This is a genomic window from Acinetobacter sp. A3 (assembly GCF_012371415.1).
In the GTDB taxonomy this organism is placed as follows: domain Bacteria; phylum Pseudomonadota; class Gammaproteobacteria; order Pseudomonadales; family Moraxellaceae; genus Acinetobacter.
The window spans coordinates 1-57,671 of the sequence record NZ_JAAZQW010000013.1 but is presented as its reverse complement, the minus strand read 5'-3'; the positions used below and the strand labels follow the sequence as shown (position 1 = coordinate 57,671).

Sequence of the window (57,671 nt, the reverse complement as noted above, 5' to 3'; positions counted from 1 at the left end):
TTTTGTTTAATGATTCCAATAGCGAATAAAAAAACTGATGTAGCACCCGTACCTAAACGTAAATTAGGCTTAAATGATTTTGTCGAGACAAAAGCAATCCCTGTTTCACTAATGGCAATGATGGTGGCATTTTCATACGCCAGTATTATGTCGTTTATTTCAACATTTGCAGAATCACGCCACATGCTGTCTTATGCCAGTTTATTCTTTGTGGTGTTTGCAATTTCAATGATGAGTTTACGCCCCATTACCGGCAAAATTTATGATCGCAAAGGGCCAAGTTATGTGATTTATCCTGCCATTACCCTTTTTGCTTTGGGTTTAATTGTGTTGAGCCAAGTGCAAAGTGTCATCGGTATTATGTTTGCAGCTGTTCTAATTGGCGTGGGTTTTGGTTCAGCTCAGCCTTGTTTGCAAACAATTTCAATTCAGCGCTCACCTAAAGACCGTATTGGACATGCGACTTCAACCTATTTCTGTTGTTATGATATTGGTATTGCTATTGGCGCGTTGGTTCTAGGCTTTGTAATTGCAGGCTATGACTATACGGTGGCTTATTTGCTATGTGCTGTATTGACCTTTTTAAGTTTAATTTTCTATAAATTTGTGGTTGAAAAACCAAATAAATCTGTGGATGCTCATTCTTAATGTTTTTTGCTGAATCAAAACATTAGTGTATTGCATGATGTTATTACAGCATTTTTAATGCACGTGTAAAACAAAACCCCTTAATTATTCAGGGGTTTAATGTTTGTGTCATATCATTTTAAGCTGTCTTGGCTAGATTTTGACAGCTTAAGTTTTCTGCAACTTCAAGTAAGAGTTGCTCTGTTTTATCCCAGCCTAGGCAACCATCTGTGACCGACTGACCATAAGTCATATCACAGGAAATTTTTTGATTACCATCGACCAAATGGCTTTCTAGCATGATGCCACGTACTTGAGTTTGCTCACGCTCTGCCACAATTGTACGTAATACCTGTGGTTGTAATTGTGGGTCTTTATGACTATTGCCGTGGCTACAATCAATAATTAAAGCAGGCAACTGCCCTTTGCTTTTCGCTTTAATTTTCTCAATTTCTGCCAATTGGTAATTTGGGCCTGAATTTGAACCACGTAAAATTAAATGTGCGTGCGGGTTACCTTGTGACGCTAAAATTGATGGTAAACCAGATTGGCTCATGCCCATGAATTGATGTGGATGGCTTGCAGACTGAATTGCATCTAAAGCAATTTGAATAGAGCCATCTGTACCATTTTTAAAACCAATGCTATATGGCATTAGGCTAGAAATTTCTCGGTGAATTTGAGATTCGCTGGTACGTGCACCAATTGCACCCCAAGCCAGTAAATCATCAAAATAAGCAGTTGCCATTGGACTTAGAATTTCAGATGCAATTGGTAAACCCATTTCTATAATTTGTAAGTAGAGTTCACGTGACTTTTCTAAGCCTAGCTGCATATTGGCAGAGCTATCTAAGTCTGGGTCATACATAAAGCCTTTCCAGCCAACTGTAGTACGTGGTTTTTCGATATAAGCACGCATGACCAAAAATACATGATCTGAAATCTGGCTTTGTAATTGTTTTAATTTTTTTGCGTATTCAAGTGCAGCTTGTGGATCGTGAATTGAACAAGGTCCAGTAATGACCAATAAACGGGAGTCTGTACCCGCTAAAATATCTAGAATGGTTTGGCGGTGTTGTGCGACTTGCTGTTTTAACTCAATCGAAAGTGGAAACTGTGCTTTGAGTTGTTGCGGTAAGCTTAAACTAATTTCTGAACTGTTGTGCTGTTGTTGTAAAGCAGTATTTAAAGCATTCATTGGTTTGTTCCTTTGGACTGTGTTTCTGTTTACAGTCCGATCATTTATTTCAGCGTTATGGGTCTAATCGTTTGTAAGGTTTGAGTCATAAATTGACTAAAGTAAAACCAATAAAAGTTGCCAAAGTATGAATAATTAAGGTTATACATATTTTTCTCCAAAAAACTCATAAAAATCAAAATGAAATCGCAGGCATAAAAAAACCTGATCAGGGTTGCCGATCAGGTATCAACTGGTGGGCAACCTTTTTTGCCCGAACGCATCTCAGGCAATCATTTAAACTGCCAAAAGTAATAGTATGCGTTTACGATTAAAGGTTGCTTCAACATCTTGATTTCATCAAAAAATGAACTGTTAAAATTAAAATACGCTGTATTGTTCAGTTTGGCAATGCTTTTTCAAAAATATTTAACCTATATTTTTAATCCAAATTTGCCAACTGATAAGACTCATCCTAAGTCTTTTCAGTGTATCTATGCTGTTATTTTTTAAACCACTGCCCTATTTTTTGTCGGGCCGTTTGTTGTATTGCTGCTTTAGCAAAACGCAACTGCTCAGATAAATCTTCTGCATTGGGTAAAGAGCATTTTGCTAAGCGTATCCAGACACTGGCAAATTGCTGAGTAAAACTGGCTTCGTTGTAGTGAATACCGTATTCTGCACAAAGTGCTTTTACCTTAGGTGCAGCTTCTGCATAGCGGTTTGCAGGCATATCTGGAAATAAATGGTGCTCAATTTGATGGCTTAAATTACCACTTAAAATGTGTAACCACGCTGTGCCACTGAAATTACTAGAACCTCGAATTTGGCGTAAATACCATTCAGCTTTAGTTTCATTTGCAGTGTCATCTGCTTCAAAATTCTCGGCATCTTCAGTGAAATGTCCATTAAAAATCACCGCCGATGCCCATACACTGCGTATGATATTGGCGACCACATTACCCGCAAAAACTGGTAGTGCATTTGGCCCTGCAATAAGCGGGAAAAATACATAATCTTTCACAACCTGACGTTTTATTTTTTTACGAACATCACGTGCTTCATGCCAAACCTCACGCCATGTTTTTGTTTTATAGACTAAAACATCTTCTAAATGTAGTCGCTGAATACCCACATACCATTCAAAAAACAGCATCAGTTGAATCGCCAGCGGAATATTGAACAAAAAGCGTGGTTCCCAAGCCTGGGATTCACTCACACGTAGTAAGCCATAGCCGACATCATGGTCTTTTCCGACAATATTGGTGTAGGTGTGATGAATATAATTGTGGGTATATTTCCAGTCATCGCCCGTGGCAATGGTATCCCAGTCATAATTGGCACCATTCAAATGAGGATCGTTCAACCAATCAAACTGACCATGCATGACATTGTGTCCCAACTCCATATTTTCAACAATTTTGGATACGCCCAGCAATGCCGTCCCAAGCAACCACACAGGTGGAATCCAGCCTGCAAACATGAGCAAACCACGTGAAGTGATTTCACTATATCGCACAAAATTACGAATTTTATAAATATAAGCTGCGTCTTTTTCATTGAGACTTTGCATTATCTCTCGTCGAATTTCTTCAACTTTGGCACCAAATTCTTCAACTTGTGCAGCATTTAAAAATCGGGATTTACTATTTTCATTAAAATATACGGGCTTATTCATTGTTATGCCTCACATTTTTATAAATTGATGGTGACAGGAGTTAAAGCCTGCGAAATGCATAATTTGATTTGAGTATTGGGCTCATGGCTCACTTCACCCGTGAGCATGTTTTGCACGCTTCCATTGAGTTTGGTACAGGAACAGGTATTGCAAACACCCATACGACAGCCACTTGCAGGTTTTAATCCTGCATGTTCTGCACTGTCCAATAAACTACCTTGAGCCATAAAACTTTGTTGAGCACGTAAAAACTGTACGGGTTGTGCTGTAATGTTTTCATTTGCTCTGAACTGAAAAAATTCAGTTTTTAATTGAGCGAATATATCTAAGTCTTGATAGATTTGCTGCGCACTTTTCATCAAAGCTGCGGCACCGCAGGCATAGCACATCCGCTGCTGAAAATCTGGAATATACTGCTGAATCAGTTCAAGCTGTAAGTGTTGCTGTTGCTGAGTCGTATTAAAATAATGCAATTTAAATTGAGGATACTGCTGAAGCAGTGAGTGCAACTCTGGAAGATAAGCATCATCGCGACTGAAATAAATCAAATCTAAACTTTGAGTGCTTTTCTTTAAGTGCTCGACTGCGAGTGCATAAATTGCGGTAATGCCGCTGCCCGAAGCAAGCAATAAAGTTGCCTGTTTGTGTGCAGATACATCTAGTATAAAGTCACCTTGCGCTTGTGAAATTTCCAGCACATCACCACGTTTTAAATTACATAGTGCATGTGAAACTCGACCTTGCTTTTTTACTGCAATGACGACATTACCCTGCGCTGTAATTTCTACCACAGAATAGCTGCGTTGCTGGCGGACACCTTGCAAAGTCAGCGTAACTAAAATACTTTGACCTGCACGTACATTGTTTTGCTTAAAGTTCTGATTAGGCCGAAGTTTAAGCTCAACAAAATCATCACTTAAATTACGTTGTGAGATGAGTTCTGCTTTGACTTTTTTCCATACCCAAGTGGGATGAACTTTTTCTGCTATAAAATCGATAAAATCTTCACGAATCCATTCGGGTTGATAGGCTGTAATGCTCATGTTCATTCCCCTTGCGATAATGTTTTTAATTAAAATACAAATGTTCTTTATTTCTTGATTGAAGATAAAACTTGAGGTTTGGCTGCACCATGTCATTACAGGACAAAGCCGTGTCTTTAGAATTTTATTATGTGTTTTTGTCTAACAATTTAAGGTGGTGGGGACGTTAGCTGAACTTAAAAACTTAATAAAAAAACCAAGCCTAAGCTTGGTTTTGATGTTTTTATTTATTGAATCAAAATGTTATTCATCAAAATGAATTACACTACGAATTGATTTACCTTCATGCATCAAATCAAAGGCTTCATTGATTTGTTCAAGTTTCATGGTATGGGTCACAAAAGGTGCCAATTGAATATCACCACGCATGGCTTCATTTACCATTTCAGGAAGTTGTGAACGACCTTTCACGCCACCAAATGCTGTACCTTTCCAAGTACGGCCTGTAACCAACTGGAATGGACGGGTTGAAATTTCCTGACCCGCACCTGCAACTCCAATAATAATTGACTGCCCCCAACCACGGTGTGCACACTCCAAAGCCGAACGCATGACATTGGTATTGCCAATACATTCAAATGAGTGGTCTACCCCCCAACCTGTTTTTTCAACAATAACTTCCTGAATTGGGCGGTCATAATCTTTAGGGTTTAAAAATTCAGTTGCACCAAATTGTTCTGCCAGTTTGAATTTCTCAGGGTTAGTATCAATCGCAATAATACGGCTGGCTTTGGCTTTACGTGCACCTTGCACGACAGCTAAGCCAATTCCACCTAAACCAAACACTGCAACGGTATCGCCTTCTTGGACTTTGGCTGTGTTTTTAACTGCCCCCAAACCTGTCGTTACACCACAACCCAATAAACAGACCTGTTCGTGATTGGCTTCAGGGTTAATTTTAGCCAAAGAAACTTCTGCAACCACAGTATATTCACTAAAAGTTGAACAGCCCATGTAGTGATAAATTGGCTGCCCGTTATATGAAAAACGTGTTGTTCCATCGGGCATGACACCTTTACCCTGTGTAGCACGGACTGAAACACATAAGTTAGTTTTACCTGACTTACAGAATAAACACTCACCACATTCTGCGGTGTATAGTGGAATCACGTGATCGCCAGGTTGTACACTGGTCACACCTTCGCCTACTTCAACAACAATTCCTGCACCCTCATGGCCTAAAACTGCAGGAAAAACACCTTCAGGATCATCACCCGATAAAGTGAATGCATCGGTATGACACACCCCTGTATGGGTAATTTTGACCAAGACCTCACCTACTTTAGGCGGAGCAACATCAATTTCAACAATTTCGAGTGGTTGACCAGGGCCAAAAGCGACGGCTGCACGTGATTTCATGAGCACATTATCCCTAAAAAATTTGATTAACAGATGACTAACAGTATCCTCTTTCTATTGCGCGTTTCAAGCATTAACATGAATAGAATATCAACGTATAACAATATGCTAGAGAAGACTTAAGAATAATGACGCAAACCCCAACACAGTACAGGCTTGGGATATTGGCTTTTGCAGCTATTTTACTGACAGGATGCAGTTTGCCTATGAATCAAGCAAGTAAAGATAGTCCTGTAGAACACTATGTAGATCATTGGCTAAATGGCAATGAAATTGATGCACATTTGGCCAAAAATCTCACTGCTTATTTGGCACTGAACGATGCGTTCAGTAGTATCGCCTCGCGTTTATACTTGATTCAAAAAGCACAGCATCATTTAGATTTACAATATTATATTTGGGAAGATGACTTAATTGGTCAGCTAATGCTGGCTGAACTTTTAAAAGCTGCAGATCGCGGGGTAAAAGTACGTTTATTGATTGATGATCAAAACGGTACGCAACTTGATTCGACCTTAAAAAGACTGGTTCAGCATCCTAATTTTGAAATTAAAATCTTTAATCCCTACAAGTTTCGTAATATTCGCGTCTTGGATTACCTGTTTCGATTTAAGCAGATTAACCACCGGATGCACAATAAACTGATTATTGCCGATGGCGCGATTGCCGTTACAGGTGGCCGTAATATTAGTCGTGAATATTTTGATGCCAGTGAAAACTTCCAATTTACCGATATGGATATTCTGTTTTATGGCAGTGCAGTCCCACAGGCCAATGCTGTATTTTTAGACTTTTGGAATGATGAATTAAGTTATTCAGTGCATCAGCTACTCGGTGCAGGCAGCGCAGTTCAACTTAGAGAATTGCGTAATCTTTATGAACAAAATGCAAAATATAAAGATAAGATTCGTGAACGGGTTGCCAGTGCGCAAGAAGAAGTCAGCATTAAATTGGAACAGCACCCTGTACAGTGGGTGAATGCACATTTTGTGGCGGACTCTCCGAATAAAATTCGTGGCAATGCTGAAACTGAGCAACTTATTTATCAGCAAATGCTCAATATTATGGGCGAACCCAAACAGCATTTGGAATTAGTTTCTGCCTACTTTGTTCCAACCGAAAAAGGCATGCATGCCCTGACCAATTTAGCGAAAAATGATATACAAATTCGGGTGCTTACCAATTCTTTTCTAGCTAATGATGTGCCCTTGGTACATGCGTTTTACCAGAAATATCGGGTAGATTTACTCAAGTCAGGTGTGCAATTATACGAATTTAAACCCTATATAGAGCGCAAAAGAAGAACTTGGTATGAAGTTGCAACGGGCAATGTAATTCCCGCCAAAGGTAAAAATGCTTCAAGTTTACATGCTAAATTCTTTGATATAGATGGTATGGTATTTGTAGGTTCTTTTAATTTTGATCCACGCTCTGCCAATTTAAATACTGAGGTCGGTTTAGTTCTAGAGTCAGAACAGCTTCAAAATGATGTTTCTCAATCTTTAGACCAATACTTACCGCAAATTGCCTATCAACTCAAATTAAATGAAGATGATGAACTGATTTGGTTAGATCACCAAGCCGACGGCAGTGTTAAAACCTATACCCATGACCCCGAAACCACAAAGTTCCAACGTTTTATGATGCATGCAATCTCTTATTTACCCATTGAATGGATGATGTAATGACATTGTAGTGTCTTTTATAGAGTCTAATAAAATACGTATTGATTGTGGATACCAATCACAAGATTAGTTAATATTAATATCAAAAGTTACTTATAGTAAGCCGATTTCTTTAAATAAGCTTAAATAGGCTTCTGCCTTTTTCTCTAAAGCCAAAGGATAAGCGCGTGATGAAGATGGCATGCGGTATAAACGTATCTCACGATTAGCCAAGTAACTTTGTGTCGACTGCCCAATCTGAGGTTTTTCTGTTTCTACTGGCATTGACTGCATGAGGGTATCTGTAGCTTTATCACCTGTAGTCATAATACTGCGGCATTCAGGCATCTGCTTTAAAAGTGCTGCAATATCCATATTTTGATGAATCTGCAAAAACTTATCGGAAGCATTGCCCTTGAGTCGAATCACCTGTTGCGCCGTATCAGAAATAGCGATTCCTGTTGCATTTAAGAACTCAATAATTTTATTTAAATGAAAGTTTTTATGTTCTAAATCTAAAAAATAGTTTTTATCTTGAAAAAAGCATAAACCAAAAATTCGCCACATATCGTTTTGATAATTCGGATAGTAAAAATCCATTTTCCAGCGGCTTTTTGGCGGAGGAAAACTACCCAACATTAACAGCTTAGCATTGGCGGGTAAAAAGGGTTTAAGCGGATGGGTTTCTATTTTGGAATCAGTCATTTATAGATAAAGTGTTTTATATTTTCAAATTCAGCTAAGACATTACTGTGCGGGCAACTTCATAATGGTTTTTATGTAATTTCCCTTGATTGAATAACCAGGTCGCAACTTCTGGCCAGAAGTACATGGCAGATTTAGATGCAAGCCCATACATAGGACGTGGAAAATTACCATCTCCACGTTTATTTTGAGCATATAGAGATAATGCTTGACGAGTCATACCCGCACGTTCAGCCATTTCGGCCAAAGTAGAATATCCTTGCTCTTCCACAATCAAATCATGAAATCCTAATGAGCGAATATCGTTTAAAGCAGAGCTAACAGCTTGTTCTGCATTGTCAGCTTCACGATCAAATTCAAGATAAATTGTATCGTTATAGCTACAAAGTAATGCATCATCACAACCCGCTTCAAAAAATTTATCTTCTAGTTCGGATAGATTAGCACGTGCATCACGTACCACAACGGTAAAGTGATAGTTATTCATAGCTCATCTCCATTACATTGCTTTAGCTTACGCAGGATTTGCTTTGCATGTGTTTCAGGATCTTTAGGTGTGCTCCACACACTCATTTGATGTTCCGTATGACCTAGGATAAAATGCATGTCCTGACTTGCCAGAGTCGACAACATCCCAACTTCAACAGCATAGTCAATCGCTTCGCGAATATGCTTATTGGGATGTTTCTTCATTTTTCCACCTTTATCTATTTTTTAACTATAGTATCATGTTGACCAATGTCAACAAAAGAATTATCAAAAAATTACCTGAATTTATACTTAGTATTACATCTATTTTAAAACCACGCTAAAACCCTATCCGCAACGTCTTTCCCCCAAATTTTATAAATTTCTTTACTCGGATGAAAACCATCTTTTGCCATTTCTAGATTCATGGACTGATATTTCTGAATATCGTATTCGATCCACTGCATAGCATCGTGTTGTGCAACAAATTGGGCTAATTTTTGATTCATTTGCTGTGCATATTGACCAAATAACCATGCCAAAGGGTTGGGCAATGCTGGAAATAAATGCATTGGTGGTACGCCTGTTGCAATAATCAATTCAGGTTGAAATTTATCCTGAATTAACTGATAAAACTGCTGTTGTTGCTTTATCCATTTTTGTGCAGACATGAGTTTAGTAACATCATTCACACCAACTGATGTCACAACGACGTCATATTTTTGATTGCTAAGTTTTTGTGTTTGATGAATAACTTGTGCTGTATTGTTACCCGATTGTGCTTCCAAACACCAATGCAGCTGATATTGATGTTTTAACTCAGCAATCATTGCACCGAGTAAGGCATCTTGCTGATGTTCTACGCCTACACCCGCAGCAGCGGAGTCGCCTAAAATTAATAATGACAGTGGTCGGCCTTGCCCTGTAATACCCTTACGCTCACCTGAGGGTTCGGGCAGCCTTATAGTATTTTTCTTCACTCTACTGCCCTGTATTACTAAGGCTGGAATTAAGGCAAGGGTTGCCGTTTTTAACCACATACAACTTTCACTCTAAAAGACAAAGGCAGTAAAACTAAAAAGTAAACGCTCAAATATAAAAATAGCACCCCATCATTTAAAGTGAGTCATGTATAACTCATCATCTTTAAATTTTAGGATGCTAATCTGAAAATCAAAACATCACTGTTTAGCCCAGTTTATTCACCAGTTTTAATGGTAAGACTTTCATGGCTAAACCAAGTGGCAACCATGGCCATTTAGGTACATAAGCCTTAATAGGTGCTTTTTCAATTTCTGCGGCAAGTAAACGTGAACCTGTTTTTTCATCCACCTCAAACGGTAATTTTTTTGCACCTTCGTTAATCTCGGTACGTATATAACCTGGGAAAATTGTGGTGACTTGAATAGGCGTATCAATTAGTTCTGCACGAATACCTTCTGCTAAATGTGCCACTGCAGCTTTACTTGCGCCGTAAGCAGTCAGATGTTTTGGCATACCACGAATGGCACTCATAGATGAAATCATCACCAAATGCCCTGAATTTTGCTCACGGAAAATTTCAACTGCTGCTTCACACTGTGCCAAAGCCGAAATAAAGTTGGTTTCTACCGTAGCTTTGTTGATGGCAAAGTTGCCTTTACCAATGCGACGTCCTTCGCCCACACCTGCATTGACAATAATTCGATCCAACTGTCCAAAGTTTTGTTTAAATTCACGAAATACCTGAAATACTTGATCGTAATTGGTAACGTCCAAACTTTTAGCAATCACACGAATACCATATTGCTGCTCAAGTTCCTGTTTCAATGTTTCTAAACGCTCTAAACGTCGTGCACAAATGGCAAGGTTATAGCCCTTTTGAGCGAATTCACGCGCCATACCTGCGCCAATTCCAGAACTTGCACCTGTAATTAGAATTGTTTTTGTCATGGTTCGATCCTTGTTAAATCCAAGTCAATAAATTTGAGTTTTCAGCTTTAATAAAATGATGTTCATTTAAGCTTAAGAGTTGTGGCTCGCTGCCCACCAAGCGTAAAGTGGTGATGCTTGAGTTGGTAATCGCCCAGTTCAATGCAAAGGTTTTATTGGGCGTTAAGCCCAAAATTTTACCTGCCGCGACAGAAATGACACCACCCGAAGTAAACACAACTGCATAACGTGGCTGCTTTTGTGCCAAGTCGGCACATAAATTTTGTAAGGCATCTTCCACACGTTGTTTGAAATGCGGCCAAGATTCTTCATATTCATCGTGATATTCACCACCTGTCCAGCGCTCAATTGCACCTTCAAAAATCTTTGCCAAATACGCACGAGGATTCACCTCTTTAGCCACATCCTGCTTCATGAGTTCAGGTTGATTAAAACGCGGCTCATACTGCGCAAAGACTTGTTGATGATTAAACTCATTCCAAGCACTGTCCGTTTGAATTTCAACTTCAGGAAAACACTCTGCTAAAGCCAATTGCGCCGTTTGCTGATGACGCTGCATTGAACCTGCAACCACAAAAGGCGCTTCTTTTAAAATACGTTCAAAGTAGCGACCGAGTAATTTTGCTTGTAATTCACCATTAGGAGAAAGTTGGTCATAACTTTCTGCACCAAACGAAGCTTGCCCATGACGAATTAAATAAATAGTGGTCATTTCGGCATGAGTTCCTTAAATTTAGCGATGTATTTTTGTGCCAGTTCATTGGCTTCTAGCTTTTGTAAACCAATAAGCTTCAACGCACGAATATGCAAGGCATGAATCACAATCCAGAAATCCTTAAACGCAGGATTGTTGGTTTGTTTGTGGTAATAACGATAATAAATTTGTTGAGCAATCACGGCCAAACGGAAAATTCCGAATACTTCATAGAAAGTCCAGTTGTCAGTGCTTAATCCAGTTTTTTGCAAATAGTAATCCACCACTTGCTGACGCGTGAACATACCTTTTAAATGCGTTGGTTGACGACGAGTGGCTTTAAAAATTTGGTTGTCCGTATCTTCTACCCAATATGCCAAAGCCGAGCCTAAATCCATAAGTGGATCACCCAATGTCGCCATTTCCCAATCCAGCACACCAATAACTTGCGTCGGATTTTTCGGGTCTAAAATGACATTATCAAAACGCCAGTCATTATGAATAATGCAAGTTTTTGAATCGGCTGGAATATGGTCTAACAACCATTTACGCACATACTTAAAAGATGGCACGTTAATGGTGTGTGCTTTAGCATAGCGAGCATCCCAACCTTCTACTTGACGTCGGCAATAGCCATCACCCTTGCCAAATTTTTCAAGTTCCGTACCCAGATAAGGCACTTGATGCAATTCGATAAGTTTATCAATGACATTCACACAAAGTTCATGCACTTGCGTTTCGTTAAACTCAAGTTCAGGCGGCAATTTAGCACGTGGAATAATCCCTTCAATGCGTTGCATCACGTAAAAATCACAGCCAATTACAGATTCATCCTGACACAAAGCCACCATTTCGGGTAATACAGGATAAAATGGTGCTAAATTCTTTTGCACATGATATTCACGTGCCATGTCGTGGGCAGATTTGGCCTTAGTACCTTTAGGTGGACGACGTAAAATTAAATCGGTATTGCGATACTTGAGGCGATAAGTCCAGTTTGATGCACCACCAGAATATTGTGTGACTTCTACAGGTTCAACGACTTCTACATTTTGTTGTTTTAACCATGCCGTGACCGCCTGAATATCGAGCTCTTCGCCTTCGCGTACTGTGCCGCCTACATCAATAACTGACATTATTTTTCCCTAATTTTCTATCTTTTTAAATCTAGCATAAATTTTCTGCGTTCTCTTAAGATGTATAGGCAATATCAACAATATTGCCAAATACCATACAAGGGACACAGGAAAAAGTGTGTGCTAATGCCTTATTTTTTACGACTGCTACGGTAGCCACGTTTTGCCAACTCGAGTTTAGCAATCATGCCTTTGTGTACTTCATCAGGCCCATCGGCAAGACGTAAACTACGGGCTTGAGCAAAGAAACCTGTGAGTGGTGTATCTCTAGACACGCCTGCACCACCATGAATTTGCATGGCCATATCCACAACTTTTTCCAAAACGCTTGGTGCAACAACTTTAATTGCGGAAATTTCAGTCAATGCCGCCATGTTGCCTAAAGTGTCCATTTTATAGGCTGCATATAGGGTTAATAAACGCGCCTGATCAATGGCAACACGCGCTTCTGCCACACGTTCCAAATTACCACCAAGTTTTAAAATTTCCTTACCAAATGCGGTACGGCTCATGCCGCGATCGATCATCAATTCTAAAGATTTTTCGGCTGCCCCGATGCAACGCATGCAGTGGTGAATACGGCCTGGCCCTAAACGACCTTGTGCAATTTCAAAACCTTGCCCTGCACCGCCAATAAAGTTTGCGACAGGCACACGCACATTATCAAAACTAACTTCACCATGACCATGAGGTGCGTCATAATCGCCAAATACAGGTAACATGCGCTCAATTTTAACGCCCGCAGTATCTACAGGCACTAAAACCATAGAGTGTTGGTGATGTCGGTCTTTGCTTTCATCAGGGGTATGCGCCATAAAAATAATAATTTTGGCATTTGGATCGCCTAAACCCGAAGACCACCATTTACGACCATTTAAGACAATTTCATCACCATCTACCACAGCTGTCGCCTGCATATTGGTGGCATCACTTGAAGCCACTGCAGGTTCAGTCATACAAAATACTGAACGAATTTTGCCTTCTAGCAGCGGTGTGAGCCATTCTTGTTTCTGTGCTTCAGAACCATAACGCCACAAAACTTCCATATTGCCGCTGTCTGGTGCATTACAGTTAAAAACCGTTGGCGCAATTAAACTGCGACCACTGAGTTCTGCAATGTGTGCATATTCTTGTACCGACAAGCCCTGCCCCAATTCTGGACATGGTAAAAACATATTCCACAAGCCAGCAGCTTTGGCTTTGGCTTTTAGTTGTTCTAATTGTGATGGCCATTGCCATTTGGTCCAATCACCACCCTGATTCAGCTCATGGACTTCTGCCCAAAATTCGGCTTCAATTGGCTCAATTTCTTGGGCAATAAAGGCTTTGGTACGTTCTATATAGTCTTTGGCACGTGCAGATAGCTCAAACATGGTTCAAATCCCTTAAAATATTGTATTCATTGCTTTACAACACCTTAACTTGAAAACTAATATGAACAAAATGATTTAATTCAATAAAACACTATGAATCATATTCATAATAATGCAAAAATTGATCTTGCTGCTTTTCATCGTTTAGACATCAATTTATACCCAATGTTTGTTGCAATTTATGAACAGCGCAGTATTTCCAAAGCAGCACAAATTTTGTGTATCAGCCAATCTGCTGCCAGTCATGCTTTGCAACGTTTAAGACAGCATTTACAGGATGATTTACTGGTGCGTAATGGCAATAAAATGTTGCCTACTCCTTTTGCCGAGCAAATTTATCCCACCATAAAAAATGCCTTGTTGGCCATTCAAAGTATTGCGGTACAAAAACAGCAGTTTGAACCCAATATGCTGCAATCACTTAAAATTGCTGTGCATGATGAAATTGAACCGATTATTTTCCCTAAATTGGTGGCGCATTTTCAAAACCTGAATCTAGATATTCAATTTTTTAGCCACAAATTAGAGCGTAAAACGGTTTTGGCCGATTTGGCTGCCCAGCAAATTGATTTTGTCATTGATTTAGAACAAAACTTTGGCGATAAAATCCAGTTTCAATCTTTGGTACAAGATCAATTTGTAGTGTGTAGCCAATTAAATGAAATGACGACGGAACTGTATTTATCATCTGCGCACATTGGGGTTTCATCGCGCCGTACAGGTATGTTGCTTGAAGATATTTATTTGCATCAAAAACAATTATCACGACAGGTTTTTTTACGTTGTCAGCACTATTCTACAGCCTTACAAATTTTGCAGCAGCATCCACAAGCGATTTTGACCATACCTGAAATGATCTTAAAACATTTAAGTATCAGTCAAAAACTGAAGATTTTTACCGTTCCTGTAGACTTGCCTTTGATTAATATGGGGATGTATTGGCATAAAGATTTACAGGAAAATTCAAGACATCTTTTTTTAAGACAGGAAATTTCTAAAATTTTTGCTTAGGCTATTTTGGTCAATTGGTACTATTAGTGCTTTCCTCATTTTTAAACCAACTTAAAAATGTCGGCTAAAACGACGGCGATAATCTAAAGGAGTCAGCCCTGTTTTCTTTAAAAATAAACGGCGAAACGAACTGCTGTCATTGTATCCAACTGCCAGCATGATCTGCTCAACGGTATAGTCAGTTTGTTCTAATTGTTTACGTGCAGCTTCTATACGCATGGCCTGTAAATATTGATTCGGTGCTAAATCCAATGCTGCTTTAAAACGGCGAATGAGGCTGCGGGTGCTTAGATTGAAATGCTGAGCGATCTCATCTAAGTTAAAGTTTTGCGAATAATGCTGTTCCATCCAGTTTTGAACTTCCTGCACTAACGCATCTTGATGTGGTTTAGCAATTTTCATTAAGGAGTATGACAACTGGCTGTCACGGCGATAATCAATGACAAAAGATTTTGCAGTCTGAATCGCAACTTCAAAGCCATAAAAACGCTCAATTAAGTGCAAACCCAAATCAAACCATGCTAATCCCCCTCCTGCACAGTAGATATGATCTGCATGGGTAATCATTCGCTCTACTTTTAATTCAACTTGTGGATAGCGCTGCTTAAAAATAGCCTCAAAACCCCAATGCGTCGTAGCCTGCTTGCCGTTTAGAATTCCCGCTTCTGCCAAAAAGAAATTGCCTGTGCAATTTGCCGCAATCATGAAATGCTGCTGCTGTGCGTACTGTAAAAAATTTATCAACTCTGGTGTTCGTTGCAGCACAGACAATAAAGCGGCACCAATGGTTGGTACAACCACAAGGTCTGCATGTTGAATTTCCTGATAGCTCAGTTCTGCATACATTTTAATGCCGTTAATACATTGAATACTTTGCCCATTGGGACTGGCAATTTTCACTTCAAACAGACGTTCAATCTGCTGGTTTTGAATACGGTTCCAACTGGCACCTGCCAGAGAAAATAAATCAACAATACCTGTAATGGCCGATGCCAAAGCACCATCAAAGGCTAGAATTACCACTTGCTTCATTGTTCTAATTCAATTTGTCACTTTTAGCTGCTTTGATGTCATTATTGACAATCGTCAGCTAATCTAGCAACTGTTATTTTTAACCTCAATATAAAAATATTCGGGTAAACCATGACACAGCTCATCAATGATCAAGATTTAGAATTTATGTTGTATCAGGTATTTAATGCTGAGCAATTGAACTCGTTTGAGCGTTATAAGGAACATGACAAAGTCACTTTTGACAGTATCCTGCATACAGCCAAAGGCATCGCCTGCGATTATTTTGCAGCGCATAACAGCAAAGCTGATCAGCAAGAACCGAGTTTTGATGGAAAAAAGGTAGAAACCATTGCCGAAGTGAAAACTGCATGGCAACAGTTTGCCAACGCAGGTTTGCTCTGTGCACAGCATGATTATGCAGACGGCGGCATGCAATTACCTACGCTCATCAATATGGCTGCAAATGCCTATTTTATGTCAGCCAATCCATCTACAGTAGCCTATTCATTCCTGACTGCTGCCGCAGCCAATGTAATTCAAGCGTTTGGCACAACAGAACAAAAACAGCGCTTTCTTCCACACATGTTCAGTGGCCGCTTTTCTGGCACGATGGCACTGACAGAACCGAATGTTGGCTCATCTTTAGGAGATTTGACCACTAAAGCCATTCCTCAAGCAGATGGCCAATACCTGATTAAAGGCCAAAAAATGTTTATTTCAGGTGGTGATCAAGACATTACCGAAAATATTGTGCATTTGGTTTTGGCACGTATTCAAGATGCACCCCAAGGGGTAAAAGGCATTTCCCTATTTATTGTGCCTAAATTCAGAACGCATTTAGATGGTACATTAGCAGAAGCCAATGACGTACAACTTGCCGGCTTATTACACAAAATGGGCTATCGTGGCACAACATCTACCGTACTGAATTTTGGTGAGCAAGATGCTTGCTTAGGCTATTTAATTGGTGAAGCGGGTTCTGGTCTTAAATATATGTTTAAGATGATGAATGAGGCTCGTGTTGGTGTGGGTTTAGGTGCAGCTATGATTGGTTACCGTGGCTATTTGGAATCTTTGGAGTATGCCAAACAGCGTCCACAAGGTCGTTTAGCGACTGAGAAAAATCCTAACAGCAAGCCTGTTAACATTATTGAACATGCAGATGTAAAACGTATGTTGTTGGCACAAAAGTCTTATGTTGAAGGTAGTTTGGCCTTATGTTTATTTGCTGCACGTTTAATAGATGAACACCAAGCAAATCATGATACTGACAGTGAAATTTTACTGGATTTAATTACCCCTATTGTAAAGTCCTTCCCTTCTGCTTATGGCCCTAAAGCCAATGATTTGGCTATTCAGGTTTTAGGTGGTGCGGGCTATACCCGTGATTATCCTATAGAGCAATATTATAGAGATAACCGACTGAACCCAATTCATGAAGGTACTTTCGGGATTCAGTCATTAGATTTACTGGGACGTAAATTATGGCAGCATCAGGGTAAAGGCCTGAGCTTACTCATGCAGCGAATACAGCAAACGCTTACTGAAGTCTCCCACCCTGAAATACAAACCCTGGCCACGATTTTCCGTAGTCATTTGGACACTGTACAAAAGACCACACAAACTCTTGGTGCAGCCTTACAACAAGGCAAAATTCAGGAAGGACTGGCAAATTCAGCCTTGTATTTAGATATGATGGGTAAAACCATGATTGCTTGGCTCTGGTTAGAGATGGCCAACAAAGCACATTTGCATTATGCAGCATCTACACAGGAGCAAGACCAACACTTTTGGTTAGGGAAATTGCAAGCCGCTCGCTATTTTATACGTTGGGAGTTGCCTGAAATAGAGCATCAAGCCAAACTATTGTGTAGTTTTGATGATAGCTGCTCAGCCATGCAAGCAGACTGGTTTTAATTGATTAAAAAGGGATAGTGTCTTTATTTGTAGACACTATCCCTGCTTTCTTCACGCTTATATTAGGATTCTTTCATAAATCCTTTTTTGAATCACTACAAAGGAAATTCCTTCTCCTTGTAGTAGACTTGCGGAGCATGCTCCTCAGGGAGAGTTTTTTCTAAGCCCCCCCTCATCCTCTTGCGAAATGTATTCCTCATCCCAAAGGGAGAAGAACTTTCAATATCCATTTAAATATGAATATAGCGATCATTTCTTGATTTATGAAAGATATCTATTGAATTTGATATTGAATGAATATTTAAAAATTCGCTTCGAGCACTTTTGCCGAGACTTTGCCTTTCCATAAATCACGCAAAATAGGTAAATAGAATTTTTCACCGACTTCAACTAATTCTGCATCAATCAAGGCATGCGTTTCATGCATGAATAAATAATCCAGTTCCACTGTTTCTAGTTGTGGTTGCGCCTTGGCAAATGCTTTGCGTTTTTGTTGGGCTTGTTTGACTAACTGATCTGCGAAAGTTTTGCTCTTAAATTGACTAATTGCATTTAAACGCAATTCAATTACGCCCCAACCACTAAGCAACAATTTAAATAATGCAAGGTCTGCAGTGGTAGATTCCCAAGTCATTTCTTCTAGGTTTTCATTTTCAGGCAATACAGGAAGCATCAGTTCCATTACGCTTGGGAAAATCTTTTTAAAATTCAGAATAAATTTAACAGGATGCTCACCTGGATAATCTTGAAATTGCACATGTTGCTGAACATCAGTTAAATAAATATCGAACATTGAAAAAACCTTAAATAAGACACCGTTGTTTATCATTTTATCTTAAGTATGTGAAACAACAGCATACTTATAAAAGCATAAACAACAAGGGAGATGCATTTTAGCAACTATAGCATTTAATTCAATGTCGTATTTTTTGACAGCTCACAACAAAGTCTAAATTGAATAAGAAAACCGCCTCTTGGCGGCTTTCCTTTAAAGTATTGGGTATGCAAAATGAGTGATGATCATTCAGCAAGGTAAATTATTTCTGTTCCCTTAACGGATGATCTGGTTCAGCATTGGGCTTTTTCTGTGGCTCAGTGTTTTTATCAAGATCGTGCTTACCTTTATCTTCATTCGACTCTTGATGCGGATTTGACTCCTGCTGTGATGGATTGTTATTGCTCATGTGGTTAGTCCCTTATTTCTGTCTACGTTAAGAAATTAATAAAATGAATCGGGAGCAACATCAATAATGCTTATGTTACCCCTTACCAATCTGCAACAGAGCAACAAAATGATTATAAAAAAGTCTGTATTGACCTAATTTAAGCAAGGCACATACAGACTTTTTAAATACACTCAGCCCCGACTATTTAGCATTTGGCGCAATCATCTGCTCAGGACGCACCACCTCATCAAACTGTTCTGCCGTGACCAAATTCATTTCTACCGCAACTTGTTTTAAGGTTTTATTTTCCTTGTAGGCAGTTTTAGCGACCTTGGCTGCATTTTCATAACCAATCACAGGATTTAATGCTGTGACCAACATGAGTGAGTCATGTAAAAAATGATCTATTTTTTCACGATTGGCTTCAATTCCAATAGCACAATGTTCATTAAAGCTGTTACAAGCATCACCAAGTAATTGAATCGATTGCAACAAGTTATAAGCAATCACGGGCATGAACACATTCAATTCAAAATTACCCGATGCGCCTGCAACATTAATTGTGGTGTCATTACCCAAGACTTGTGCGACTACCATGGTCATGGCTTCACTCTGAGTTGGATTAACCTTGCCTGGCATAATACTTGAGCCAGGTTCATTTTCAGGAATACGCAACTCACCAAAACCACAACGTGGGCCACTGGCCAACCAGCGAATGTCATTGGCTATTTTATTTAAGCTCACCGCCAGTGTTTTTAATGCGCCAGATGCAAACACTGCAGCATCGCGCCCAGCCAAAGCTTCAAATTTATTGGGTGCAGTGATAAACGGCAAACCCGTAAGTTCAGCTAATTGTGCTGCTGCTTTTACTGCGTAATCTGGGTGAGCATTCAACCCCGTACCTACCGCAGTTCCACCAAGTGGTAATTCATATAATCCTGTTAAGGCCTGTTGTAAGCGCTTTAAGCCATGATCAAGCTGAGACACATAACCACTAAACTCCTGCCCTAAGGTTAAAGGTGTGGCATCTTGTAAATGTGTACGACCAATTTTGACAATATCTGAAAACGCTTCACTTTTGGCATGTAGTGTATGCCGTAAGGCTGTTACCGCAGGAATAAGAAGCTCATTCATTTGCAAGCTTGCAGCCACATGAATGGCTGTTGGAAACGAATCATTGGTCGATTGTGCGCGGTTAACATGATCATTTGGATGTACTGGCTTTTGTGCACCCAGTGGATTCCCCAGTTTTTGATTGGCAATATTGGCAATGACTTCATTGCAGTTCATATTGCTCTGTGTGCCTGAACCCGTTTGCCAAACCACCAATGGAAATTGGCTGTCCCACTGACCTGCAATTACTTCGTCTGCAGCCCCCACAATATACTGCGCCAACTCCTGAGGAATTTGTCCTAACTCTGCATTCGTGATTGCAGCGGCTTTTTTAACCAAGCCCATGGCTCGAATCATGGGACGTGGCAAACGCTCATGACCAATTTTAAAATTTTGTAAGCTGCGTTGGGTTTGTGCTCCCCACATCGCATCATTGGGAACTTCAACTTCACCCATAGTGTCATGTTCAATACGTGTTTGCATGTTCCGCCTCTTTCCCTAATGATTGTTAGATGATATTAATTTGATCTTACAAAAAGTCCGCCACCCAGTAAATGATAATTATTATCAATAATAGCTTTTGAGAATATTTGCTTTCACGATGCTAACGTATATGTGACCTATCTACCTCGTTCTAAATTCTCTCTAATGCTTCAAGGTATTTTGATAAAACCGCCATTCATCTTCCAGCATTTTTTCCAGACTACGTTTAGGTTGCCAGTTTAGATATTGCTCTGCCTTGTCCAAACTTGCCCCTAATTGATCCAGTTCAGGGTGCTCATAATGAATTGCAGGCATAGTATGGATTTCAGCCTCAGTGACTTGGGCAATTTGCGCCAACAACTGTTTAATTGAAATGACCTCGCCTGCAATATTAAATGCCTCACACGCATGCGTTTGCTGAAATAACCAGTGCAATGTCGCAATAACTGCTTCACAGGCATCTAATACATGCACAAAACTACGTTCTACCGTTTGATCGTCTGTATTGGCTTGTTGACGCAGTTCAATTGCTTCCCGCTGCTGTACCGCGACTTGCATCGCCAAAGGAATAATATTTTTGGGTAGTGGCGCAACAACTTCGCCCAATACTCCATGTTCAAATGCACCAGCAACATTACTCAAGCGCAAAATGGCAATATTCCATTCATTATCGGTTCTAAAGGTATCTCTAATGATTTCTTCAACCATTTGCTGTGATTTTACATAAGGGTTGGCATAGGCATAATTAAAAGGCTGAGTTTCTTCTAAATCCAGTCCTGATTTGCCATAGACTGCCAAACTCGACAAATGCACCAAACGTCGCACACCTGTACGCTGCATAGAGCGCAATAAACTCATAATGCAACTGACATTATCGTTATAATATTCCAGCGGCTTTAACACCGATTCTTCTAAAGATTTAAAGCCCGCACAATGCACCACTGCAGCAATTGAATATTGTTCAAAAACTTTGTTTAAAGCAGGCGTATTGCGTATATCCACTTTGGCAAAAGGCACATAACGCCCTGCAATATATTCAAGTCGCTCTAAAGTTTGCATGCTTGAATTAGATAAATTATCTACAATAATGACCTCTTGCCCTTGAGCCATCAGGCTTAATGCAATGTGTGAGCCTATAAAGCCTAAACCACCAGTCACTAAAATCATTTATACTACCTTTGTCTTTATGAAGTCCAAATGCGCTTAGGCACATTTCATTAGTGAATTTTGATGAGTACCTTATTACTAATAACCTCTGCACCAACCTCCATTCATGCGTGGCATGCACTGGGGCTTGCCCAAGCTTTACAACACAAAAATGAAGCATTTCGTGTGTTTTTCTATCAAGATGGCGTTGCTGTGGCGAACGAATTGCAATGGGTACCTGACGATCAACGCAACCTGAAAACTGAATGGCAAAAATTGGGCATTCGTTTACCAGTATGTGTCAGTGCTGCCCTAGCACGAGGAATCTGCGATGCAGAGAATGCCAAACGCCACCAACTCAGCCAACACAATTTAGCCAAAGGCTTTGAATTAGTAGGCTTGGGCGAATTGGCCGATGCTGTGCAAAGTACAGAACGCCTGATTCAATTCTAAGCAATCTGTTATTAACCATGTGTTGCATTTAAAAGGTAAATTGTGTGAAAACTGTACTCGTTATTTTACGTCAGGCCAATTTAAGCAGTCTGCAAGTTCATGAAAGCTTGTCGGCAACAATGGTTTTGGCCACTTTTGGCTGTGAAGTCAAAGTCTTACTGCAAGATGCTGCCTTGAGTTTGTTGCAATCTGACCTTGCCTTTGACTCGCTACAACACGCCTTTAAGCTTGCGTCCAACTTGGTCGATAGCTTTGAATTTTACGATCTGAGTCCTATTTTGATAGAAAGTAAGCATGCTCAATCGGCTTTTGTACAAAATACACCACATGAAATTGAGTTGGTTGAGCTGAATCGCGCATTGATTCAAAGTTTTGATCGGGTTTTATATTGGTAATTTGCCTTAACTTAAAATGAATCGAGCATCGCATGTCTGAAGCACAGTTATATTTAGTCCAGTCTAGTTTTTCGAGTACACCTGCAGTTTTGGAACAACTCCAAGCGCTCTATGCCCCACAAGATTCTGTAGTTTTAATGGGTGATGCAGTGCTGCATCAAACTCATGCTATATGTGCAGGTTTAGACAAAATTTATATGTTAGAGCATGATGCACAAATGCTGAATGGTCACTTGGCTGCCAATATACAAGTTTTAGATTATGTCGCTTTTGCAGACCTGTGTTTGGCACAGCAACGCTGTATCAGTTTAAAATAACTGTTTGTAATATTTTACCAAAGACCTAAAAAACGAAGATATAGAGTTTTCGCATTTATGAACCAAAACACGACTCTCGAACTAGACCAAGATGGACATTTGTTGGATTACACCATTTGGGATGAACATGTCGCACAACAACTGGCAAATAGTTTAGACCTTGAGTTAACTGCATGGCATTTTCAGGTACTGCAAGCGGTACGTCAGTTTTATCAGCAGTTTGGGCACTCGCCTGCGACTCGACCTTTAATTAAGTTTTTAATGAAAACGGTTGGCCCAGAAATTAACAATGCCGTTTTACAGGAAAAATTTAACACTGGTTTGGTTGCACGTCATTTGAGTCGCTTAGCGGGTATTCCCAAACCTGCCAACTGCTTATAGCATTTTTTATGATTGTTAAATCGAAATAATTGATCGCTTTTTGCCTTTAATGTTCTAGGCTTCTTGCGCATCTTTTAGGTTTTGCTGTGCCTGAATGGCATGATAATACACAGGCGTCAGAAATGGTTTTACCTGTTTGGCATGTAACGCTTCACCACATGCTGAACAGACTAGAATAGGCTCAAACTTTTGGGCACAGGTTTTATGAATATATTCCACAGGTTTGCCTAAGCCTTGATCCATCCATTTATCTGCCCATTTCACCATAGACAGCATTAAGGGATATAACTCTAAACCTTTTTCAGTCAGTTTATATTCAAAACGCTCTTGCCGCTCTACATAAGGGACTTTGACTAAAACGCCATGCTCCACCAAACGCTTTAGACGATCAGATAAAACATGCCGCGTAACCCCTAAATGCTGCTGAAAGTCATCAAAGCGACGCATTCCCATAAAGGCGTTACGTATGATTAGCAATGTCCAACGGTCACCAATAACCGATAAAGTACGTGCAATTGAACACGGTTGATCACCAATTTCATCCCACTTCATCTATAGCCGTCCGTTCTGACTCAATACTTTCAAATTAAAGGATTCTATAAATTTTGCAAAGCAACTTTTGTTCATATACAGATATAAATTTAAGTTTTACTTCACAATACAGCATAAATTAAACACATCATAAAAAAATCCCCAATTTAGGGGATTCAGCGTTATTTCAGCACTAAGCTTACTGATTGATCTATTCTACAACAGCAGATGCAGCTATAAAGCAATGCGAAATAAGACTTTTGGGCAGATTAATAAACCTTACTTCGCTTCTGCACAAAAAACCTGCTCGGTCATACCCGAGGCAGTCAAACTATTATGCTGTTGTTCCAAGTAACGATTGGCTACCATCAGCATGACACTGGCGGGATATAAATTTGGATTGCGCTCTGAAATATCTGCAATATTTTTATAGGCTTGGTAACGTGCACAAAATGCCTGTTTTTGCTCATTGGCAGTGGCTTGACTAGCAGGATCATCCAATACCTTTTTACTGTCATTCACCACTTGGGTGTATTGATTCAATAAGGCTTGATATTCTTGCTGAGACAAATGGCTGTGAGGCTGCTTTGCCTCACTCGCAAGCTTTGCTGTAGCTGTTTCCGCTGCCTGAAGACTAAAACTCAGACTGGAAAAGCTTAGCAATAGTGCAACACCAATTTTATTCAGTTGCATGATATGCCGTACGCTAAAATTAAGATGCATCGCCTTCTTTCCATACGTCTTCATAGTCTTCTGCATCTATCATAAAACGATAGCCTTCTTCCAAAGCCAAATATGGCAGTACATCGGGTAAAATGTCTTGTAACTCACGCACGGTCATGGTTTCAAAGTTGACATCATCTTCACCGAGTTCACCACCATAGATATACCAAGCTACTTGCTCATCACCTTCTGCCTTTTTACGCAAGCCAACTATCGGGTCTTTATTTAAAGTTTGTACAGCAACTGCTACCACGTCATCACCACTGACTTCGACATAAGTTGAACCAAATTCTTCACAAAGTAATTGCTGTTCTTCAATCAATGCTGCCAATGCAGTATTTTTTTGCTTTTGTTGTGGTTTAGGCATAGGGCTTTCCTGATCTGATACGCTGAAGTGAAGTCATAAATATTTATAAATAAACTTAGGATATTCTAGCGAGATTGCGCATAGAGAAAACTTTTATTTTAGGTTTTAGACATTGATTTGATCTGTTGAATGATTGTGCATTAGGCCCAAATCACCAACATTGCTGCTAGCATAACTAATCCCAACCCCCAATGGTCTGTTCGGGCGAGTTTTTCTTTAAAGAAATAGGCAGAAATTAGTAAGCTGAATAATATTTCAATTTGACCAAGTGTTTTGACAATTGCCACTGTTTGCATACTCATCGCACTAAACCAACCCAGTGACGCTAAAAAGCTACAGATACTGACTTTAAAGGTCAGCCCTACACGTTGCCACATCGCATATAAAGTGTGTCGTTTAAAAATGCCTAAATATGCCAATAAAATACAGCATTGAAAACCAATGACCCAAACCAATACCCATGCAGCGCGGTGGATAAAAGGCAGAAAATCAAGTTCTAAACTGGCTTCGCGTACTAAAAGTGATGTGACGGCAAAACTCAGTCCACTGCCAATTCCAATAGCCAAAGTAGTCAATGAAAAGTCGCTTCGCTGATTGCCTTTACTGAGTAAAAAAACTGCGATACCACCAATAGCAACACCTAACCAAGCCAGAGCACTTAAATGTTCCTGTAGGAAAATCACACCGACGATTGCGGCCAGTACCGCTTCACTTTTGGCAAGGCCAACACCGACTGCATAATTTTTCTGTTGGAAAAGTTTGACCATTAAAGCGGTTGCCAATATTTGGCAAATAGCAGCAATAACTATATATAGCCAAAACTTTGAACTGAACTGTAGCTCGACTTGCGCAGGTTGTTGCCATTGCAACAGATTTAAATAAAGCACAGCAAAAGGTAAAGCAAAAATAAAACGTGCGAGCGTAACGCCGTAGACATCAACCGTGGTGCTGAGTTGTTTTTGAAAAGCATTACGCCATGCCTGCATAAAAGCAGCCATTAAGGTAAATAGCACCCAACTAGAAATCATCATCTACCACTAACTTAGATCCGCAGCGCTATAATTTACGCCTATTCAGTTCATTTTGCGATGGCGAATTAACCTTGTAATAGCCGATTACAAGGATTAATTCTGATATTTTTTGAGCAATAAACAAAAAGACATTCATCAATCAATGAATGTCTTTAGCTTAGAATAGAAATAATGACTGAATTAAATGTTCAATACGCAGTCATTAAAAACACAGTCATTAAAACTTGTCGGCATTGACCACAACAGCCACCCCAATACAGAACAAGGCAACATATACGGTAAACCAAATAATCATGTGTTTAAAAGCTTTGTCTGAAATACTGCTATCGGCATATTTCTGCGGTTTGCGTGGTGAATTATCTTCTTGCATATCGACTCCGATCTGACCAGACAAGTGGAATATTTGTATTATCTAAAACTAATGCACACTGCTGTAGATACAAATAATTCATTTATAACTATAACAGTTAAGTGATCTACCAAGCCTATCTGTTATATAAATACTGATTTATTACATGATTTAATATTAAAATTAGAGCAAAATACACTTTAAGCAATAACACCTAGCATACGGAATGTTGCAATGTATAAATCAGAACAACTGGCTTTGAATATTCGGCAACTGATCGAAAATGGTGCATGGAAACCCCATAGTAAATTGCCTTCATTGCGAGAACAGTCGCACATGAGTGGCTATAGTTTAATGACGGTTTTAAATGCTTATCAGGAACTTGAAGCACAAGGGTTGGTGTATGCCAAGCAAAAGTCTGGCTTTTATGTCGCAGAACGTTTTAATTCTCAGCCAGTTCATACGGTCAGTAGCTTAAGTCTAAATTCCAACATTCAAATGAATTCTTTGGTATTTCGTTATTTGAAATCCATTCAGTCTGAAACCGTGTGTCCTTTAGGTTCTGCTTTTCCCAATGCAGAATTACTGTTTAATGCCAAATTAATGCAAATTTTGGCACAGCATGCCAAGCGAAAAAGTAGCTATTTTAGTCATGACCACATGCCACCTGGGCATAACGAATTAAGAAAGATTATTGCTAATCGGTACTGTTTACAAGGCATACCCACACATGCAGATGACATTGTCATTACATCAGGTGCTTTAGATGCTTTAAATTTGTCATTACAAGCCTTAACCAAACCAGGCGATTTTATTTTATTACAAGAAACAATTTTTTATGGTGCTTGGCAAGCTGCAGAGCGCTTAGGCTTACAGGTGATTACCATTCCTGAACATCCTGTTTCAGGTTTTGATATATCGTCCTTTGAACAAGCATTGAAGCAATATCCAATTAAAGTGTGCTGGCTCATGCTAAATAGTCATAACCCGATTGGCTTTAGTGTGCGTCATGAAATTAAACAGCGTATTGCTGAACTATTAGAAGAATATCAAGTCTATTTAATTGAAGATGATGTCTATCAAGAGCTGTATTACGGTGCGCAAAAACCTCTACCTATGAAATATTTTGATAAAACACAGCGTGTATTGCACTGCTCTTCTTTTTCTAAAACGCTCGGTGCTGCGGTACGCGTGGGCTGGGTCTATGCAGGGCAATTTTCCAATGCAATTCAACATTTGCAATTAATGAGTACAGTTTCAGCAAGTCCTTTACTACAAAATAGTTTGGTCGATTTTCTATCGCATCACCACTATGAAAAGCATGTACGTCTGTTACGTAGTCAGTTGGAAAAGCATAAAAAAGTGTTTTATCAACAACTGAAACAACGTTTAAATCCTGCATGCAAGATTCACTACTATTCTAGTGGTTATTTTTTATGGGTTGAGTTGCCCATAAATTTAGATGGTTACGCAGTTTATCAAGCCTTAATTCAACAACAGATTGGTATTGCACCAAGTCAGTTATTTCGTTCTGAGCACGTTAAACAAAACTTTATCCGTTTAAATTGCTCTTTTGCTTGGACAGCAGAAATTGAACATGCGGTTACTGTACTTGCAGAGGTGATTCAGCAACATATTACGGCACACGAACAACTAGAAATATAACGTGATCTATATGCCATATTTCGCAACAAAAAAAGAGCCGAGTTTTTCACTCAGCTCTTTTGAAAGTTTGTATTTAGTTCAAACTTAGAAGTTATAAATGGCAACTGCATTAATTCGGTTGTCTTCACCTGTTTTACTGCCATTAACAGCTTCTAAAGCAGTACGTTCACCATAGACATACTCTAGACCAAAGCTTAATGGTTTACGCGGGCTATAGAAAATATTTGCCCAGCCTTGCCATAACTCTTTGTTGGCACGAGTCGCATCAGATTGTGTTGAATCTTTTGGAAAAGAGTTTTTCAAAATATTAGTATAACTTTGATTTTCATCAAAACTCATATAACCATAGCCAAGTGTGCCGTGTATTTTATCGCTGAATTTTTGGGTAATACCCACCATAATTGAATCAAATTCACTTTGAATAAGATCACCATTTGCTTGAGCAACTACGCCTCTGTTTGTAAATGACACAAAGCTGCTATCACCTTTAACATGGTAATAATCTGCTTTTAAGGTTGTGCCAGGGACAACTTCATATTTTGCACCTACGCCCACACCCCATGCCATTTCTTCTTCAGAATTAATACGTTTTTCATGGCCCATAGCACGAACACTAACATTTAAATTATCTGCAAATTGATGATTTAAACGTGCTGTCAATGCAGGTAAACGCTGGCTAATTGTGGCATCTTTAGGGTCTTCAGCTGCTACCACCAAATTGGTTTGTGGACTAAATTTTGTAGTATGACGAACCTGAGGTGTACGTTTTACAGCACCACCTACAAATGCCAAAGCATCAATGGTTTCTGGCATATAGTCTGGAATGGCAAAGTTTGACCAAGTTTGACCAATTAACCAGTTGCCATAATTTAAGTAAGCATGACGAATACGTAAATTATCAAAATTTGAACCGCCCAAGAAGTCGACTTCAATTTTACCGTTTACGTCTTGATCACCCACAGGGCTTTTGAAATCCAAACCTAAACGTGTAGCAGAAAGCGTTGATCTTAAACGATCACTACTTCCATTATTACCTTCTAAGGCCACTGCATTAATGTGGTTATACGGCAAATCTCGGCTACTGCCCTCAACCTGATAAGACGCATCTAAACGCACATTACCATATAAGTTGAACTCAGCACCTTTGGCTGTTTTCAGAATTGGACTCGGGCTTGCTGAACTGCGTTGTACATTGGCAATTGCATTTGCTGTTTGCGTATTTTGTACTTTTTGCTGTTCTATCAGACCACGTAAAGCTTGAACTTCCTGTCTAAGTTGCTCAATTTCCGTTTGCTGTTGGGTCTGCGCCTGAGCTGCAACACTCATACCGCCCATAGTCAATGCAATCATGCTCATCATGAGCGTGCGCTGCATTGTTGGTCGAACCGTTGTAGATTGAAAATTTAAAGATTGGGTTAATGTTTTCGCGTTCATCCTAAACTCGCTTGTTATTGTGCCATCAAATTCTAGCAACAGATCACCATCGCTTACGATGGCGATCTATATCATTGATGACGAAAGATTAATTGAAAGGTATAGAAATTATTGGGTTGCTTTTTGTGCAATTGGATTGCTTTCTACCGCAGGCTCTGCAAGGGCTTTCGCATCTACTGAAGCTTTTAAATTCACCATGAAGATCGCTAAAGCAGCAATTACACCTGGAATCGCAATAGCAAAGAAGTTCATTTGGTGCGGTAAATTCATGGTCAATAATGCGCCAGTTAAGACTGGTCCAACGATCGCGCCGATACGACCAATACCTGATGCCCAGCCCATACCTGTAGAACGTACAGTAGATGGGTAATATTGTGCGACGAAAGTATAAAGCAAGATTTGTGAACCAATGGTTGCTGCACCAGCAACTGCAATTAAGGTGTACAACACAATTTGTGGACTGTTAAAGCCAAGCAGAATTAATGCTGCTGCGCCACAGATAAACATAATGGTGAGTACTTTTTTGATATGGAAGCGGTCAGCCAATGCACCACCACCAATTGCGCCAATCATGCCACCAATATTCAGTGCGAATAGGAAGATCATACTTGCGCCCAATGAATAACCTGCTTGGATCATCAATTTTGGTAACCAGCTGCCCAAAGCATAAACCATTAACAAGCACATGAAGAATGCGATCCAGAACATGAACGTACTGAACATACGGCCTTGCTGAAACAATGCTTTTACAGGTGCTTCATCGCCTTTAGTGACTTCATTTAATACAAACTCAGTGTCACCGTTTAATTGTTGGCTTGGCGAAATTTTTTGCACAATGCTGCGAGTTTGCTCAATTTCTTTCTTGTTGGTCAAATACATAAGTGACTCAGGCAAGAATTTCCAAATTAATGGTAAAGCCATCAATGGAATAATTGCGATGTAGAACATGATTTTCCAGCCAAACTCTGGCACTAACCATGCACCCAACAATGCTGAAGTCATACCGCCAATGGCATAACCACTAAACATCAGCGCAACCAAAGTACTACGAATACGCTTAGGCGCATATTCTGTCATAAGGGCCACAACGTTTGGCATTACCCCGCCAATACCAAGCCCAGCAAGGAAACGTAAAATACCAAATTCGACTGGATTGCTTGCAAACGCACCTAAGAATGTAAAGCCACTGAAAATAGCCACACAAATCATGATGGTTTTTTTACGCCCCAATTTGTCAGAAAGCGTACCGAAGGTCATGGCACCAAACATCATGCCAAATAATGCGGTACTGGCCAGTAAGCCAGCTTGAACTGCACTTAAAGCCCACTCTTGCATGAGCAGCGGCAATGCAACCCCATAAATGACTAAATCATAACCGTCAAAAATAATGATCATCAGACACCAAAACAATACGCCCCAATGGAATGGCGTGAACTTGGCATCATCAATCAAGGTATTGATATTAATTTTATTGCTTTGCATCTTGCTTCACCTCCTAATTGTGAAGTCCGTTACTCCAACTCAGATGCACACAATGAATAAGAAGTTAAAATTTGTCCAAAACTGAATAGGCATGGATGCATACCTAAAAAGTCTAAGAAAATATAAGGTATTGATATTTATAAAAATAAAATAGAAAGTGTATAAAAAATGCCGTCATCAGAAATAGTGAAAAAGTTTTTCTCTCTAATTCAGATGACGGCAAATACAAATAAAAAGCACAATAAATTAATGTGTGATTTAATTCTCAATCCATTGATTTAAATTAAATTTATTAGAATACACTACGGTCATAGGTCACAGCTTCCAAGTCATAAACTTGATAGATGCAGTCAAATAAAGAACGAATATCTTCACTTTCATCCATGTTACGAATAGCCATAAAGACTGGACTCACCGCCGCATCATCTAAAATAGGTATAAAATGCAAATGTGCTAAATGAATATTTTCAGCACTTTCAGGAACCAGACACACCCCTTCACCAGCCGCAACAAAGCCTAAAGCCAGTTGCAGTTCACGTACTTCACGAATTTTCCTTGGCTCTAGTCCATACTCAGAAAACACACCACGAATTTGCGTAGAGAAGTTAGGTTCATTGTGATTCGGATATAAAAATAGTTGCTGATCAACAACATCGGCCAAATACACCCCTTCTTTTTGCATCGCAAAAGGATGACTTGAATGCACCGCAACCATTAATCTTTCTTCACGCAACAGTATGCGTTTCACCGCAGGATCGGAAATACGCAAACGACCAAATCCGACATCTATACGTCCTTCTTTTAAGGCTTGAATCTGGTCATTGGTGGTCATTTCCACCATTTCTATCTTTAGATGCGGATGCTGCTGCTTAAACAAATATACAATTCTTGACAATAAACCGAACAATAAAGAACCAACAAAGCCAATAGTCACGGTACGATCAGCAATACCTACCCGTTTAGTCATCGACTTAATTTCTTCAGCATTAGACAAAAGTTTAACAGCATGCTGGTAAAAAAATTGGCCTGCTTCCGTGGTCTTAAGCGGTCTGCTACCGCGCTCAAATAGTTGAATTCCAAGTTCTTGTTCTAAATTTTGGATCTGTCTGCTCAAAGGTGGTTGAGCAATAAAGAGTTTTTCTGCTGCCTTGGTGAAACTTTGCTCTTCTACAACAGCAACAAAATAACGTAAATGTCTGAGTTCCATAGCTCAAAATACCTTTTAAGTATAAAAAAATGCAAATTTGATCTTCGACCAATGCAATTTATTCTTTTAAGGTATATCACATAACTGTAATAAAGCAATGATATGAAGGGCAAACCATGTATAAGTCAGTAGAAACTTTGCTGGTGGAAATACCAACCATCCGTCCACATAAGATGGCGGTTGCAACCATGCAAACCCAAACCCTGGTATTAGTCAAAATCACCACTGAAGATGGTTTTGTTGGCTGGGGTGAAGCGACCACAATTGGTGGCTTGGGCTATGGTGAAGAAAGCCCAGAAAGTGTGAAAACCAATATTGAAACATATTTCGCACCATTGCTAAAAACTTTAGCTGGCTTGAACGTTGCGCAAACTTTACAGGTCATTAAAAAGAATATCAATGGTAACCGTTTTGCGAAATGTGCCATTCAAACTGCTTTATTAGATATTCAAGCACAACGCTTAAACCAACCTTTAAGTGAAATTTTAGGTGGTCGTCTACGCAACTCTGTTCCTGTGTTATGGGTGCTTGCATCTGGCGATACAGAAAAAGACATTGCTGAAGCGCAAAAAATGATTGCGGCAAAACGCCACAACACTTTCAAACTCAAAATCGGTTCACGCCCTGTAGAGCAAGACGTTGAACACGTATTAGCCATTAAACAAGCTTTAGGTAAAGACGTTTCTATTCGTGTAGACGTTAACCGTGCTTGGTCAGAACTTGAAGCCATTAAAGGTATCCAACTTCTACAAGATGGTGGTGTAGACCTGATTGAACAGCCATGTGCAATTGACAACATTGATGCCATGGAGCGTTTAACTCGCAAATTTGATATTGCCATCATGGCAGACGAATCATTGATGGGCCCACAAAGTGCTTATCAATTAGCGAAACGCAATGCGGCATCTGTTTTTGCAGTAAAAGTTGCACAGTCTGCTGGTCTGATTGAAGGCTGTGAAGTGGCAACGATTGCACAGTTGGCAGGTATCGACCTATATGGCGGCACCATGCTTGAAGGCCCTGTAGGCACAATTGCATCTGCACACGTGTTCTCTACCTTCCAAAATTTAGCTTATGGCACTGAATTATTTGGCCCATTGCTGCTAACAGAAGAAATTTTAAAAACTCCGCTTCAGTACCAAGACTTTGAATTACACCTTCCAACAGGTGCAGGTCTAGGCATTGAACTGGATGAAGACAAAATTGACAACTTGCGTCGTCAGTAATTAGGAGAAACCCATGCTTTTCCACGTACGTATGGATGTAAACATTCCATTGGATATGCCAGCTGAAACAGCCAACGAAATCAAAGCCGTTGAAAAAGCCTATTCACAGGAATTACAGCATCAAGGCAAGTGGCGTCATATTTGGCGTATTACTGGCCAATATTCAAACATCAGTATTTTTGATGTAGAGAGCAACGAAGAACTGCACAACATTTTACAAGGTCTTCCACTCTACCCTTACATGAATATTGAAGTGATGGCATTGAACCGCCACCCATCTTCAATTCGTGAAGATGACACCTGATACAACACAAGTACTGGAATAAGTCATTTATTCCAGCACCAAAGAAATACACATATTTAACACCAAGTAAACAAGGAATGTGGCAGCTAAATATCTCTTTATTTAAGTCCAGAGATATTCGCCACCACAGCGCACACCTCTAAGGAGTAACAAAATGGATCGTCAAACCATTGAAAATGTAGTTAAAGCTTGTAACGTGGACACTTCAGAAGGTCCAGTAAATGCACGTGTACAACAGGTACTTGTTCGTTTAGTTACAGATTTATTCCAAGCGATTGAAGACTTAGATTTAAGCCAATCAGAAGTTTGGAAAGGTATTGAAACTATCATTGATATTGCAAAAGCTGATGAGTTTGCATTGATGGGTTCTGCTGTAGGTCTTGAACACTTCCTAGACTTACGTGCTGACGAAGCTGACGCGAAAGCAGGCTTGACTGGTGGTACGCCACGTACAATTGAAGGTCCATTGTATGTTGCTGGTGCGCCTGAATCTACTGGTTTTGCTCGTATGGACGATGGTTCTGAAGAAGGCAAAATCCCTACTTTAATCATTGACGGTACAGTAACTGACACTGACGGCAACATCATTCCTGGTGCTAAAGTTGAAGTATGGCATGCAAACAGCCACGGTAACTATTCATTCTTTGATAAGTCACAAAGCCACTTCAACCTACGTCGCTCAATCTTAGCTGATGAAAAAGGTCAATATGTTGCTCAAACAACTATGCCTGTAGGTTATGGCTTAAACCCTGAAGGTCCACTTCAAGGTGTATTGAACCAAATCTCTCGTCACGGTCAACGTCCAGCACACGTGCACTACTTCATCTCTGCACCTGGCTACCGTAAGCTTACGACTCAGTTCAACATCGAAGGTGATAAATACCTTTGGGACGACTTCGCATTCGGTACTCGTGAAGGTCTAGTTGCTGAAGCTGTAGACGTAACTGACGAAGCTGAAATCGCACGTCGTGGTTTGAAAGGTCCTTTCAAATACATCCAATTCAACGTTGTTCTTCAGAAAGATAAAGAAGGCGCTCCTTCTACTGAAGTTGAACGTCGCCGCGCAAGCGCATAATTTGAATGGAATCGGGATGTAATCATTAGATTCATCCCGATGACTTCCCCTCCTTGGAAAGTCGGAGAAAGGACATGCCTCGTATTCCTGTAATTAACACCAGCCACTTAGACCGCATTGATGAGCTATTGGTTGATGATTTTGAATCTGGTGAATTTAAACTACACCGTTCAGTATTCACAGACCAAGCCCTGTTTGACCTAGAAATGAAATACATTTTTGAAGGCAACTGGGTTTATTTGGCACACGAAAGCCAAATTCCAAACAACAATGACTACTACACCACTTACATTGGCCGTCAGCCAATCATCATTGCACGTAACCGCAATGGCGAATTAAATGCCATGATCAATGCGTGTTCACACCGTGGTGCACAGTTATGTCGTTACAAGCGTGGTAACAAAGCAACTTATACTTGCCCATTCCACGGTTGGACTTTCAACAACTCTGGTAAGTTGTTAAAAGTGAAAGACCCTGCCGATGCGGGTTATTCAGATTGCTTCAACAAAGACGGTTCACACGACTTGAAAAAAGTTGCCCGTTTTGAAAGCTATAAAGGTTTCTTGTTTGGTAGCTTGAACCCAGATGTTCCTTCTTTAGAAGAATACCTAGGTGAAGCAACTAAAATCATTGACATGATTGTAGGTCAATCACAACAAGGTCTTGAAGTTTTACGTGGTTCTTCTACTTACACTTATGAAGGTAACTGGAAGTTAACTGCTGAAAACGGTGCCGATGGTTACCACGTGTCTGCAGTACACTGGAACTACGCTGCAACAACTCAGCAACGTAAAGAAAAAGAAGCTGGCGACAACATTCGTGCTATGAGCGCAGGTTCATGGGGCAAACAAGGCGGTGGTTCTTACGGCTTTGAAAATGGTCACATGCTACTTTGGACACAATGGGCTAACCCAGAAGACCGTCCTAACTTTGCCAAGAAAGACGAATACACCGAGCAATACGGTGAAGCGATGGCGAAATGGATGATCGAACGTTCACGTAACTTGTGTCTATATCCAAACGTGTACTTCATGGATCAGTTCGGTTCACAAATTCGTGTATTACGTCCGCTGTCTGTAGATAAGACTGAAGTGACTATTTACTGTATCGCACCTGTGGGTGAAGAGCCAGAAGCACGCGCACGCCGTATCCGTCAATACGAAGATTTCTTTAACGCATCAGGTATGGCAACCCCAGACGATCTTGAAGAATTCCGTGCATGTCAAGCAGGTTACGCAGGTATCGCACTTGAGTGGAACGATATGTGCCGTGGCTCTAAGCACTGGATCCAAGGTCCAGACGATGCAGCCAACGAAATTGGTTTAAAACCAAAACTTTCTGGTATTAAAACTGAAGACGAAGGTTTATACCTTGCTCAGCACCAACACTGGTTAGAACTCATCAAACAAGGCATCGCAACTGAAAAAGAAATTGCGGCATCTACTGAAGGAGAAAACGCATGAGCGACATCACCTTAGAAAAAGTTGCACAGTTCCTTTATCAAGAAGCTCGCTTTTTAGATGATGAGCAATGGGATGAGTGGTTACAGTGCTACGCTCCTACTGCTTCTTTCTGGATGCCAGCTTGGGATGACGATGACCAATTAACTACAGATCCACAGTCTGAAATCTCTTTGATTTACTACCCAGACCGTCAAGGTTTGGAAGACCGTGTGTTCCGTATCAAAACTGAACGTTCGTCTGCAACCATGCCAGACACACGTACGAGCCACAACATCAACAACATTGAAATTGTTGAACGTGATGGCGATAAAGTGACTGTACGTTTTAACTGGAACACCTTGAGTTTCCGTTACAAAACCAACTACAGCTACTTTGGTATGTCACGCTACGAAATCGACTTTTCTGGCGACAAACCACAAATTTTAAGCAAGTACGTGGTGCTGAAAAACGATTACATCAACCAAGTAATCGACATTTATCACCTCTAAGACTGTATTGATTTACAGCTAGGTAAACCTTTCAGCCAGATGGAATTTTGGCTGAAAGGTCAAGTTTTAAAGATTTCTATAGGATATTCAGCCATGTCAAACCACAATGTTGCACTTCAATTTGAAGATGGCGTTACACGTTTTATTTCTGTTACAGATGGTGAAACACTGTCAGACGCAGCTTACCGTCAAAAGATCAATATTCCTTTGGACTGCCGTGACGGTGCATGTGGAACGTGCCGTGCGTTTTGTGAATCAGGTTCGTATGACATGCCTGAAGAAACTTATATTGAAGATGCATTGACACCAGAAGAAGCTGAACAAGGCTATATTCTTGCATGCCAATGTAAACCAACTTCAGACGCAGTATTCCAAATTCAAGCCACTTCTGATGTATGTAAAACTGAAATTCATGCATTTGAAGGTACATTGGCACGTGTTGAAAACTTATCTGACTCGACTATTACCTTTGATATTCAGTTAGATGAAGGTCAACCAGACATTCACTTCCTTGCAGGTCAATATGTGAATGTGGGTATTCCTGGTACAACAGAAACTCGTTCGTATTCTTTCAGCTCTAAGCCTGGTAACCGCTTAACTGGCTTTGTGGTACGTAACGTACCAAACGGAAAAATGAGCGAATTCTTAAGCCAAAACGCTAAAGCTGGCGACAAAATGACCTTTACTGGTCCATTTGGTAGCTTCTACCTACGTAATGTAGCACGCCCTGTGGTGATGTTAGCGGGTGGTACAGGTATTGCGCCATTTATGTCTATGCTGCAAGTGCTTGAAGAAAAAGGTTCTGAGCACCCTGTACGTTTAGTCTTTGGTGTGACCAATGACTTTGACTTAGTCGCAATTGAAAAATTAAACGAACTACAAGAAAAATTCTCTTGGTTCGAGTATCGCACTGTAGTGGCAAATCCAGAATCTGCACATGAGCGTAAAGGTTACGTGACTGGCCATATCGAAAACGAATGGCTCAACGGTGGTGATGTAGACATCTACCTATGTGGTCCAGTGCCAATGGTAGAAGCGGTACGTGGCTGGTTAGATGCAGAAGGTGTTAAACCTGCAAGCTTCCTATTTGAAAAATTCTCTGCCAACTAAGTTTGTTAGACAGTCTAGAAACATAGTCGGAGAATACAATGAATCGCTCAAAAAGATTTGAAAACAAAGTTGTAATCGTGACTGGTGCCGCTCAAGGCATTGGTCGCGGTGTGGCTTTACAAGTGGCTAGCGAAGGCGCACAAGTAGTCATGGCTGACCTTTCTCCTTATGTAGAAGAAGTGTTGGCTGAAATTGAAGAGCTTGGTGGCGATGCTGTTACTGTAAAAGCCAATCTTGAAACTTTTGCAGGCGCAGAATCTGTTGTTGCAAAAGCACTCGATACCTATGGCCGTGTCGATGTACTCATCAACAACGTCGGTGGTGCAATTTGGATGAAACCTTTCCAAGAATTTTCTGAAGAAGAAATTATCAAGGAAGTGAATCGTTCATTGTTCCCAACCCTATGGTGCTGCCGTGCCGTGTTGCCAGAAATGATTAAGAATCAAAAAGGTACGATTGTAAACGTATCTTCTATTGCAACACGTGGTATTAACCGTGTGCCGTATTCGGCTTCAAAAGGCGGTGTGAATGGCTTAACCGCATCCCTTGCCTTTGAACACGCCAAAGACGGTATTCGTGTCAATGCAATTGCCACAGGCGGCACTGAAGCACCACCACGCAAAGTACCACGTAACGCCAACCCGCTTTCTGAATCAGAACAAGCGTGGATGCAAGAAGTTGTAGATCAAACAATTGATCGTACTTTCTTGGGTCGTTACGGCACTATTCAGGAACAAGTGAATGCTATTTTATTCCTTGCTTCTGATGAATCATCGTACATGACAGGTACTGTTGTACCTGTAGGTGGTGGTGATCAGGGTTAAGCCAAGATCATGACCAACTTTAACAGGATCATTGCTTGATGCAAGGAGGCAAATATTCAATGAGTCACCTGTTCCAAACTTTAAAAAATGACTGGTCAATTTCAGCCACTGTTGCAGGATTCTTAGCAGTGCTGATCTCCTATTCGGGTCCATTGATCATCTTTTTTCAGGCAGCACAGCAAGCCCAAGTTTCCCCAGACATGATGATTTCATGGATTTGGGGAATTTCTATTGGTGCTGCAGTCGCAGGTATCTTTTTATCAATTAAGTATAAAGTACCTGTGGTGACCGCTTGGTCTGCACCGGGTACAGCCTTACTGGTAACGCTGTTTCCAGATATTTCTTTAAATGAAGCCGTTGCTGCTTACATCACCTCTGCCGTGGTGATTTTTTTGATTGGAATTACAGGTTATTTTGACAAACTTTTGTCATGGATTCCCAAAGAAGTTGCCGCAGGCATGATGGCGGGAATTTTGGTGCAGTTTGGTTTAGGTTTATTTACTGCAAGCGACAGCATGCCCTATATTGTATTTGGCATGTTGGCAGTATTTTTACTGGCGAAACGTTTCAGTCCTCGCTATGCAATGATTTGGGTATTGGCAGCAGGAATTGTACTGAGCTTAATGTTTGGTCAAATCAACCCAGTCAATACCAATTTTAGTTTGGCAATTCCACAGTTTATTGCGCCTGAATGGACATGGAATTCTACGCTTAACCTTGCATTACCTTTGATTTTAGTCAGCCTGTCTGGACAGTTTTTACCAGGTATGGCAATTATGAAAATCAGCGGTTATGACATGCCAGCCAAACCGATCATCAGCGCGACCAGTATTGCTTCGCTTGCGGTGGCGTGTGTGGGAGGAATTACCATTGTACTTGCCTCAATTACTGCAGCATTATGCTTAGGTAAAGATGCACATGAACTGAAAGAAAAGCGCTATATCGCAGGTGTGGCAAACGGTATTTTCTATATTTTAGGTGGGTTATTTGCAGGCAGCATCGTCATGCTATTCAGCTTATTGCCCAAAGAACTGATTGCAGCTTTGGCGGGTCTGGCACTGTTAGGTGCTATTGCCACCAATATTTCCGTTGCAATGGGTCAGGAATCACAACGTGATGCAGCCCTCATCACCTTTTTAGCAACCGCCTCTGGCATGCAGTTTTTAGGGCTAAGTTCTGTATTTTGGGGGATCTGTATTGGTTTGATCGCTCATTTGGTTTTAACCAAACGTGACAACTCAGCAGCGCCCCTACCTTCAACTCAAAGTTCCAAAAGTTAATGGACAGGCAATTGTCTAGGACACATTATGATTGATAAAAGTCAAACTTCTTTAACAGAAGTTCTTTCGCAAATTAAAGATGGTTCAACCATCATGATTGGTGGTTTTGGTACCGCAGGTCAACCAGCGGAACTCATTGATGGTTTGATTGAACTTGGCATCAAAGATTTAATTATTGTGAACAACAACGCAGGTAATGGCGACTACGGTTTAGCTAAATTACTGAAAGCGGGTGCAGTACGTAAAATCATCTGTTCATTCCCACGTCAGTCTGACTCTTGGGTGTTTGATGAGTTGTATCGTGCAGGCAAAATCGAACTTGAACTTGTGCCACAAGGTAACTTGGCATGCCGTATTCAGGCTGCTGGTATGGGCTTAGGGCCAATCTACACCCCTACAGGTTTTGGTACGTTGCTTGCAGAAGGCAAACCAACCCTAAATTATGAAGGTAAAGATTACGTTCTTGAAAACCCAATTCGTGCGGACTTTGCTTTAATTAAAGCACAGCAAGGCGACCGTTGGGGCAACTTGGTGTACCGCAAATCTGCACGTAACTTTGGCCCAATCATGGCTATGGCGGCAGATGTGACCATTGCGCAAGTTTCTGAAGTGGTAGAGTTGGGTGCGTTAGACCCTGAACACATTATCACCCCAGGTATTTTTGTTCAGCACGTTGTTGCCGTTGGCGCAAAACAACCTGAACAATCTGCATAACTGTCACGTGAAGGAGAACATCATGAGCTATACCAAATTAACACGTGATCAAATTGCTGAACGTGTGGCGCAAGACATTCCAGACGGTGCTTATGTCAACCTTGGCATTGGCTTACCAACTAAAATTTCTAACTACCTGCCTTCAGACAAAGACGTATTCTTACACTCTGAAAATGGTTTATTGGCATTTGGTCCACCACCACCTGCAGGCGAAGAAGACCCTGAACTGATCAACGCGGGTAAAGAGTTCGTCACCATGCTCACAGGCGGTTCATTCTTCCATCATGGTGACTCATTTGCCATGATGCGTGGTGGTCACTTAGACATCGCAGTACTAGGTGCATTCCAAGTCGCTGAAAATGGCGACTTAGCAAACTGGCACACTGGCGCGCCAGATGCCATTCCTGCCGTAGGTGGTGCAATGGACTTGGCCGTTGGTGCGAAAAAAGTCTTTATTACGACTGACCACGTGACCAAAAAAGGCGAAGCTAAAATTGTGGCTGAACTGACTTATCCTGCTACAGGTTTAAAATGTGTAGACCGCATTTACACAGACTTGTGTGTGATTGACGTGACAGATGAAGGCATGAAAGTGATTGAGAAAGTTGAAGGCTTAAGCTTTGAAGAGCTGCAATCTTTAACTGGCGCTAAACTGATTGATGCGACTCAATGAGTATAAATAGACAGACATCGCTATTTTAAACGACGCATTGAATAGAGATTGAACGTTCCTTCTCTTGCGCCATATATGGCTCAGGGCGAAGGTTAGGATGAAGGGAATTTCCAAACATCCTCTCCCTAACCCTCTCCTTCAAAGGAGAGGGAACTTTATAAAGAAGAGAATACTCCATGAAAAACGCATATATCGTTGATGCCATCCGTACCCCATTTGGTCGTTATGCAGGTGGTTTAGCACCTTTACGTGCAGATGACTTAGGCGCTCTCCCAATCAAAGCCCTTATGCAACGCAACCCATCAGTTAAATGGGAACTGGTTGATGACGTGATTTACGGCTGTGCCAACCAAGCTGGTGAAGATAACCGTAACGTAGGTCGTATGTCTGCACTTTTAGCAGGTTTACCGTACCAAGTGCCTGCAACCACTGTGAACCGTTTATGTGGCTCATCGCTTGACGCTATTGCAATGGCTGCACGTGCAATTAAAGCAGGTGAAGCCAACTTAATTATTGCTGGTGGTGTTGAGTCAATGAGCCGCGCACCATTTGTAATGGGCAAATCAGAATCTGCTTATGGTCGTAGTCAGAAAATTGAAGACACCACTATGGGCTGGCGTTTCATTAACCCAAAACTTAAAGAAATGTACGGCGTAGAAACTATGCCGCAAACTGCTGAAAATGTAGCGGAACAGTTCAATATTAACCGTGCCGATCAGGACTTGTTTGCTTTAACCAGTCAACAACGTACAGCAGCTGCACAAGCACGTGGTTTCTTTGATAAAGAAATTATTGCGGTGGAAATTCCACAACGTAAAGGTGAACCTGTAGTTATATCTACAGACGAGCACCCGCGTGCATCAACCACAGCAGAAGCTTTGGCAAAATTGAAGCCTGTAGTAAAAGCTGAAGGTACTGTAACTGCAGGTAATGCTTCAGGCATTAACGATGGTGCCGCTGCCCTTCTCATTGCATCTGAAGAAGCGGTTGCACAACACGGTTTAAAACCACGTGCCAAAATTATCGGTTCAACAGTTGTCGGTGTTGAACCTCGCATCATGGGCTTTGGTCCTGCACCTGCTATCAAGAAATTGTTGGCTCAAACAGGTTTGACCATTGAACAGATGGACGTGATTGAACTGAACGAAGCCTTTGCTGCTCAGGCGTTGGCTTGTACCCGTGATTTAGGTATTGAAGATGGTTCAGAAAAAGTCAATCCAAACGGTGGCGCAATTGCTCTAGGTCACCCATTAGGTGCATCAGGTGCGCGTCTGGTGACGACTGCACTGAACCAACTTGAACAAACAGGCGGTAAATACGGTCTATGTTCAATGTGTATTGGTGTCGGTCAAGGTATTGCTTTGATCATTGAACGTGTTTAATCGCTGAATGCTCTTTCCTCCCTCCTTGATTCAAGGAGGGATCGAGAGAGGATTAAAAAAGCCTAGGATATAAAAAATGCCAACATTTACATCAAATGATGCACAAATCAATTACCAAACTTTTGGTGATGCTGCAAAACCTGCACTGATTTTTTCAAACTCGCTCGGAACCAACTTCAAAATGTGGCAAGCACAGATTGATTTTTTCCAGCAAGATTTCTTTGTGATTTGTTATGACACCCGTGGTCATGGTGCTTCATCTGCGCCACAAGGGCCATATAGCATTGATCAATTGGGTCAAGACGTTGTAAATCTACTTGACCACTTGAATATTGAAAAAGCGGCTTTCTGTGGTATTTCCATGGGTGGTTTGACAGGTCAATGGTTAGCGATTCATCGTCCAGAGCGCTTTAATCAGGTGGTGGTGTGTAATACTGCAGCAAAAATTGGTCAGGAACAGGCTTGGAATGACCGTGCTGCATTGGTACGTGAACAAGGTCTGCAACCGATTGCATCTACTGCAGCATCACGCTGGTTTACTGAACCCTTTATCCAAAGCAACGCGACAGTGGTCAACAATCTTCAAAACGACTTGGCAGCTGGCAGCGCCGAAGGTTATGCGAGCTGTTGCGAAGCTTTGGCTAAAGCGGATGTGCGCGAACAACTCAAAGACATTACTGTGCCTGTTTTAGTGGTTGCTGGTCAGCAAGACCCTGTCACTACAGTTGCAGATGGTCAGTTTATGGTTGAACGTATTACCAACAGCCAATTGTTTGAAATCAATGCATCGCACATTTCTAATGTGGAATTGCCAAATGAATTTAACCAAGCTGTGAAGCAATTTATCCAATAATTGCCACTTTAAAAAATATAGATTATTCAAAATAGAGCTCTTTCGAGAGCTCTATTTTTTTATAGAGGAATACGCAAATTAGACAGACTGGGCTTAAACTAGCTCCACAGCAATTGCTGTTGCTTCACCGCCACCAATACACAATGACGCAATGCCTTTTTTCGCACCAATTCGTTTAAGTGCATGAATGAGCGTCACAATAATACGTGAGCCTGAAGAACCCAAAGGATGCCCTAAAGCACACGCTCCGCCCTGAATATTCACTTTAGCAGGGTCTAAATCGAAGGCATCTATTGCCAACATCGTCACCATGGCAAAGGCTTCGTTAATTTCCCATAAGTCTACATCTGCAACAGACCAACCTGCTTTATCTAGCACTTTTTGAATCGCGCCTACAGGAGCAATGGTAAACTCAGAGGGATGCTGTGAATTAGTCGCGTATGCCACAATCTTCGCCAATGGCTGCAATCCACGTTCTGCTGCAACTGTATCTGAGGTAATGACTAACGCGGATGCACCGTCTGAAATTGAACTGGCATTGGCGGCTGTAATCGTGCCATCTTTTTTAAATGCAGGACGTAAACTGGCAATTTTATCGACCTTAGCATTTAAAGGCTGCTCATCCTGATCAATTACTACCTCACCCTTACGGCTTGTTACGGTCACAGGTACAATTTCATTTTTAAAATAACCGTTTTGAATCGCATCTACCGCACGATTTAAAGAGCGAATGGCATATTCATCTTGTTGTTCACGGGTGTAATTTTTCTTGTCTGCCATTTCTTGCGCCAATACACCCATCGACAAGCCTGTTTCAGCATCTTCTAAACCTTCCTGAAACATGTGGTCTGTGACTTTGCCATGCCCCATGCGAAAGCCCGCACGTGCTTTATCTAACAAATACGGCGCATTTGACATAGACTCCATACCACCTGCAACCACAATTTGCGCTGAACCCGCCTGAATTGCATCTGCAGCCTGCATCACCGCTTTCATCCCAGAACCACAAATTTTATTGATGGTGGTTGCACCTGTGCTGTCGGGTAAACCTGCCTGACGCATCGCCTGACGCGCAGGCCCTTGTTTTAAACCTGCTGGCAGTACACAACCAAAAATTACTTCATCAATATCTGTTGCACATAAGCCTGAACGGGCAACCGCTTGCTGAATCGCGACAGCGCCTAAATCGGGTGCAGTACAACTGGCCAATGAACCTTGAAATCCGCCCATTGCGGTACGTACAGCATCTACAATGACAATCATTTTTTATTCCCTTATTACCGTCTTTTTAAGTTCTTCGCGTAAAAGCCACACTTTAATTCGCTTTTAATAACATCCCTGTGGGTTTCAAAGTAAATCACGTTAAATGTAAATCAAAAGATCAACTGATATTCAGGCAAATGGCTGAATTATGAGCTTGATTAGCGTTTAGCTTTTACTGCTACTCCCAGAAAAATAGAATAAAACGTTATAGAATCCAATTTTATTTCACCAAAATGACCTCTTTGGTTCAGTTTTATTGACAACAAATTTCAGTTATGGATTGTGCTATTTTTCACGTAATCCGTCATCCGTAAATACATAGGTATTTTTAACCAATCATTTGTATCGGGTTTCAAGACCTTGGTGCTATTTGCAAGCATACAAAACTGTTTTAGACTGCAACTTTGTTAGATTTGTTGTATTTGGACTATTCAATGACGACCCTACGCCAAGAAAATTTCCGACGTCGCAAAGAGAAAATTTTGGCAATGGCTGAGATTTTATTACTTGAAAATCATAATGAGATTACGCTAAGTGAACTGGCTGCAGAATTAGACATCGCCAAAGGCACAATTTATAAATATTTTAAGAGCAAAAACCAGCTGTATTTGGAACTGATTATTTTAAATGAACAGCGCTTGCTGGAAATTTCCAAAAAATATCGTGACCATTTTAAAACTTATGTATCGCAATACATGCTGTATAACATGCTCAATTCCAATCGCACGATTTTACTGCATTCCATTGAAGAGCGACTGACCAATAACGAGCGTAAACTGAATGAGTTGTTTGAACAACTGTATGATGTACGTGAGCAACGGATTCTAGAAATTAAAGATATTACACAAGCTTATCTGGAATCATTTAACAGTGCCATGTCTATTCGTGATTATCTGTCTTATATTTGGACAGTGACTTATGGTGCTTCGTTATTACTCAATTCTACGCATTATCAAAAAGCGATCGGTTCACGTGAGCGTTTAATTAAGTTGTATATCAATCAAGCGCTAATGACGCCAGATAAAGTATCTTCTATTGCTTAGCCATACTCTAGGAACAAAAAAAATCCCAAAGTCAAAACTTTGGGATTTTTTTATAGGATTCTGACTGTCTGAAGACACATCATTCTGCACTAATATCTTCAAATAAAACTGAAGATAAATAACGCTCACCGCTATCAGGTAAAATTACGACAATATTTTTCCCAGCATTTTCAGGGCGTGCTGCCAGTTTTGCTGCTGCTGCCATAGCAGCACCACTTGAAATACCCACTAAAATGCCTTCATGCGTTGCTGTTTTACGTGCCCATTCAATTGCTTCAGCACTTTCAATGGCAATGACTTCATCAACCAAGTCTAAATCTAGGTTCTTTGGAATGAAGTTTGCACCAATGCCCTGAATTTTATGAGGTGCAGGTGTAATTGCCTCACCACGTTTCGTTTGCCCAATAATTGGAGATTCGGCTGGTTCAACTGCAACCGTATGCAATGCCTGACCTTTCACTTTCTCAAAATAGCGAGAAATACCTGAAATGGTTCCGCCTGTACCCACACCTGCCACCAGAATATCGACCTTACCGCCTGTTGCTGTCCAAATTTCAGGACCTGTGGTTTCTTCATGGATTTGTGGATTGGCAGGGTTATTGAACTGCTGTGGTAAATAATATGTTTCAGGCTGTTCAGTCGCCAAACGCTCTGCTTCTTCTACTGCACCTTTCATGCCTTTAGCAGGCTCTGTCAGTACCAAATTTGCACCTAAAGCTTTCAATACTTTACGGCGCTCAATACTCATACTTGCAGGCATAGTCAGGGTAATGTCATAACCTTTAGCTGCTGCCACAAAAGCCAATGCAATGCCTGTATTACCGCTGGTTGGCTCTACAATGTGCATCCCCGCTTCTAATACACCACGTTTTTCTGCATCTGCAATTAAAGCAGCACCAATACGACATTTCACTGAAAATGCTGGGTTACGGCTTTCAACTTTCGCCAAAACCGTTGCACCACCTGAAATTAAACGGTTAATACGTACCAATGGTGTATTACCAATGGCTTCTGCATTGTTGCTGTATACTGCAATGCCTAAATTTTCTGGTGTTGGAAAAGCTGCATCTGTGGTCATGTTTATTCCCTAAATTCGTTATATACAAGATAAGATTCAATTTATCATACATTTTTATCTAAATTTTTGGTGAAGTTTAGCCAAAAATGTTTTATACAAAAAAATGATTAGCTTTCAAAATAATGCGAATTAGAATGTGCTCAGAGTTTCTTGTTAGTTCGTCTAGTCGTTAAATTTTCAGTTAAAATTCCAAGTCTGAATGATTCTTTGACTAAATGCCGATTTTATCGGCAGTATTGTTTGAAATTCACTATTTATTTTTTGACAATAGCCGCATATATGCCAATGTAGGGAATGCAATGTCTAATAAAAGTTACAGTCGTTTCTATCGTAATTTCACACAAAAAATCCTAGATAAGATTGTGACGCCACAAGTATTAGGCTCCACCGCTGAATTAGAACATCACTATGCACAGCGTTCCGATCAAACCCAGTTTTGTTACGTCCTACAAGATGCTTCGTTAAGCAATACCGTATTAATAGATCAACAAGCACAATCCCGTGGTTTACCTTCTGTCTATGCGCCTCTACAAATAGCCGAGCATAAAGAAGAAAACTCAATTTTGGTACTGAATGAGAAAAAGCCTCAGCAATATGCTTATCGTTATTCTGCAAAATTAATTCGATTGATTGAAACCCTACAGCAACATCCTGAACAAGATGTGATGTTCGTACCTGTCACCGTGCTTTGGGGACGTTCACCCGAATATGAAGATTCTTGGCTGAAAGCCCTATTTGCCGATGCGTGGTCTACGCCCAACACACTTAAACAAACCATTAATATTTCACTGTATTCACGTGATAACTACATTGAATTTCATAAAGCAATTTCCTTACGCCAATTAATTGCACAAGCGACGCAAGAACAACCACATTTATCACCAGCACACTTTATTGAACAGCGGCTTGAGCATAATTTTAATCAGCACAAAGCCGCTATTTTGGGCCCCGACTTGTCTGACCGCCGTAATTTAATTAATGCTTTAATGAAAAGTGCAGCGGTACAACAAGCCATTCGTAAAGAAAGTATCGAACAAAAAGTAAGTATGTTTGAGGCTGAAAACCGAGCCAAAAGCTATTTAACTGAAATTGTATCTGACTTTTCTTATTCGACCTTACGCTTTGCAGAACTGGCGCTAACTAAGTTATGGACGCAACTTTATGACGGTATTGAAGTGCATAATTTTGACACGGTACGAGAACTGGCCAAAGATTATGAAATTGTCTATACCCCTTGCCATCGTAGTCACATAGACTATTTGTTGTTGTCTTATGTCATTTTTAATCGTGGCTTAATGGTGCCGCACATTGCAGCGGGTATCAATTTAAACTTACCTATTGTTGGTCAATTGATGCGCGGTGCAGGCGCATATTTTATACGCCGTACCTTTAGCGGCAATGAACTATACACTTCTGTATTTAAAGAATATTTGCATAGCTTGTTGTCACGTAATACCCCACTCGAATACTTCATTGAAGGTGGACGTTCACGTACAGGTTTGTTATTGCCACCCAAAAAAGGCATGTTGTCGATGACTATCCAAAGTCATTTACGTGGTGCGACTAAACCAATTGCCTTTATTCCGACCTATTTTGGCTATGAAAAGCTGCTTGAAGGCACATCATATTTAAATGAGCTGAATGGTAAACCCAAAGAAGCTGAATCTTTATGGGGTATTTTAAATTCTGCCCGTAAAATTGAAAAAGTCTTTGGGCAAGTTTATGTGAACTTTGGTGAACCTGTATTTTTAGATGATGTACTGGCAGAAAATCAGGCAAAAGACCTCAAATTAAATATTAATGATGAATTGCCAACTTCCGTAATTCACACGGTAGATCATACCGCACATGCCATTTTAGAAAATATTAATAAAGCGGTGGTGATTAATCCAATTGCACTAATTTCTCTCATTTTACTCAATGCAGATCAACATGCGCTCACTGAGCAAGCCTTACTGCATCGTATCGAGTCATACCGTCAATTACTCAAACAATTATGCTATGACCCACGCATGATTATTACTCATCTTAATTCACAAGAAATTATTGAATATGCTTTAAAGCTTAAACAAGTTGAGCGCTATAACCAAGATGGCGTAGAGCAAATTCGGGTTGCAGAAAGCCAAAAAATCTTACTGAGTTATTTTAGTAATAATATTTTGCATTGCTTTATTGTGCCTGCATGTGTGGCATTAATTATTGAGCAAATGGCAGAACAAAAACATAATTTGACTGCTGCAGATTTAATGCAAAAAATGCAGCATCTTTATCCTTATTTAAAACAAGAGTTTTTCTTGGCGTGGACACAGCAAGAATTAAATCAGGAAGTTGAAAAAATTCTGGCTTATTTTAATCAGAAAGATTTGATTCAAATGCTAGATGAACAGATTACGCCATCTGAATCACCTGAAAAACTGCAAGCACTTTTAGCATTGGCAGAACTTGCAAAACCAAGTTTAAATAATTTTGTGCTTATTCAAAGTTTATTACAGCGTTATAGTCCACATTTACCTTTAAACCTGAAAGTTTTAGAGAAAATGGCTAAAACTGTGTTACAGCGTGCAGCACATACACAACAATTTAAATCGGGCTATTATTTTGACAGTGCGACATTAAGAAGCTTTATTGGCAGTTTGGATCAACAAGCGCTGCTCCAGCAAACGGCTACACAAATCACGCTCGATCCGAGTTTTGGTTCAAAAATGGCAGATTATTTCTCATGGTATAACCCTGCGGTGCATCAGCTTCTTGAAGCATCTAGCGAATTTACCGAAAAAGAATTAAAGAGCTTTGAACAATTGAAAAAGTAAGTTTATTGTAACTGCTCAAGTTTTTTACTTTTATTTTGATTAAAATGTCAGCCCCTTATTTATGGTGGCTGATATTTTATCTCAAATGATATTTGTTCTCATAAAATAAGTTATAATGAATGTTATATAATTTTCTTCCACTCCCGCCTAATGTCCGCATTGGGTTTGCAGCCAATTAAGAGAAAAATGCGATGAACGATGGTCTTGAAATCACCTCAATGCGTGAATCTGCGGATACCGTTGTTGGAATTTTAAAATCCTTAGCAAATAGCGACCGTCTTTTAATTCTGTGCCATTTGTCTCAACAAGAGTTAAATGTGTCTCAAATTGAAGAAATTACTCAAATTCATCAACCTACACTTTCACAACAGTTGATGATGTTACGTAAAAGTGATGTGGTAAATACACGCCGAGAAGGCAAACAAATTTTTTATTCTATTAAAGATGAAAAAATGGTCACAGTGCTCAATACACTGTATGCCCTGTATTGCCCGCGATAACTTGTAATTCCTACTTGAAAATATATTTCTCAAATTTATTTATCTAAAAGCACCTTTTCCTTCATTTGAATACAAAGACTTCTTTGCATTTTTTGTTCATAATATATCTAAATTTATGATTTAGATTTTAATATGTCAGATTTCAATTCACGTTTGGCTCGTGTACTGCCTGCTTGGCGCTGGTTGCGTAAATATAATGCAGACACATTGAAATCTGACTTGCTGTCTGCATTTATTGTTATTGCGATGCTTGTGCCACAAGGTATGGCTTATGCCATGCTGGCAGGTTTACCACCAGTCATGGGGCTATATGCCAGTGTAATCCCTATGCTGATGTATGCCTTAGTCGGTGGTAGTCCAACCCTCTCCATCGGCCCAGTTGCCATTATTTCAATGATGACTTTTGCCACTTTAAACCCATTATTTGAAGTTGGTTCAGCCGAATATATTCAAGCTGCTTGTTTATTGGCCGTTATGGTGGGTTTAATCTCTCTGTTACTTGGGGTTTTACGCTTTGGTTTTTTAATTCAGCTGATCAGCCACCCCGTGATTAAAAGCTTCATTATTGCTTCTGCCCTTATGATTGCAATTGGTCAGCTAAAATTCGTATTAAATATTCCACTACAAGCCAGTAATTTACCTGAATTTTTATATAGCCTTTGGCAATATATTGAACAGACGCATTTATATAGTGTGATTTTAGGCATTGCAGCAATATTATTTCTGATTTATGCCCCTAAAATCATCAACAGCAATGCCATTCGTGAACGCATTCGGGGTAGCGGTTTTATTTTAAAAGCCTTGCCTTTGGTATTGGTTATCGGCTCGATTGTTTTGGTATTTTCTTTTAATCTGCAACAAGTCGGCATTAAAACAGTTGGGGAAATTCCTTCAGGATTTCCACCCATTCAACTGCCTGAGTGGAACCTAAATCTGATTATGCAGCTACTGCCAGGCGCAGCCATGATTGCCATGATTAGCTTTGTAGAGTCGCTGTCTATTGCACAAGCCACAGCCTTACAACAACGTAGTCATTTAAACAGTAATCAGGAATTAATTGCCTTAGGTTTAGCTAATTTTGGTGCGGGTGTTAGTTCATCGTTCCCGGTTACAGGTAGTTTGTCACGTACCGTTGTCAATGCAGATGCCGGCGCAAAAACGCCAATGGCGGGCGTATTTACTTCCATCGTGATTGTAATTGTAAGCTTGTACTTCACAGGTTTCTTTCGAGATTTACCGCTTGCAGTCCTTGCAGCGACCATTATGGTTTCCATTTGGAAATTGGTTGAGTTTAAGTCTTTCCGTGAAAGCTGGCGTTATTCAAAAGCAGATGGTTTGGCTATGTGGGTCACGTTCTTTGGCGTCGTACTCATTGATATTTCCGCAGGCCTGATTATTGGGATAGTGTCTACTTTTATTTTAATGTTGTGGCGAATTAGCCGTCCGCATATTGCAGAAATTGGTTTACTTGAAGGAACACAACATTTTCGCAATATTCAGCGCCATCAAGTCCGCACTGCTGCGCATGTATTGTCTATGCGCATTGATGAAAACCTGACTTTTTTAAATGCGAATACCTTAAAAGGCTTTTTTATTAATCAAGTCAGTCAAAACCCGCAACTCAAGCATGTGGTCGTCAACTGCTCGAGTATCAGTAGCATTGATTTAAGTGCTTTAGAGATGCTTGAGGATTTAAATGCAGAACTGAAAAAATTAAATATCTGTCTGCATTTTTCAGAAATCAAAGGCCCTGTAATGGACAAATTGCAGCATTCCAAACTTTTACAACAACTCAATGGCAAAGTTTATTTATCGCATTATTTGGCTATGCAGGAATTAGCACCTGAGCTGACACAAAGCGTATCATCAAGTAAATAAGCCAAATTTTGAGACTTATTTAACTACCAGATGAACTTTAACATCTGTTAAAAAATATGGTTTCTTAAATATCATTTTCAAAAATAGGTACTTAATTTTTATATCAAAATTATTTTTAAGCGAGTGATTGTTTCAGTATAAAATAGCCGTTTTTCTTTTACTTTGCGTTCTTATGTTTTCAGCTTTTCTGCGTTTGAGCTTAGTCTCCCGAATTATGATTGCAATTGTGCTGGGTGTGGCCGTTGCAATTGTATTTCCTGAATCTGCCGCTTATTTAAGCTTGTTAGGGGACTTATTTATTAAAGCCCTTAAATCTGTTGCACCAATTTTAGTGTTTATTTTGGTCATGGCATCTATTGCCAATTTTAAAATTGGTAGCAGCAATGCCTACATTAAACCAATTATGTTGATGTATGCGATTGGCATGTTTTTAGCCGCACTCAGCGCAGTAATTGCCAGTGTTTTATTTCCAAGTACTTTATTTTTAGATGTAGCCACTCAAGCTGACCTCACTCCTCCTGGTAGTCTTGCAGAAATTTTGAAAAACTTATTACTTAGCTTTGTGGCAAACCCTGTCGTGGCAATTGCCGAGGCAAACTTTATTGGTATTTTGGCTTGGGCAGTCGCTTTAGGCATTGCGTTTAGACACGCCACAGAAACCACCAAAGCATTTTTAACCGATGCTGCCAATGCAGTAAACCGTGTGATTCGCTTGGTAATTAACTTTGCCCCTTTCGGTATTTTTGGCTTGGTTGCTGTTACATTTGCCGATGCCGGATTAAGTACACTTGCAAGCTATGCCCAATTACTGGCTGTGCTGCTGGGCACGATGTTCTTTGTCGCATTGGTGATTAATCCAATTATGGTGGCTTTTGTAACTCGGGCTAATCCATATCCCTTGGTATTGCAATGTTTAAGAGAAAGCGGCATTACTGCATTTTTCACACGCAGTTCGGCAGCCAATATTCCTGTGAATTTAGACTTAGCTAAGCGTTTAGGCGTGCAAGAATCTACCGCAAGCGTGGCAATTCCATTAGGTGCAGCCATTAACATGGCCGGTGCTTCCGTGACCATCACCGTTCTGACCTTAGCTGCAGTGAATACTTTAGGTATTTCAGTCGATTTTAGTACCATGCTAATCTTATCTGTCGTTGCTACAGTGTCTGCATGTGGTGCATCGGGCGTTGCAGGTGGTTCATTACTGCTCATTCCTGTAGCCTGTGGTTTATTTGGAATTTCGTCAGATATTGCCATGCAAGTTGTCGCAATTGGCATGGTGATTAGCGTATTGCAAGATTCTACTGAAACTGCATTAAACTCCTCTACCGATGTGTTATTTACTACTGCGGTTGACCGTGGTTTGAGTTAAGATACAATGAGTTAGAAAACTCATTCAATCTTCAATTATGCCTTTTCAAACTTTACCTCTTTGGGTGCAACTCGGTGCATTTTTTCTGGCAGTGAATGCTGGAATTATTAACGTGCTCGGACTGGTGACCGTGTTGCATCAGTCCGTCTCACACATGACTGGAAACGTCAGTATTTTGGCCATGGCGATGATTGACTGGAAGCCTGATCAAATGATTTTTTTGTTTCTGGTTATTCTATGTTATGTGATTGGTTCATTTTATAGTGGGGTAATTTTAGGCAATAGCCATTTCCGCCTAGGCCGTCGCTATGGCCTGCCTATGAGTTTAGTGGCATTTTTTATTTTAATTTGCTGGGCACTGTTACCCTATTTCCCACGTTATGCACTGCTTTGGGCTTCGGTGGCAATGGGCATACAAAATGCCATGATCAGCTACTATAAAGGCACCATCATTCGCACGACGCATTTATCTGGGGTACTGACCGATTTAGGCTTGGCACTCGGCTACCGTGTACGTGGTTTAGCCGTTGAAAAACGACGTATTGTTTTACACTTGCTGATTTTACTGGGTTTCTTTGTAGGTGGTTTGCTTGCTGCAGCCATTTACCCTTCATTTAAACTCAATTCTTTTCTAGTACCTGCAGGACTCAGCCTTAGCCTGAGTTTGGTGTACTGGATCATTTATTTTCGCTATCGACATATTCAACATTAAGTTTTGGAAATTATCATGGTTAAAAACGCACTACAGGCACAATTGCTGAAAGCAGGTTTAGTCGATAATAAAAAGGCAAAAAAACTGTCTAAACAAGCCGTACACGAACAACGCACAGGCGAAAGTAAAGATGCTGAAGTAAAAGCTAGAATTGCACAGGCACAGCAGGAAAAGTTAGCGAAAGATCAAGCTATTGAGCAAGAAAAGAAAGCGGCTTTGCAGGAAAAAGAACTGAAAGCAGCCATTATGCAAATGATCAGCCAACATAAAATTCGCGATACAGATGGCGAAGTTGCTTATCAATTTTTAGATGGCAAAATTAAAAAGGTATATATCAACCAACAAATTTATAATGCCCTTGTTGCAGGTAGTTTGGTGGTTGCCAAAGAACAAGACAACTATGCTTTCTTACCTAAAGCACTGGCAGATCGCATTAACAGTAAAATGCAGGGTTTCATCATCGTTAATAATTCCGAGAAAAATGAAGCAACCACCGATGAAGATGATCCATACGCAGCTTATGTGATTCCTGATGATTTAATGTGGTAAATCTGAGCATTTACGATTTAAAAGCCAGTATATTTACTGGCTTTTTTATGAAATTAAACTTTGAGTAAAAACATATAATTGAAATGTAGCAAAAAGTTACTCAGCCTTAATTTTTAAACTTCAGCCTATACACTATCTAACAATTTATAGATTTAGCATGAGGGTTTTACTCTACACAGCAATGCGAATCATCGTTCAAATTGAATGTAGCAGTCTTCAACCCTTTAAAGAGAGGATCTTTTGCAAGAGTTTCGCATATTTCAAAATATTCAGGAATGGTATAACCAATACCCATGGTTAGAGATGCTGACCTCACTCAGTCTGGTCATTCTATTGGCAATTTTGGCCAACTTTATTGCCAAGCAAATTGTGGTACGTGGTATCCGTAAACTCATTTCTAAAATGACCTTTGCCAATAGCGAAATTATCTCGCAACACAATGTAATTCGCCGTATTGCCAACATTGTGCCTGCTTTGATCATTATGAATGGCATTACTACCGTGCCGCATTTATCTGACAAAGTCGAAACCCTAATACAAATGGGCGCACAGGCATTTATCTTCCTGACTATTGCCTTGGCCATTTCTGAATTTTTAAATATTTTCAATTTGTTCTATCAGCGCAACCCTAAATCACGCAACAAGCCAATCAAAGGCTATTTGCAACTGGTCAAACTCATTATTTATGTGGTCTGTGCCTTGATGATTTTAGGTACTTTCCTGAAAAAAGATGTGTTTACCTTGCTTGCTGGTTTTGGTGCAATGGCTGCGGTATTGATGTTGGTCTTCCAAAATACAATCTTGTCTTTGGTTGCTTCGGTACAAATTTCTTCTTATGACATGGTACGCATTGGCGACTGGATTGAAATGCCCTCTTTAAATGCCGATGGCGATGTCATTGATATGTCATTACACACAGTTACGGTACAAAACTGGGATAAAACCCTGACCACCATTCCAACCAATAAACTGATTACTGATACCTTTAAAAACTGGCGTGGTATGCAAGAAGCTGGCGCTAGACGCATTAAACGTGCCATTTTACTGGATCAGAGTTCTGTGCACTTTATGACGGCAGATGAACAAAGCAAACTCAAAGAATTTTTGTTATTAGATCAATATTTGCATAGCAAAAATGAAGAGATTGAGCAGTTTAATCAGCAGTTGGCGAATCAGTCACAATACAACCAACGCCGTTTAACCAATTTAGGGACATTTCGCGCCTATGTTGAATTTTACCTGAAACAACATCCTGGAATTAATCAGGCGCAGTCATTAATCATTCGCCAATTACAACCCACGAGCGAAGGCTTACCTCTGGAAATTTACGCCTTTACCAAGACTACAGCTTGGAAAGAATATGAAAATATTCAGTCAGATATTTTTGATCACCTCTTGGCTATTATTCCTGAATTTGGCTTAAAAGTGTATCAAGCACCATCGGGTGCAGATTTAAAGCAAATTGGTGCCCCCTTTAAAGCCATGCCAACAAAAAGCTTAAATCCTGTAGAAATTGACGAGGCATAAACAAGCTAGCTGTTCTTGAGCCATGTTGGATTTTGTCGTGACAAACATTCACATGGCTCAAACATTCGTTCCATTTTTGATCGAACGATAAAATATTTTTATATATTGAAATACATTTGTATATATGAAATATGCACAAAATAATTTTTTCTTTCTGAAGGACTTAGGCTTTATGTATCTATCTAGTAAATATGAAAGTTCATGTATTATAAGCATTTACAAGAAAACCTGAGCATTTTACGGGGTTTTAATCTGTTTTTTTTCATTTGTATAATGCGCCTCCCTATACTAACGATTGCTTAATCTATTCCTGAATAGATTCTTTTCTTATGAAATATATTTTACCTTTTAGTTTATTCTCCTTGGTTTTTCTCACCGCATGTGGCGGTGGCGGTTCATCTACATCATCTGCACCCGCAGCTAGTGGTGCGCCAACAACCATAGCGCCAATAGATACAGCAGTGAGCACTCCTACACCAAGACCCACTACACAGGCTTTAGACATGCTGGCTCAGGCTAAACTTGCAGCAACACCAGAATCAGAACTCAAGTACCCTGAGTTTAAACAAGATGCTACGTTCACTTTTGGTGGTGCTGAAGGAAAGTTGGCTTATCAAGACTTTTTAACTTCATCAGAACAAGCTAAAACGTATATTGCCAACCTTATAATATGTAATGGCAGTTGTTATAAAGATGCAACAGCGCTTAAAACAGCGCAAATTCAATTCAATATTGTGCCGCAAAGCAATGGTTCAATGCACATTGAAAACCTGAAATACCGTCTGTTAGATGAAAATACGCTTGATCTGTACACTATTCAGCAGCCACAGTATTCGTTAATGACCAGCAATCGTATTGCTGAAAGCCATATTGATATACCGACTTAATTTGAAATGCTTGATGAAAACCGTCGTATTTTTGAGTTTTCAATTGAGGGTAATCCGCTCAAAGATGAAATATCTTTTAGCAAACTTCAAATTGCCTTTTCACAACACGGACAATGGTTTACTTCGCTCAGTCAGGATGTGCTCATGGCTGGCACACGTGTTGTAGATCAAACAACTTACAACCCACTAACAGGATTTAGCAAAGCGCGTGCATTTTCAGGTATTGCATTTAATTTAGATCAATCTATGCAAGAACAGATTAATACCTTTGATGTTGCTTCATATAAAGATACCTATATGAGTACCAAAAAATTTAGCAGCATGTTCAATGCCTCAAACATCAAACATGGTTTATATAGCCCAATTGGCAAGAGCAATGCCTTTGGTTATGGCTACACCGAAAATTCAGCTGAATTTTCACTAGGCGATAATGCTGTCTACCGCACTGCGGGTGTATTTGTGATTGATCCAAGCACAACTTTTGCACTTGGTATGGAAAAACGCGAAAACAATAAAGACGTCAGTACTCTGTTCCTTAAAATGTAATCAAACATAGTCAAGGACTAATTCGCACTCTGTTAATGTCTTGTTGCCAAGCGTGTAACTAGAGCCTGAGTCGGTC

General features: G+C 40.2%; 58 protein-coding genes (1 of these 58 running past the window's edge). 31 read left to right on the top strand and 27 right to left on the bottom strand.

The window, feature by feature from the left end; all coding sequences use genetic code 11:
• Positions 1 to 648, top strand: partial view of an MFS transporter gene (locus HHA42_RS06445; RefSeq protein ID WP_168525837.1) — the 3' portion only. Its footprint begins 546 nt before the window's first position; 648 of the gene's 1,194 nt are visible here — the last part of the coding sequence; its start codon lies off the left edge, out of view; the stop codon is at positions 646 to 648.
• A 118-nt stretch (positions 649 to 766) separates the two neighbouring features.
• On the opposite strand, the gene HHA42_RS06440 is transcribed toward HHA42_RS06445, so the two are convergent.
• The 4 genes from HHA42_RS06440 to HHA42_RS06425 form a co-directional block, all read right to left on the bottom strand.
• Positions 767 to 1,825, bottom strand: a complete 1,059-nt coding sequence (locus HHA42_RS06440; protein ID WP_168525835.1) for a 3-deoxy-7-phosphoheptulonate synthase — start codon at positions 1,823 to 1,825, stop codon at positions 767 to 769.
• A 481-nt stretch (positions 1,826 to 2,306) separates the two neighbouring features.
• Complete coding sequence (locus HHA42_RS06435; protein ID WP_168461106.1) at positions 2,307 to 3,482, bottom strand: acyl-CoA desaturase; 1,176 nt, start codon at positions 3,480 to 3,482, stop codon at positions 2,307 to 2,309.
• A gap of 17 nt (positions 3,483 to 3,499) precedes the next feature.
• Positions 3,500 to 4,525 (bottom strand): FAD-binding oxidoreductase, encoded by a 1,026-nt coding sequence (locus HHA42_RS06430; RefSeq protein WP_252726305.1) that lies wholly within the window; start codon positions 4,523 to 4,525, stop codon positions 3,500 to 3,502.
• A 243-nt stretch (positions 4,526 to 4,768) separates the two neighbouring features.
• Complete coding sequence (locus HHA42_RS06425) at positions 4,769 to 5,884, bottom strand: S-(hydroxymethyl)glutathione dehydrogenase/class III alcohol dehydrogenase (protein WP_168461108.1); 1,116 nt, start codon at positions 5,882 to 5,884, stop codon at positions 4,769 to 4,771.
• Between the two features lie 206 nt (positions 5,885 to 6,090).
• Here HHA42_RS06425 and HHA42_RS06420 point away from each other — a divergent pair, with 206 nt between their 5' ends.
• On the top strand, positions 6,091 to 7,569 hold the full coding sequence (locus HHA42_RS06420) for a phospholipase D family protein (protein WP_168461109.1): 1,479 nt from the start codon (positions 6,091 to 6,093) through the stop codon (positions 7,567 to 7,569).
• 93 nt (positions 7,570 to 7,662) lie between these two features.
• Here the strand turns inward: HHA42_RS06420 and HHA42_RS06415 are convergent, their stop codons facing one another.
• From HHA42_RS06415 to HHA42_RS06380, 8 genes are all read right to left on the bottom strand, one after another.
• Entirely contained in the window at positions 7,663 to 8,253 is a 591-nt protein-coding gene (locus HHA42_RS06415) for a uracil-DNA glycosylase family protein (protein WP_168418299.1), read from the bottom strand.
• Between the two features lie 34 nt (positions 8,254 to 8,287).
• Positions 8,288 to 8,740 (bottom strand): XRE family transcriptional regulator, encoded by a 453-nt coding sequence (locus tag HHA42_RS06410; RefSeq protein WP_168418298.1) that lies wholly within the window; start codon positions 8,738 to 8,740, stop codon positions 8,288 to 8,290.
• Positions 8,737 to 8,946, bottom strand: a complete 210-nt coding sequence (locus HHA42_RS06405; RefSeq protein ID WP_168461110.1) for a hypothetical protein — start codon at positions 8,944 to 8,946, stop codon at positions 8,737 to 8,739. Before HHA42_RS06405 ends, HHA42_RS06410 begins: the two co-directional genes overlap by 4 nt.
• A 104-nt stretch (positions 8,947 to 9,050) precedes the next feature.
• Positions 9,051 to 9,761 (bottom strand): SGNH/GDSL hydrolase family protein, encoded by a 711-nt coding sequence (locus HHA42_RS06400; RefSeq protein ID WP_168418297.1) that lies wholly within the window; start codon positions 9,759 to 9,761, stop codon positions 9,051 to 9,053.
• Between the two features lie 148 nt (positions 9,762 to 9,909).
• The gene (locus tag HHA42_RS06395; RefSeq protein WP_168461111.1) at positions 9,910 to 10,653 is read right to left on the bottom strand and encodes an SDR family oxidoreductase; all 744 of its coding nucleotides are present in this window, start codon (positions 10,651 to 10,653) and stop codon (positions 9,910 to 9,912) included.
• A 13-nt stretch (positions 10,654 to 10,666) separates the two neighbouring features.
• Positions 10,667 to 11,365, bottom strand: coding sequence for a histidine phosphatase family protein (locus HHA42_RS06390; RefSeq protein ID WP_168525831.1), 699 nt, complete (start codon positions 11,363 to 11,365; stop codon positions 10,667 to 10,669).
• Complete coding sequence (locus tag HHA42_RS06385; protein WP_168525829.1) at positions 11,362 to 12,483, bottom strand: phosphotransferase family protein; 1,122 nt, start codon at positions 12,481 to 12,483, stop codon at positions 11,362 to 11,364. The genes HHA42_RS06390 and HHA42_RS06385 overlap by 4 nt, the downstream gene beginning before the upstream one ends.
• Before the next feature lie 131 nt (positions 12,484 to 12,614).
• Positions 12,615 to 13,856 carry an acyl-CoA dehydrogenase family protein gene (locus HHA42_RS06380; protein ID WP_168525827.1) on the bottom strand — a complete coding sequence of 414 codons (1,242 nt, stop codon included), beginning with the start codon at positions 13,854 to 13,856 and terminating at the stop codon, positions 12,615 to 12,617.
• A 93-nt stretch (positions 13,857 to 13,949) separates the two neighbouring features.
• Between HHA42_RS06380 and HHA42_RS06375 the strand changes: the two genes are divergently transcribed.
• Positions 13,950 to 14,867: a LysR family transcriptional regulator gene (locus HHA42_RS06375; protein WP_168525825.1), complete on the top strand. Its 918-nt coding sequence runs from the start codon at positions 13,950 to 13,952 to the stop codon at positions 14,865 to 14,867.
• Positions 14,868 to 14,918: 51 nt separating this feature from the next.
• On the opposite strand, the gene HHA42_RS06370 is transcribed toward HHA42_RS06375, so the two are convergent.
• The gene (locus HHA42_RS06370; RefSeq protein WP_168525824.1) at positions 14,919 to 15,899 is read right to left on the bottom strand and encodes a helix-turn-helix domain-containing protein; all 981 of its coding nucleotides are present in this window, start codon (positions 15,897 to 15,899) and stop codon (positions 14,919 to 14,921) included.
• A gap of 111 nt (positions 15,900 to 16,010) precedes the next feature.
• On the opposite strand from HHA42_RS06370, the gene HHA42_RS06365 reads away from it, so the two are divergent.
• The gene (locus HHA42_RS06365; protein ID WP_168525822.1) at positions 16,011 to 17,798 is read left to right on the top strand and encodes an acyl-CoA dehydrogenase; all 1,788 of its coding nucleotides are present in this window, start codon (positions 16,011 to 16,013) and stop codon (positions 17,796 to 17,798) included.
• 301 nt (positions 17,799 to 18,099) lie between these two features.
• On the opposite strand, the gene HHA42_RS06360 is transcribed toward HHA42_RS06365, so the two are convergent.
• From HHA42_RS06360 to HHA42_RS06345, 4 genes are all read right to left on the bottom strand, one after another.
• Positions 18,100 to 18,591 (bottom strand): hypothetical protein, encoded by a 492-nt coding sequence (locus HHA42_RS06360; protein WP_168418289.1) that lies wholly within the window; start codon positions 18,589 to 18,591, stop codon positions 18,100 to 18,102.
• 244 nt (positions 18,592 to 18,835) lie between these two features.
• Positions 18,836 to 18,982: a hypothetical protein gene (locus HHA42_RS06355; RefSeq protein ID WP_168418288.1), complete on the bottom strand. Its 147-nt coding sequence runs from the start codon at positions 18,980 to 18,982 to the stop codon at positions 18,836 to 18,838.
• A gap of 183 nt (positions 18,983 to 19,165) precedes the next feature.
• Positions 19,166 to 20,560, bottom strand: a complete 1,395-nt coding sequence (gene fumC / locus HHA42_RS06350; RefSeq protein WP_168525820.1) for a class II fumarate hydratase — start codon at positions 20,558 to 20,560, stop codon at positions 19,166 to 19,168.
• A 162-nt stretch (positions 20,561 to 20,722) separates the two neighbouring features.
• Positions 20,723 to 21,727 (bottom strand): SDR family NAD(P)-dependent oxidoreductase, encoded by a 1,005-nt coding sequence (locus HHA42_RS06345; RefSeq protein ID WP_168461119.1) that lies wholly within the window; start codon positions 21,725 to 21,727, stop codon positions 20,723 to 20,725.
• 63 nt (positions 21,728 to 21,790) lie between these two features.
• Between HHA42_RS06345 and tusD the strand changes: the two genes are divergently transcribed.
• Genes tusD through HHA42_RS06325 form a run of 4 tightly spaced genes read left to right on the top strand, consistent with a single transcriptional unit; the run spans position 21,791 to position 23,252 of the window.
• A complete protein-coding gene (tusD, locus tag HHA42_RS06340; protein ID WP_168461121.1) occupies positions 21,791 to 22,159 on the top strand; it encodes a sulfurtransferase complex subunit TusD in 369 nt (122 codons plus the stop codon).
• A gap of 44 nt (positions 22,160 to 22,203) precedes the next feature.
• A complete protein-coding gene (locus HHA42_RS06335) occupies positions 22,204 to 22,554 on the top strand; it encodes a hypothetical protein (RefSeq protein WP_168418284.1) in 351 nt (116 codons plus the stop codon).
• A 32-nt stretch (positions 22,555 to 22,586) separates the two neighbouring features.
• Entirely contained in the window at positions 22,587 to 22,871 is a 285-nt protein-coding gene (locus tag HHA42_RS06330) for a DsrH/TusB family sulfur metabolism protein (RefSeq protein ID WP_168418283.1), read from the top strand.
• Positions 22,872 to 22,928: 57 nt separating this feature from the next.
• The gene (locus HHA42_RS06325) at positions 22,929 to 23,252 is read left to right on the top strand and encodes a TusE/DsrC/DsvC family sulfur relay protein (protein ID WP_168418282.1); all 324 of its coding nucleotides are present in this window, start codon (positions 22,929 to 22,931) and stop codon (positions 23,250 to 23,252) included.
• A gap of 54 nt (positions 23,253 to 23,306) precedes the next feature.
• On the opposite strand, the gene HHA42_RS06320 is transcribed toward HHA42_RS06325, so the two are convergent.
• From HHA42_RS06320 to HHA42_RS06300, 5 genes are all read right to left on the bottom strand, one after another.
• Complete coding sequence (locus tag HHA42_RS06320; RefSeq protein ID WP_168525818.1) at positions 23,307 to 23,804, bottom strand: helix-turn-helix domain-containing protein; 498 nt, start codon at positions 23,802 to 23,804, stop codon at positions 23,307 to 23,309.
• 258 nt (positions 23,805 to 24,062) lie between these two features.
• A complete protein-coding gene (locus tag HHA42_RS06315) occupies positions 24,063 to 24,506 on the bottom strand; it encodes a hypothetical protein (protein WP_252726304.1) in 444 nt (147 codons plus the stop codon).
• Positions 24,496 to 24,873 carry a hypothetical protein gene (locus tag HHA42_RS06310; RefSeq protein ID WP_168418280.1) on the bottom strand — a complete coding sequence of 126 codons (378 nt, stop codon included), beginning with the start codon at positions 24,871 to 24,873 and terminating at the stop codon, positions 24,496 to 24,498. The genes HHA42_RS06315 and HHA42_RS06310 overlap by 11 nt, the downstream gene beginning before the upstream one ends.
• A 140-nt stretch (positions 24,874 to 25,013) precedes the next feature.
• Positions 25,014 to 25,901 carry a DMT family transporter gene (locus tag HHA42_RS06305; protein ID WP_168525841.1) on the bottom strand — a complete coding sequence of 296 codons (888 nt, stop codon included), beginning with the start codon at positions 25,899 to 25,901 and terminating at the stop codon, positions 25,014 to 25,016.
• Between the two features lie 220 nt (positions 25,902 to 26,121).
• Complete coding sequence (locus HHA42_RS06300; protein WP_168418279.1) at positions 26,122 to 26,274, bottom strand: hypothetical protein; 153 nt, start codon at positions 26,272 to 26,274, stop codon at positions 26,122 to 26,124.
• A gap of 213 nt (positions 26,275 to 26,487) precedes the next feature.
• On the opposite strand from HHA42_RS06300, the gene HHA42_RS06295 reads away from it, so the two are divergent.
• Complete coding sequence (locus HHA42_RS06295) at positions 26,488 to 27,918, top strand: PLP-dependent aminotransferase family protein (protein WP_168525816.1); 1,431 nt, start codon at positions 26,488 to 26,490, stop codon at positions 27,916 to 27,918.
• 84 nt (positions 27,919 to 28,002) lie between these two features.
• Here the strand turns inward: HHA42_RS06295 and HHA42_RS06290 are convergent, their stop codons facing one another.
• From HHA42_RS06290 to HHA42_RS06280, 3 genes are all read right to left on the bottom strand, one after another.
• Positions 28,003 to 29,352 (bottom strand): DcaP family trimeric outer membrane transporter, encoded by a 1,350-nt coding sequence (locus tag HHA42_RS06290; RefSeq protein WP_168525814.1) that lies wholly within the window; start codon positions 29,350 to 29,352, stop codon positions 28,003 to 28,005.
• Between the two features lie 108 nt (positions 29,353 to 29,460).
• Positions 29,461 to 30,834 (bottom strand): MFS transporter, encoded by a 1,374-nt coding sequence (locus HHA42_RS06285; protein ID WP_168418276.1) that lies wholly within the window; start codon positions 30,832 to 30,834, stop codon positions 29,461 to 29,463.
• 292 nt (positions 30,835 to 31,126) lie between these two features.
• A complete protein-coding gene (locus tag HHA42_RS06280) occupies positions 31,127 to 32,041 on the bottom strand; it encodes a LysR family transcriptional regulator (protein ID WP_168525812.1) in 915 nt (304 codons plus the stop codon).
• 116 nt (positions 32,042 to 32,157) lie between these two features.
• On the opposite strand from HHA42_RS06280, the gene HHA42_RS06275 reads away from it, so the two are divergent.
• The 12 genes from HHA42_RS06275 to pcaD all read left to right on the top strand — a co-directional run bounded on the left by HHA42_RS06275 (position 32,158) and on the right by pcaD (position 43,433).
• A complete protein-coding gene (locus HHA42_RS06275; RefSeq protein ID WP_104851981.1) occupies positions 32,158 to 33,267 on the top strand; it encodes a muconate/chloromuconate family cycloisomerase in 1,110 nt (369 codons plus the stop codon).
• Positions 33,268 to 33,280: 13 nt separating this feature from the next.
• The gene (catC, locus tag HHA42_RS06270; protein ID WP_168418274.1) at positions 33,281 to 33,571 is read left to right on the top strand and encodes a muconolactone Delta-isomerase; all 291 of its coding nucleotides are present in this window, start codon (positions 33,281 to 33,283) and stop codon (positions 33,569 to 33,571) included.
• Positions 33,572 to 33,725: 154 nt separating this feature from the next.
• Positions 33,726 to 34,646, top strand: a complete 921-nt coding sequence (catA, locus tag HHA42_RS06265) for a catechol 1,2-dioxygenase (RefSeq protein WP_131261935.1) — start codon at positions 33,726 to 33,728, stop codon at positions 34,644 to 34,646.
• Between the two features lie 74 nt (positions 34,647 to 34,720).
• Positions 34,721 to 36,109 (top strand): benzoate 1,2-dioxygenase large subunit, encoded by a 1,389-nt coding sequence (benA, locus tag HHA42_RS06260; protein WP_131261936.1) that lies wholly within the window; start codon positions 34,721 to 34,723, stop codon positions 36,107 to 36,109.
• On the top strand, positions 36,106 to 36,597 hold the full coding sequence (gene benB, locus HHA42_RS06255) for a benzoate 1,2-dioxygenase small subunit (RefSeq protein WP_131261937.1): 492 nt from the start codon (positions 36,106 to 36,108) through the stop codon (positions 36,595 to 36,597). The genes benA and benB overlap by 4 nt, the downstream gene beginning before the upstream one ends.
• 93 nt (positions 36,598 to 36,690) lie before the next feature.
• Positions 36,691 to 37,707 carry a benzoate 1,2-dioxygenase electron transfer component BenC gene (gene benC / locus HHA42_RS06250; RefSeq protein WP_019837573.1) on the top strand — a complete coding sequence of 339 codons (1,017 nt, stop codon included), beginning with the start codon at positions 36,691 to 36,693 and terminating at the stop codon, positions 37,705 to 37,707.
• 38 nt (positions 37,708 to 37,745) lie between these two features.
• Positions 37,746 to 38,531, top strand: a complete 786-nt coding sequence (benD, locus tag HHA42_RS06245) for a benzoate diol dehydrogenase BenD (protein WP_160241299.1) — start codon at positions 37,746 to 37,748, stop codon at positions 38,529 to 38,531.
• 59 nt (positions 38,532 to 38,590) lie between these two features.
• A complete protein-coding gene (gene benE / locus HHA42_RS06240) occupies positions 38,591 to 39,811 on the top strand; it encodes a benzoate/H(+) symporter BenE (RefSeq protein WP_168418272.1) in 1,221 nt (406 codons plus the stop codon).
• Between the two features lie 27 nt (positions 39,812 to 39,838).
• Positions 39,839 to 40,525 (top strand): 3-oxoacid CoA-transferase subunit A, encoded by a 687-nt coding sequence (locus HHA42_RS06235; RefSeq protein WP_104851986.1) that lies wholly within the window; start codon positions 39,839 to 39,841, stop codon positions 40,523 to 40,525.
• Positions 40,526 to 40,547: 22 nt separating this feature from the next.
• Positions 40,548 to 41,198, top strand: coding sequence for a 3-oxoacid CoA-transferase subunit B (locus HHA42_RS06230; protein ID WP_168418271.1), 651 nt, complete (start codon positions 40,548 to 40,550; stop codon positions 41,196 to 41,198).
• Between the two features lie 176 nt (positions 41,199 to 41,374).
• Entirely contained in the window at positions 41,375 to 42,580 is a 1,206-nt protein-coding gene (gene pcaF, locus HHA42_RS06225; RefSeq protein ID WP_168525810.1) for a 3-oxoadipyl-CoA thiolase, read from the top strand.
• 76 nt (positions 42,581 to 42,656) lie between these two features.
• Positions 42,657 to 43,433, top strand: coding sequence for a 3-oxoadipate enol-lactonase (gene pcaD, locus HHA42_RS06220; protein WP_168418269.1), 777 nt, complete (start codon positions 42,657 to 42,659; stop codon positions 43,431 to 43,433).
• Positions 43,434 to 43,526: 93 nt separating this feature from the next.
• Here pcaD and HHA42_RS06215 read toward each other — a convergent pair whose 3' ends face one another.
• Entirely contained in the window at positions 43,527 to 44,696 is a 1,170-nt protein-coding gene (locus tag HHA42_RS06215; protein ID WP_168525808.1) for a thiolase family protein, read from the bottom strand.
• Positions 44,697 to 45,130: 434 nt separating this feature from the next.
• Here HHA42_RS06215 and HHA42_RS06210 point away from each other — a divergent pair, with 434 nt between their 5' ends.
• Positions 45,131 to 45,739, top strand: coding sequence for a TetR/AcrR family transcriptional regulator (locus HHA42_RS06210; protein WP_168418267.1), 609 nt, complete (start codon positions 45,131 to 45,133; stop codon positions 45,737 to 45,739).
• Between the two features lie 79 nt (positions 45,740 to 45,818).
• Here the strand turns inward: HHA42_RS06210 and cysK are convergent, their stop codons facing one another.
• A complete protein-coding gene (gene cysK / locus HHA42_RS06205) occupies positions 45,819 to 46,817 on the bottom strand; it encodes a cysteine synthase A (RefSeq protein WP_168525806.1) in 999 nt (332 codons plus the stop codon).
• Positions 46,818 to 47,116: 299 nt separating this feature from the next.
• On the opposite strand from cysK, the gene plsB reads away from it, so the two are divergent.
• The 9 genes from plsB to HHA42_RS06160 all read left to right on the top strand — a co-directional run bounded on the left by plsB (position 47,117) and on the right by HHA42_RS06160 (position 57,595).
• Positions 47,117 to 49,627 (top strand): glycerol-3-phosphate 1-O-acyltransferase PlsB, encoded by a 2,511-nt coding sequence (gene plsB, locus HHA42_RS06200; protein WP_168525839.1) that lies wholly within the window; start codon positions 47,117 to 47,119, stop codon positions 49,625 to 49,627.
• A gap of 191 nt (positions 49,628 to 49,818) precedes the next feature.
• Positions 49,819 to 50,127, top strand: coding sequence for a metalloregulator ArsR/SmtB family transcription factor (locus HHA42_RS06195; protein WP_168418264.1), 309 nt, complete (start codon positions 49,819 to 49,821; stop codon positions 50,125 to 50,127).
• Positions 50,128 to 50,259: 132 nt separating this feature from the next.
• Positions 50,260 to 52,005: a sulfate permease gene (gene sulP, locus HHA42_RS06190; protein ID WP_168525804.1), complete on the top strand. Its 1,746-nt coding sequence runs from the start codon at positions 50,260 to 50,262 to the stop codon at positions 52,003 to 52,005.
• A 172-nt stretch (positions 52,006 to 52,177) separates the two neighbouring features.
• Complete coding sequence (gene sstT / locus HHA42_RS06185) at positions 52,178 to 53,374, top strand: serine/threonine transporter SstT (RefSeq protein ID WP_168525802.1); 1,197 nt, start codon at positions 52,178 to 52,180, stop codon at positions 53,372 to 53,374.
• A gap of 37 nt (positions 53,375 to 53,411) precedes the next feature.
• A complete protein-coding gene (locus HHA42_RS06180; protein WP_168461142.1) occupies positions 53,412 to 54,086 on the top strand; it encodes a YoaK family protein in 675 nt (224 codons plus the stop codon).
• A 15-nt stretch (positions 54,087 to 54,101) separates the two neighbouring features.
• Positions 54,102 to 54,635, top strand: coding sequence for a DUF2058 domain-containing protein (locus tag HHA42_RS06175; RefSeq protein ID WP_168525800.1), 534 nt, complete (start codon positions 54,102 to 54,104; stop codon positions 54,633 to 54,635).
• Between the two features lie 240 nt (positions 54,636 to 54,875).
• Positions 54,876 to 56,162 (top strand): mechanosensitive ion channel domain-containing protein, encoded by a 1,287-nt coding sequence (locus tag HHA42_RS06170; protein WP_168418259.1) that lies wholly within the window; start codon positions 54,876 to 54,878, stop codon positions 56,160 to 56,162.
• 329 nt (positions 56,163 to 56,491) lie between these two features.
• Positions 56,492 to 57,049, top strand: coding sequence for a hypothetical protein (locus HHA42_RS06165; protein ID WP_168525798.1), 558 nt, complete (start codon positions 56,492 to 56,494; stop codon positions 57,047 to 57,049).
• Between the two features lie 6 nt (positions 57,050 to 57,055).
• Complete coding sequence (locus HHA42_RS06160; protein WP_168525795.1) at positions 57,056 to 57,595, top strand: hypothetical protein; 540 nt, start codon at positions 57,056 to 57,058, stop codon at positions 57,593 to 57,595.
• Positions 57,596 to 57,671: the final 76 nt, after the last annotated feature.

Excerpts from the sequence above, each read along its gene's own strand:
- HHA42_RS06320 (WP_168525818.1), bottom strand. The coding sequence starts at position 23,804 with ATGAAGTGGGATGAAATTGGTGATCAACCGTGTTCAATTGCACGTACT.
- HHA42_RS06360 (WP_168418289.1), bottom strand. The coding sequence starts at position 18,591 with ATGTTCGATATTTATTTAACTGATGTTCAGCAACATGTGCAATTTCAA.
- HHA42_RS06355 (WP_168418288.1), bottom strand. The coding sequence starts at position 18,982 with ATGAGCAATAACAATCCATCACAGCAGGAGTCAAATCCGCATCAAGAG.
- HHA42_RS06345 (WP_168461119.1), bottom strand. The coding sequence starts at position 21,727 with ATGATTTTAGTGACTGGTGGTTTAGGCTTTATAGGCTCACACATTGCA.
- benB (WP_131261937.1), top strand. The coding sequence starts at position 36,106 with ATGAGCGACATCACCTTAGAAAAAGTTGCACAGTTCCTTTATCAAGAA.
- HHA42_RS06325 (WP_168418282.1), top strand. The coding sequence starts at position 22,929 with ATGAACCAAAACACGACTCTCGAACTAGACCAAGATGGACATTTGTTG.
- benA (WP_131261936.1), top strand. The coding sequence starts at position 34,721 with ATGCCTCGTATTCCTGTAATTAACACCAGCCACTTAGACCGCATTGAT.
- pcaF (WP_168525810.1), top strand. The coding sequence starts at position 41,375 with ATGAAAAACGCATATATCGTTGATGCCATCCGTACCCCATTTGGTCGT.
- HHA42_RS06440 (WP_168525835.1), bottom strand. The coding sequence starts at position 1,825 with ATGAATGCTTTAAATACTGCTTTACAACAACAGCACAACAGTTCAGAA.
- benC (WP_019837573.1), top strand. The coding sequence starts at position 36,691 with ATGTCAAACCACAATGTTGCACTTCAATTTGAAGATGGCGTTACACGT.
- HHA42_RS06405 (WP_168461110.1), bottom strand. The coding sequence starts at position 8,946 with ATGAAGAAACATCCCAATAAGCATATTCGCGAAGCGATTGACTATGCT.
- HHA42_RS06175 (WP_168525800.1), top strand. The coding sequence starts at position 54,102 with ATGGTTAAAAACGCACTACAGGCACAATTGCTGAAAGCAGGTTTAGTC.
- HHA42_RS06425 (WP_168461108.1), bottom strand. The coding sequence starts at position 5,884 with ATGAAATCACGTGCAGCCGTCGCTTTTGGCCCTGGTCAACCACTCGAA.
- HHA42_RS06230 (WP_168418271.1), top strand. The coding sequence starts at position 40,548 with ATGAGCTATACCAAATTAACACGTGATCAAATTGCTGAACGTGTGGCG.
- HHA42_RS06415 (WP_168418299.1), bottom strand. The coding sequence starts at position 8,253 with ATGACTGATTCCAAAATAGAAACCCATCCGCTTAAACCCTTTTTACCC.
- sstT (WP_168525802.1), top strand. The coding sequence starts at position 52,178 with ATGTTTTCAGCTTTTCTGCGTTTGAGCTTAGTCTCCCGAATTATGATT.
- HHA42_RS06430 (WP_252726305.1), bottom strand. The coding sequence starts at position 4,525 with ATGAGCATTACAGCCTATCAACCCGAATGGATTCGTGAAGATTTTATC.
- HHA42_RS06180 (WP_168461142.1), top strand. The coding sequence starts at position 53,412 with ATGCCTTTTCAAACTTTACCTCTTTGGGTGCAACTCGGTGCATTTTTT.
- sulP (WP_168525804.1), top strand. The coding sequence starts at position 50,260 with ATGTCAGATTTCAATTCACGTTTGGCTCGTGTACTGCCTGCTTGGCGC.
- cysK (WP_168525806.1), bottom strand. The coding sequence starts at position 46,817 with ATGACCACAGATGCAGCTTTTCCAACACCAGAAAATTTAGGCATTGCA.
- HHA42_RS06165 (WP_168525798.1), top strand. The coding sequence starts at position 56,492 with ATGAAATATATTTTACCTTTTAGTTTATTCTCCTTGGTTTTTCTCACC.
- HHA42_RS06370 (WP_168525824.1), bottom strand. The coding sequence starts at position 15,899 with ATGAAGCAAGTGGTAATTCTAGCCTTTGATGGTGCTTTGGCATCGGCC.
- HHA42_RS06215 (WP_168525808.1), bottom strand. The coding sequence starts at position 44,696 with ATGATTGTCATTGTAGATGCTGTACGTACCGCAATGGGCGGATTTCAA.
- HHA42_RS06435 (WP_168461106.1), bottom strand. The coding sequence starts at position 3,482 with ATGAATAAGCCCGTATATTTTAATGAAAATAGTAAATCCCGATTTTTA.
- HHA42_RS06395 (WP_168461111.1), bottom strand. The coding sequence starts at position 10,653 with ATGACAAAAACAATTCTAATTACAGGTGCAAGTTCTGGAATTGGCGCA.
- HHA42_RS06235 (WP_104851986.1), top strand. The coding sequence starts at position 39,839 with ATGATTGATAAAAGTCAAACTTCTTTAACAGAAGTTCTTTCGCAAATT.
- benD (WP_160241299.1), top strand. The coding sequence starts at position 37,746 with ATGAATCGCTCAAAAAGATTTGAAAACAAAGTTGTAATCGTGACTGGT.
- HHA42_RS06275 (WP_104851981.1), top strand. The coding sequence starts at position 32,158 with ATGTATAAGTCAGTAGAAACTTTGCTGGTGGAAATACCAACCATCCGT.
- benE (WP_168418272.1), top strand. The coding sequence starts at position 38,591 with ATGAGTCACCTGTTCCAAACTTTAAAAAATGACTGGTCAATTTCAGCC.
- HHA42_RS06300 (WP_168418279.1), bottom strand. The coding sequence starts at position 26,274 with ATGCAAGAAGATAATTCACCACGCAAACCGCAGAAATATGCCGATAGC.
- HHA42_RS06420 (WP_168461109.1), top strand. The coding sequence starts at position 6,091 with ATGAATCAAGCAAGTAAAGATAGTCCTGTAGAACACTATGTAGATCAT.
- tusD (WP_168461121.1), top strand. The coding sequence starts at position 21,791 with ATGAGTACCTTATTACTAATAACCTCTGCACCAACCTCCATTCATGCG.
- HHA42_RS06160 (WP_168525795.1), top strand. The coding sequence starts at position 57,056 with ATGCTTGATGAAAACCGTCGTATTTTTGAGTTTTCAATTGAGGGTAAT.
- fumC (WP_168525820.1), bottom strand. The coding sequence starts at position 20,560 with ATGCAAACACGTATTGAACATGACACTATGGGTGAAGTTGAAGTTCCC.
- HHA42_RS06295 (WP_168525816.1), top strand. The coding sequence starts at position 26,488 with ATGTATAAATCAGAACAACTGGCTTTGAATATTCGGCAACTGATCGAA.
- HHA42_RS06285 (WP_168418276.1), bottom strand. The coding sequence starts at position 30,834 with ATGCAAAGCAATAAAATTAATATCAATACCTTGATTGATGATGCCAAG.
- HHA42_RS06310 (WP_168418280.1), bottom strand. The coding sequence starts at position 24,873 with ATGCCTAAACCACAACAAAAGCAAAAAAATACTGCATTGGCAGCATTG.
- catA (WP_131261935.1), top strand. The coding sequence starts at position 33,726 with ATGGATCGTCAAACCATTGAAAATGTAGTTAAAGCTTGTAACGTGGAC.
- HHA42_RS06315 (WP_252726304.1), bottom strand. The coding sequence starts at position 24,506 with ATGCATCTTAATTTTAGCGTACGGCATATCATGCAACTGAATAAAATT.
- HHA42_RS06390 (WP_168525831.1), bottom strand. The coding sequence starts at position 11,365 with ATGACCACTATTTATTTAATTCGTCATGGGCAAGCTTCGTTTGGTGCA.
- HHA42_RS06290 (WP_168525814.1), bottom strand. The coding sequence starts at position 29,352 with ATGAACGCGAAAACATTAACCCAATCTTTAAATTTTCAATCTACAACG.
- HHA42_RS06210 (WP_168418267.1), top strand. The coding sequence starts at position 45,131 with ATGACGACCCTACGCCAAGAAAATTTCCGACGTCGCAAAGAGAAAATT.
- HHA42_RS06365 (WP_168525822.1), top strand. The coding sequence starts at position 16,011 with ATGACACAGCTCATCAATGATCAAGATTTAGAATTTATGTTGTATCAG.
- HHA42_RS06195 (WP_168418264.1), top strand. The coding sequence starts at position 49,819 with ATGAACGATGGTCTTGAAATCACCTCAATGCGTGAATCTGCGGATACC.
- catC (WP_168418274.1), top strand. The coding sequence starts at position 33,281 with ATGCTTTTCCACGTACGTATGGATGTAAACATTCCATTGGATATGCCA.
- HHA42_RS06280 (WP_168525812.1), bottom strand. The coding sequence starts at position 32,041 with ATGGAACTCAGACATTTACGTTATTTTGTTGCTGTTGTAGAAGAGCAA.
- HHA42_RS06410 (WP_168418298.1), bottom strand. The coding sequence starts at position 8,740 with ATGAATAACTATCACTTTACCGTTGTGGTACGTGATGCACGTGCTAAT.
- HHA42_RS06305 (WP_168525841.1), bottom strand. The coding sequence starts at position 25,901 with ATGATTTCTAGTTGGGTGCTATTTACCTTAATGGCTGCTTTTATGCAG.
- HHA42_RS06380 (WP_168525827.1), bottom strand. The coding sequence starts at position 13,856 with ATGTTTGAGCTATCTGCACGTGCCAAAGACTATATAGAACGTACCAAA.
- HHA42_RS06375 (WP_168525825.1), top strand. The coding sequence starts at position 13,950 with ATGAATCATATTCATAATAATGCAAAAATTGATCTTGCTGCTTTTCAT.
- pcaD (WP_168418269.1), top strand. The coding sequence starts at position 42,657 with ATGCCAACATTTACATCAAATGATGCACAAATCAATTACCAAACTTTT.
- HHA42_RS06385 (WP_168525829.1), bottom strand. The coding sequence starts at position 12,483 with ATGTCAGTTATTGATGTAGGCGGCACAGTACGCGAAGGCGAAGAGCTC.
- plsB (WP_168525839.1), top strand. The coding sequence starts at position 47,117 with ATGTCTAATAAAAGTTACAGTCGTTTCTATCGTAATTTCACACAAAAA.
- HHA42_RS06330 (WP_168418283.1), top strand. The coding sequence starts at position 22,587 with ATGTCTGAAGCACAGTTATATTTAGTCCAGTCTAGTTTTTCGAGTACA.
- HHA42_RS06400 (WP_168418297.1), bottom strand. The coding sequence starts at position 9,761 with ATGTGGTTAAAAACGGCAACCCTTGCCTTAATTCCAGCCTTAGTAATA.